Consider the following 57,671-nt stretch of genomic DNA (forward strand, 5'->3'; position numbering starts at 1 on the left):
ATGTGCGGACGGGATAAGTGCTGAAAGCATCTAAGCATGAAGCCCCCCTCAAGATGAGATTTCCTTTTAGCATTAGCTAAGTAAGATCCCTGAAAGATGATCAGGTTGATAGGTCAGAGGTGGAAGCGCGGTGACGTGTGGAGCTGACTGATACTAATCGATCGAGGACTTAACCAAATTAGTTATTTTCGCTAACGCGAAAAAACTTAGATACTCAGTATTTACTTTTCTTCTTACAAACATTATCTAGTTTTGAGGGAACAAAGATTTTTGCGCAAGCAAAATATCCTCCTTAATATTAAATAGTCTGGTGACGATGGCGAGAAGGTCACACCCGTTCCCATGCCGAACACGGAAGTTAAGCTTCTCAGCGCCGATGGTAGTTGGGGGTTTCCCCCTGTGAGAGTAGGACGTCGCTGGGCAAAATAAGAGCACAGACAACATGTCTGTGCTCTTATTTTGGCATTTAATTGGACTTAAAAGCGAAGTAGCCCTCTCAACAGGTTTCCTTCGCTTTTTTCTTTCCTCCAGGTATTGATAAATGAGATTTCTCTTTTTGATGATTAATCATTCACTTGCAAGCGTCATTGATTCGCTTCAATGAGGGGACTCCTAGTTACCAATAGTCTTTTTTACAGTGCTAAACAGATGTAAAGAGTGTAAAGGATGTCACGTTCTGTGCGAAGAATGGATAATTCCAGAAATGTTGCAGAATCGAATCCCCTAGGACAAGGTACTTTATACCCATCTCTTCTGTAAGTAAATGTGAAGGGGATGATGATAATGGTTACTTTATTAATCGTTGAAAACGGGACTATAATTATTATAAATTTTTAGAATTTTTAGAAAGGTAGGTTGTATTCAAATAAAATACCGATTTTATGCCTAATAGCTAAACTTGTTACAGAATATGAAGATGGGAGGACGTTATGAATCACTCTTTTCAACTCAATTTAAAAACGTTTTTAGAGCGAAGCACTTTGTATTTCCCTAATAAAGAGATTGTTTCACGGGAGCCAGATGACAGTCTTTTCCGCTATACATACGCTGAGTTTTATTCTCGCACCAAAAGACTAGCAAATGTCTTAAAAAAGTTTGGAATCCAAAAAGGAGACCGGATTGCCTCGCTAGCTTGGAATACGCATCGTCATCTGGAATTATATTTAGGTGGTCCATGTTATGGCGCTGTCCTACATACAGTCAATCTCCGGTATGGGGAACCTGAAATTATTTATACCATTAACCATGCCGAAGACAAGATTTTATTTTTTGATGAAGATCAGTTGTCAATTGTGGAAGCCATTGCAGACCAATTGCATCATATTCAAGCATATGTCGTACTAGGGAAGGATATTCCTCAGACCACGCTTTCTCCGATCTATAGTTATGAACAACTTCTAGGGCTGGTGGATGATCAATTTTCATTTGAAATGCTTGACGAGTATTCTCCAGCGACGATTTGCTATACATCCGCAACGACGGGACTTCCAAAAGGTGTAACGTATACTCATAGAAGTCTTTACTTATATACATCTGCACTAATGTATAAAGATGTGACAGCTATTTCCGAAACAGACAGCATTATGCCTATGGTGCCAATGTTTCATGTAAATGCATGGGGGTTGCCATATGCGGCGATTGCTACGGGTGCTAAATTGGTGTTGCCAGGCTATCGGCCAAATGTTCATCATCTATTAACCTTAATCGAATCAGAAGAAGTAACCTTAACCGCTGCCGCTGTAACGATCGGCGTCGAAATGGTCAATCTATTAGAAAAACATGAATATAAGGTATCTAGTTTAAGAGGACTATGGCTAGGTGGTCAGGCCATTCCTAAGGCCATTATCGACAAACTCTATTATAAATATGATGTTCCCGTTGTCCAAGGATATGGTGCAACCGAGACCTCTCCACTGATTACGTTTCTACATGTTCGAAAAGATCAACAGCAAATCGATGAAAATGAAAACATCAATCTCCGGACAAGGCAAGGAACTTTAATTCCTGGGATCGAAATGAAAATCATCGATGAAACAGGAAAGGAAATTGCTTGGGATGATCAACAAATGGGAGAGATTCACGCTCGGGGTCCATGGGCAGCAGATGAGTATCTAAATGATGAACGATCGGCTACCTCATTCGTTGATGGTTGGTGGAAAAGCGGGGATATTGCCACCATTGACAAACAGGGATCGATTCGAATCGTTGATCGGAATAAAGACATGATCAAAAGTGGTGGAGAATGGATTTCTTCAGTTCAACTTGAAAATGAACTGATTGCTCACCCAGATGTACAAGAAGCGTGTGTGGTCGCAATCCCTGATGAAAAATGGCTTGAACGTCCATTAGCATGTATCGTCCTGAAACATCCTATGAATGAAACAGAAATGGAAGCTGAATTAATCCAGTGGTTAACACCAAAGTTTCCAAAGTGGTGGTTACCAAGTCAGTTTGAATTTTTAAACGAGATCCCGAAAAATGCCACAGGAAAATTCAATAAAAAGTTATTGCGGGAAATGCTAGCCAAAGAGAAAAGGGAAGTATGAATTTCAACCTAAAAATAAAAGCGTTTACCCGCTTAAATCAACGCTACAGATTGTGTAGATAAATAGAACAGAATCTACCAATATTCATAGGATGGGGGAATACAAATGAAAATCGATGAAAAAGTTCGCAAAAAACAAATGAGAAAGGTAGCAATGGCTAGTATCATTGGCACATCAATCGAATGGTATGATTTCTTTCTTTATGGAACGATGGCGGCGTTGGTTTTCCCTCAGCTCTTCTTCCCAGAGTCTAGCTCTTTCATGGGAGTTCTACAGGCCTTTATCACGCTATTTATCGGCTTTTTAGCTCGTCCAATTGGAGCCATCATCTTTAGTTCGTACGGAGATAAAATTGGCAGAAAAGCTGCTTTGGTCACATCATTGTTATTAATGGGGATAAGCAGTACACTCATGGGATTGCTGCCTACTTTTGACACCATTGGCATATTGGCACCGATTCTGTTGGTTGTGCTCCGTTTTGTCCAGGGAATTGGCGTGGGCGGAGAATGGGGCGGTTCCGTGACACTTTCTGTTGAATGGAGTTCGGAAAAGTCTCGTGGGTTAATGGGAAGTATGACGCAATTGGGTGTCCCGATTGGAATGTTATTCTCAACGGCTGTCGTTTCCTTGTGTATCTTCTTAACTGGCGATAGTTTTGCGGTATGGGGATGGAGAGTTCCGTTTTTAATCAGCATTGTCCTTGTCTTTGTTGGATTGGCCATTCGTTTAGGAATTGAAGAATCTCCTGAGTTTGAGAAGATGAAAGAAGAGAACCGAACAGCAAAATCTCCAGTCATTGAATCGATAAAAGAACATCCGAAAGAGATTGTCTTTGCAGCTCTTACTCGTCTTGCAGACAACGTCCCTTTCTATATTTATACGACCTTTCTAATCTATTACGCAACACAACATCTACAAATCGATCGGCAATTTATCACGAATGCTGTGTTACTTGTTTCCGTTACCTTCTTATTCGTTGTTCCGTTATCCGCTTCTCTATCAGACAAGTATGGAAGAAGGAACATTACTTTGGCAGGGATGCTTCTTACTCTAGTTTTTTCCTATCCGTATTTCGCACTGGTCAATACGGGAGAAACGGGCTTTATCATTACAGCGATTATTATTTCAAGTATCGGTCCAGCAGTGGTTTATGGTCCACAAGCCGCGTTAATCGCCGAAATTTTCCCGGTTCATTTGCGATTTAGTGGTGCTTCGATTGCTTATCAGTTTGCATCGATCATTGCCGGAGGTCTTGCACCTACCATCTCGTTAGCTTTACTGGAAAAGTTCGGTAGCACGTCATCGATTAGTCTTTATGTGGTCATTTGCTGTACCATCTCGATTATCGCCTTATTTCTTCTTAAACCAGCAGAACCGCATAAGATCGCAGAAAACCAACCTAAAGTCATTTAGCATAATCGACGTTTAAAAACACTCTAGTAATGGATTTGGCCAAATGGCTTATCTTTTACTGTGAGTGTTTTTCTTTGGATTTTAGGTGTTTTTCACTAGATAGTTTTCTAAGGTGTCCGATGTACATTTGATAAATTCCTTTTCTAAGATGGAAGTATATTTATTTTTCGCTTGGATGCAGATGAGATAATAGGTAGGCATTTGTATCGGATCATGGTATGGGATTAAACAAATATCGCCACGGGTCACTAAGGGGTCGTGTTTCATTAAATCGGTAAAAAAGCCAATGGCTAAATTATTGGCAATCACATTTTTGGTGACATCATCAATGTTTGTATAAAATAAAATCTGGCCAGGGCCATAGTTTGCAAAAATGTCATTCCACGTTTTTCGAGAAGCCCGTTCATTGCGGATCACTAAAGGGTATTTCAACATGTCCTTAGGTGTCACAACATCCATTTTCGCTAACGGGGAATGTTTGCTTACGGTGACCATCAAATTTATTTTATATAAGATCTGAGTATGGACGAAACCAGTTATTTCTTTTAAAGTTTCCTCAGATCCAAGAATAAAGCCAATATCCTTTTCGGAATTTTTGACTTTCTCAATGATGGAATCCGTGATATTGGCATCAATTTCAATTTGAATATCTGGATTCTTTTTTCTAAAAGTATGTAACGCTTCAGGTAAAAACGTAGAAAAGAATAAAGGCGAACCTGTTATGGATAGACTCCTTTGTACCTCTGCGGCACGTTTCCCAAGTTCTCTTAACTCCGTTACTTTATTCATAATTTCATAGGATAATTGTAAAACCTTTTCTCCTTGTTCTGTACACTTTGTTCCAGAACGAGACCGAATGAAGATCGGAATCCCCAGTTCCGCTTCTAGATTCGAGATTGCCTGACTAACCCCGGAATGCGAAACATGTAAACTCTCTGCCGCTTTCGTGATATTTCCTCTTTTCGCTACTTCAATCACATACTCCAGTTGTTCAATATTCATCGCTAAAACCACCTATACGTTCACTTTCCTATTAAAGTTATTATAAAGGTACATAATTTTTTGACTATTTACAAGGTATAAATGATTTAAAAAGTAGGATAATCATTAGGTGAAAATTAAGAATAGTGCTTATGACGAATGAATAGTGAGGGTGAGTAAGGGGAGTGAAATGGTCGTACAGGGGGATATAGAAAGAGAGGAAATAACCAATAAACAGCATGGTTTGTTGAATGTCGTTCGCTCCTATTGACAAAATGCTATTATCATTATTGTAAAAGGGGTTCATTTAAAAAGAATACAGATAGGTATACTAAAAGAAAAAAGTTAGGTGAGATTTATATGGGTTTCTTCGGTAATCGAAGAGAAAAACGACGAGAGAAAAAGATTCAAAGGGGAATATGTCCCGACTGCTCAGGAAGGGGATTTTTTTCTTCAGGATTGGAATCTGTTCATGTCCATGATTGTGATTCTTGTAACGGAACAGGAAAAGCGAAGTAGTGCAAAGAAGATAGAGCGAGTATTAGAATCATGAGTTGATAAGCTAAAGGGTGTAAGAGTTGAAGATAGGAGCTGTCATTTATGGCGGCTTTTTATTATTATGCTAATGGTGCAGAATACTTTAAGAAGGATGGTAGGATGCTTGAAGTACGGCGGCGATGAGATGAAGTAGATAGGAGTGAGGAGGAGTTGTGGGGTGATTAAAGTGGAGATACGCAGACCAAGAATGGAGGATATAAAAGAGTTATATTCCCTTTTCAGAATTGTGATTAAGGATACTTTCATTGAAGAGGGGATAGGCGAGAAGTTATTAGACTTGAATAATGAAATTGAGGGTAAGGAAAGGTACTTAGAAAGTGATCTTGAAAGTGATGGAGAGAAACGCTATTTCTTGATTGCTTTATATGGCAATAAAATGATTGGTTCAATTGAATATGGTCCAGCTAGTAATCTCATATGTAAGATGACAAATAACAATATTAAAGAGCTAGTCGAGGTAGGTACAGTATTTGTTCATCCGGACTATCAGAGAATGGGAGTAGGGAATTTGCTGCTAAATAAGATGTATTCTACTTTAAAGAGTAAAGGTATAGAAGAGTTTTGTTTAGCTAGTGGCTATAAAATGGCACAAAAAATCTGGAAAAAGAAATTTGGAGAGCCAGATTATTTGTTAGAGGACTAATGGGACAAAGGAAACGATCATTTGATTTGGAGGGTCAGGGTCATCGATTTGGTAGTAGGCTGAGAAGAAAATTTAGAGTATTTCCTGAAAAAAGCTCATTACTTAAGCAATGCGGTAATGCTGTTTTGGGAGAGAATGGAATGATATAACGGGTATCTTGAATTGAAGAAAGGTTGCTGAGGTAGCCTTTTTCTTATTGAGCTAACGAAGCAGGATAGTGAGAGAAGAAAATGTATAGTGTATAGTTTTTTTCAATATGATATAAAATCAGAGAAAGAAGCAGTGAGTTAGTTCATCAATAATATTACGAATTTGAGGCTTAAAAAAACGCACTTAATAAATAAGCCCTTTCCATAGATACTTTTTCTATTTTAGGGGATACTATCCTCAATTGATTATATAGGGGGGGGGTTGGATATGGAAAATAATCATGTACCTATTAAATTAACTACTGCTGAAATCGCAACTCTGTGGAGATCATATATTCAAAACACAGCTGTAAGATGTTTTTACAAATATTTTGTTCAATACCTTCAAGATGAGGAGATAAAGCCAATTATTAAAGAAGCTGAGGTTTTGGTTGAAACAATTATTGGGAAAATCGAAACAATTTTTGAAAAAGAAAACTTCCCAATACCAAAGGGATTTTCGGATAAAGATATTGACTTATCAGCCCCTGCCCTTTATACAGACTTATTTGCATTAAGTTTTCTATATCGTGGAGGACAAGTAATTATTCCTCAGTATGCTAATACTCTTTCTAGAGTGACTCGAATCGATATTTATAATTTTTTTACGGAGTGTCTAAACAGTGAGACGGAATTACATAAGAAAGCATTAAACCTTATGCTTTCAAAAGGATTAAATGATCGACCTCCAAAGATGGAGTATCCAAAAAATGTTGAGTTTATTAAAGATCAACCCTCATTAATAAATACCTTGTTAGGTGAGAAAAGACCTCTAAATACTTTAGAAATAACAGAACTTTTTATGGAAATCGAAAGAAATGCAATTGGTCTAATCCTTTTGATGGGATTAATACAGGTAACAAAAGACAAGGAAATAAAGAACTATTTATTAAAGGGAAAAAAACTGGCTGAAAAGCAAGTGGATATATTTGATAAGTTATTAAAAGAAAATGATCATTTTATCGGATTCCCAATGACTATGAGGTAACAAATTCAACAATTTCTCCATTTTCTGAAAGATTAATACTGTTTATTATAGCTACTTCAAACCAAATAGCTATTTCTGCACTTGCAGATGCATTGTCTGTCTCAATGAGAAGAGATTTAGCGTCCCATTATTTCCTTGTTATAGGAGAGGTAATGAAGTACGGTGACGAAGGGCTTAAACTTTTGATTGAACGAGGCTGGATGGAGCAACCGCCACAACCCATTGATAGAAACAAATTTTATAAAAAATAACATTTCTATGAAAAGATCCAAATCATAAGGGGGTTGGGATCATGTGAAAAATGCAATTGAAAAATTATTGTGGAGCATGCCCTTCCTGGGTTTGGTCAGTTTCTAAACGGAAAAGTAATTAAAGGGATTGTTTTGATAATATTAGAGTTTCTTATAAATGTTCAAGCGAATTTCAACGTTGTGATTATTGCAAGTTTTCAAGGAGATATTCAAAATGCGATTGGACAGGCAGATTATCAGTGGTTAATGTTTTATCCATGTTTATATTTTTATGCAATGTGGGATGCCTATAAGGATGCTGGAGGAGCGAAAGAAAGGTACTCTTTTCTTCCCTTTGTGTTTTCTGCCTACTTTGTTACAGTGGGATGTATTTATTCCTCAAATTTTTTATTATTTGGGGTTTTACTCGGACCTGTTTGGCTCCCAATGTTGTGTGTAATTCCTGGATTAGTTGTAGGAATCATAATAAAGAAAAGTCTAAACAAGAAATGTATATTTTAAAATTCACAATAATTAGAACCTTTTTAAATAAACTTGTTAAGCTAATGGGTGGCAAGAGTAAAAAGGCAGCGGAATTGTCCGATGCCTTTTGCCATTTATCACTAAAAATATTTTCTATAAAATTCTCTTCTAAGGCTGCCACTTAACTGAGCATAAATCCTAGTGGTTTCGCTTTTTTCGTGCCCTAGTAAACTTTGAATAACATCGATAGGAGCTCCGTTGTTCAATAGGTGGGTGGCATATCTGTGGCGTAGTTGGTGTGGATGTATTTCTTTGTTGATCCCTGGACGGCTTGATATTCGCTTTATGATGTACCTCATCTGACCAATGCTCATTCGGTGCGGATTTCGTTCCGTAACAAAAATAGCTGGGTCATTATCTTGGCGAAGATCTAAATATCGCTTAAGCCAGATTTCACACCGTATATTAAAGTAAACCTCCCTTTCCTTATCACCCTTTCCAAGTACAATTGCAGAGCGATTTGACCAATTAATACTATTTTTATTAAGAGAAACAATTTCTCCTATTCTACAACCTGTTGAAAACATAAATTCAAATAATGCTTTTTCCATTGGAGAAAAACACGCTTCCCTCAAATGTTCAATTTCTCTCTCCGTTAAAAATTTCGGAATCCGTTTTCCTTGTTTAGGTTCTTTAATTTTTGCAGCTGGATTTTTTTGAATATGCCCTTCCTCGTGTGACCAACGAAATAGTGATTTAATAAATCGAATCCGATGAGCTAAACTTGATGGTTTTAAGTGTACACTGGATTTTGCTAGGTATCCTTTCAACTGATCGGTTGTTACTGATCCAATACTTACATCATTAAAGTGATGGATGAGTAACTTAGATTGGAGTCTATACGCTTTTAATGTCTGTGGAGAGAATCCTTCAATCCTCTTATCCGATTCATAAAGTTCCCAGGCATTTGTTAATTGCAAAATCAATTCCTCCTTAAGGATTGTGTTAGAGGAATTATTGCCTTGAATATAGAAATAAACACGTTGATATTGAAGTAACGGGCAGGTTAGTTCAAATTCTGTTTTATATAAATAAAAGACGGTGAAAAAAGCACCGTCTATAATTAGCTATTTATTTTGTGTTAATTCTTTGTAATAAAGGTAATCGACTTTATGCTTGGTAGCCATTAACTGCGAAGCCAAAACCGCCGTATAAACAGTGGTTAGTACAATTGCTCCAACACCAAGACCTGAAAGGTTTATCTTATTAGATGTACTCATTCCATTATTACTTGTGCTCATTTCATTATTACTTGTGGGTGTTTCTTCCATTATATTAACCCCCTAATTTGTTATAGGGGTATTATTAGTAACAGCATTTAAACTTATACTCCAAAAAATAATTGAGAGAAAGAAAACAGGCAGATCCTAAAAACTTTAAGTTTGTGAACAAATGTATTTAAACTAAAGGGTGCTTAACTTTAACAAGAATACAAAATAAAGGAGCAGGATTTTTAATATCCAGCTCATTCTTTATTGTTAAATGATGCAATTTTGTTTGCTAATTCGTATGTGAAACGCGTTGTTATTTGCTTTGCCTTTTTCTATTTTGCACTTCAAAAGAGAACCCGTTAGTATCGTACAGGGGTCGTCTTTTTTTACTTCATTGATACCAGAAGTAAGGTTATGGTTGATGGCACCTTTCACTTCTTGGTTAGAATCTTTTAATACTTCACACCATTTTATATCAGTTAAGTCGTAGAATGACAACACAACCCCTTTCTAGGGGGTGTTGTCCCAGCGGTATCCCCTTCAGGACATGCTTACATATACGTCTGCAATTGTTTTTCCCTATTTTGACTATCCGGGAATGATAGGATGACAACAGCAGCAACGATAAAAAATCCGCCTAATAGTTGAGTAGCACCAAACCCCACATTTAACCAAACGATAGACACAATTGCAGCAACTAGAGGTTCGATACTGGATAATAAACTTGTTTCAGTGGCGCTTAAATAATTCAGACTGCCAATATAGAGTATAAAAGAAACCGTGCCGCAGATAATTACCAGAAGCATCATCGAAAATGTATGAAGTGTTAAGGTTTGGGCCAATTGTACAACGCTAAAATCATGCTTGAAAATTAACAGCACAATGCCGCCAATTAACATACCCCAGCCAATGATGACCGAGGTTCCCCACTCCTTGATCAATGAGACAGGATGGAGTGTATAGAAAGTAAAACCAAGTGTAGTTAGCAGACCAAGAATAATGGCCCTTTTCGAAAGCATGACATTTTCCATTGAGCCATTTGTAATCAGGAGAACGGTTCCGGCTAAGGCTGCAATCACAGCTAGAAATTGCATCATTGTTGGTAGTTTTTTTGTCTGCCATGCTAAATAAATGGTAATGAAAACGGGACCGAGAAATTGGAATAGTACTGCTGTCACTGCATTACTTACACGGATGGTTTCTATAAAAACGTACTGGGCTCCAAGCATACCCAACACACCAAAAATCATGAGTTGAATCCAAGAACGACGATCCTTCCAGATTCCAAAAATGTTTTTTTGAGTGAAATGCAACAGTCCCAGAGTGAAGATTCCAGCCATAATTAATCGTACAACAAGGAAATTATTCAAAGATAATTCGCTATTTTGAAAAAGCCACTGGATCATCGGTCCGGAGAGACCCCATAATGCTGCTCCACTAATTATCATCAAAAGTCCGCCATATCGGGTTGTTTTCATAATGATTGCCTCCCTGCTGATAGTTTTTTAATAGTAATTATTAGGAATGTTTCCATAGATGCATTATAATAAGAGGCTGGCATGGTTTGTAGGGCCAGTTTTTATTATCGGAAGGGTGTCAGATGGATGTATGAATTAACACCAAAACTTGATTCGTATAGTAAAGAACCTCAATATGTACAGTTATATAACTATATCAAGCAAGAGATTGATAAAGGGATGCTTAGGCCAAATACTAAGCTTCCTTCCAAACGAAAACTTTCTCGGTATTTAAACGTGAGCCAAAACACTGTAGAGGCATCGTACGACCAGCTTGTTGCCGAAGGATATATTGAGGGAATCCCACGAAAAGGGTATTTTGTCTGCGAAATTCAGCCAACATTTTCCGATGCTGAAAAAAATTCCGATTATATCAAGGAAAAAATCTTTAAAAGCGACGTCACTTTCGATTTCACTCAAACAGGAGTTGATCATCATTCATTTCCTTTTGCTGTTTTTCGAAAAATAGCAAATGATGTTTTGAAGAGTGAGAGTAAACATTTGTTGACGATTGGGCATCCTCAGGGAGAATATGAGCTGCGTGAAGAAATTGCCTCCTATCTGTACGAATCCCGTGGCGTCCGGACAGCGCCGAGCCAGATAATCATTGGGTCAGGAACACCAACACTAATACAACTTTTGTTTAAGTTATTAAAGGGAAGCTTGTATGCCGTTGAAGACCCCGGGTACCATAAAAGACTTGTAACCTTCGAAAAAGGACCTGAAAATGTGAAGGGAATTCCGCTTGATAATGAAGGGATCAGCATAACCAGCTTAAAGGAAAGTGGCGCTAATATTGCTTTTGTTACTCCGTCACACCAATTTCCTTGTGGAATGATAATGTCGATATCAAGGCGTAAGCAGTTGCTGAGCTGGGCTAAGGAAAAAAAGGGAAGATACATCGTCGAGGATGATTATGACAGTGAATTTCGTTATTCAGGCAAACCCATCCCTGCATTACAAAGTCTGGATTCCGATGAAAAAGTAATCTATATGGGTACATTTTCAAAAGCGTTGCTACCGTCCCTGCGCATGGCTTATATCGTTCTTCCCAAACTGTTAATGGAAAAGTACCATGAACATTACTTTCACTTCGTTCAGTCTGTGTCTCGGCTTGACCAGGAGATCATCAAAAGATTCATGCAGGAAGGCAGCTGGAAAAAACATATTAACAAAATGCGGATTGTTTACAAAAAAAAGAGAGATGCACTCATCACAGCGCTTTCGACTCATTTCCCAAATTCAATTGAAATCATTGGCCAGGATTCTGGATTGCATCTTTTAGTCCGCATGAATAACGGTATGGTGGAAAAAGAGCTTATTGAACAGGCTGCTAAATATGATATCAAAGTTTATCCTGTATCAGATTACGGTTTAAGTGACAATCGAACCATTCTATTGGGTTTTGCAGTATTATCTGAGGAAGAGATATTTTCAGGAGTTCACTCGTTGGCAAAAGCATGGGGAGGGTAGCACCCCTAAAAAGAAGTTTGTGAAGAAATGGACTTAAATTAATGGGTAGCGTTGATCTAGGAAGGATTAAGGCACCTTTTTGCTGAAATTCTCATTAAACAAACGGGGTAGCATTCCTGTAATAAAACTAATTTTGTGAAGAATTGTACTTAAACTATCGGGGGCGTTGATCCAAGATGGATTAATGCCTTTTTTTGTTGAAGTTATTGAACAAACGGGCAGGATAGTTTAATATCAGACAGGTTGAAACCCCACCAACATTGGTGGGGTTTTTTGCTTGTGAACATCCATGAATAAAAGTGAATTTTATTTCTTATATATGCGATTTCATGAATTTAATTTAATTATAATATTGTTTCTCAAATAAAAATTCACTATAATATCAATTAGGCGAAATTAAATTTTAAATGGAGGTCTTAAAAATGACTCTTGATGATAATGATAAGGCAATATTAAGAGAATTGCAGGAAGATGCATCGATATCAAATCTAAATTTATCAAAGAAAATTGGGCTTTCACCATCGGCTTGCCTTACAAGAACAAAAAACCTTGTAGAAACAGGCATTATTAAAAAGTTTACTACCATTGTCGATGAGAAAAAATTAGGAATTGAAGTCACAGCAATAGCTCTCATAAACTTATCACCTCTTAATAGGGAAACAATTCATTCATTTTTAGAGGATATAAACAAATATCCGCAAGTTCAAGAGTGTTACACACTTACAGGAAGCCATGACTATATGCTTAAGATTGTAGCAAAGGACATGGAGAGTTATCGGAATTTTATCATTGATTCGTTAATGCAGAATCCAGCAGTCAGCGGAGTTGACACTAGCATGGTTATGAGTACAGAAAAAAGAACTGTCAGTGTACCAATTGACGAAGTTTAGGAGGTTAAGGAGATGAATGACACCAAAGAATCTTTCCATACAAATCCTCTTAGGATTTACAATCATATGAATAAAAGAAATCAAATATGGGTAGCATTTCGTGCTGCTTTTCCATACACGGTCCCGATTCTTGCAGGATTTGTCTTTTTGGGAATTGCATATGGAATTTTTATGAATTCATTGGGATTTAGTGCAATTTACCCGATTTTGATGAGTTTATTCATATTTGCAGGGTCAATGGAGTTTGTGGCAGCAACTTTATTGCTTATTACTTTCGGTCCAATTAACGCCCTTGTCCTAACATTGATGGTAAATGCACGACATTTGTTTTACGGCATTTCTATGCTGGATAAATACAGGGGTATTGGAAAGAAAAAACTCTACATGATCTATGGGCTTTGTGATGAATCTTTTGCGATTAATAGTACCGTTAATATTCCAAATTTCGTTGACAAGGGCTGGTTTATGTTCTTTGTAACTTTGTTAAATCACTTCTATTGGGTTATAGGTTCAGCAATTGGAGGTATTTTTGGGTCTTACGTTAAATTTAATACTGAAGGACTTGAGTTTGTTATGACATCACTTTTTGTCGTCATTTTTATTGAACAATGGATGAAAGAGAAAAAGCACCACAGTGCTGTTTTAGGTCTTGGACTTTCAACTATAAGTCTTCTAATTTTTGGTGGAACCCATTTTATTATTCCAGCTATGATTGCAATCTTAGGGGTACTCATCTTACTTAGAAAACAATTGGAAAAGGTTGAGGTGAGCGCAACATGACAATGAGTTTAACGCAGCAGATTATTACAATTGCTATGGTGGTTTTAGGTACAATGCTTACAAGATTTCTTCCATTTATCGTTTTCCCATCGGGTAAACCCACACCGAAATATGTTCAGTATCTCGGAAAAGTCTTACCATCGGCGGTAATAGGTCTTTTAGTTATTTATTGTTTTAAGGATGTGAGCTTATTATCCGCAAGTCGTGGTATCCCTGAATTTTTAGGAGTGGTGGTAGTTGCATTTCTTCATTATTGGAGGAAAAATATGCTTATCTCAATAGCAGGAGGAACGATTGTCTACATGATATTGGTGCAAGTTGTTTTCTTATAAATTTGTTATATATAGATACTAAATCATATAAGTTAAGGGAGAGGTAAAATGAAGAAGAAAATTGATGAACAACAAATTCACATAAAACATTACGATGAAATTTATGAAAAAGTAAAAAATGACCCATATGCTCAATCACTCGGCATTCAATTAACGAAATTTAAGGCTGGTTTTGCAGAAGCATATTTAGAAGTACAGGACCATATGGTTAATGCATATGGGACGGTTCATGGGGCAATTATTTATGCATTAGCAGATCATGCATTTTCGGTAGCCTGTAATGCATTTGGAAAAACATCAATGGGACTTTCGACAACTATTCAATTTATGGAATCAGCTAAACCAGGGGACAAGATAGTAGCATGTGCAACCGAAGTAAGACGAAACTTTCGTACTGGATTTTATCGAATTGAGGTTTTTCACGAGCAAAATTTAATCGCAACAATGGAGGCAATTTCTTATCGTAAGGACCATTATTTTATTGAACTAGATGAACAAAAATAAGTTTTATTTATTTTTTATGAACAGAGTTGTTAAAGACAGTTCTTTTCCTATTCAACTAAAGGGTGCGATTGTTCAATACGAGCAGTCGCTTTTTACTAATGGATCAGGTTAGTGAATAAGTAATATTAAATGACTGGTAATAGATAAGTAACCATATAGAAAAGGGAGGGAGGATTGCCAACTACATTTGGAGTTGAAAGGAGTTACTTTTAAAATATCGACATATGCTTAAATATATAATAATTGAAGGGAGTTGTACCCTCATGCAACGGATAAAACTTATGATTAAAGTGTTTCTAAATGAACCTTTGTGGTTCAAAATACTAATTTCTATAACTTTCCTTACTTCAATCACGGGACAAAGGGACAGGCACACCCTTTCCCATGGGGACAAGTTATCATGAATGAAACGAGCTCCTTACTCGTAAACCCGTAGGTTAATTTGGTTAGACTGTTAACATCATTAAAAAGAAAACCAAATCAGAGCTATATTACGAAAGAGCTAAATATAAAATACATAGGTCTAGACGTTGCAAAGGAAAAACTTGCTGTTTCAATCGTGAGGCAGGAAATGCAGCAGCAAGATATTATGGAATGATTCCAAACATTAGAGGCTATTAGAAAAAATAGTTGAGAATGCATACGTAAAAGAAAGGATCGCTATGGCTATGGCGGTCTTTTTTCTCGTTGTGACTGGAAAGGAGAGATTTAGTAAGCCTCAAGACCTAGCTCAAACTATTTCTCGGGTCCATTACTCGGAATTCGTTCGCACGATAAGATGGAGTTGGAAAAGAAAGAAGGCCATAGGAAGAAGGGGATCATATTGAAATCGAAAAAGAAATTTAGATTTTGGATTGTTACAAGAAATAGTTTATTAGCAATAGTAGGAGCACTTGTGATTTTGTTCATTTTCAGTCACTTTCTGACTGCCTATGAACAAAAAAAATACCCGGCAATAGGGGAAATGGTTGAGGTTGATGGTAAGAATATGCACATTTATACAAAAGGTGAGGGCGATCATACCATCGTTTTATTAAGTGGTCTTGGAACTTCAGCACCAGCACTCGATTTTGAACCTTTGATAAATGAAATGGCAAAGAATAATAAGGTAGTAGTGGTAGAGCCGTTTGGGTACGGATGGAGCGATCGAACCAACAAGGAACGAACAGTAGAAAACATAGTAGAGGAAATAAGGATGGCTCTTAAAAAATCTAATATAGGAGGCCCATACATATTGATGCCTCATTCTATTTCTGGAATCTATAGTATGTATTTTGCCCATACCTATCCTGAAGAAGTTAAAGCCATCATCGGGATCGACCCTACGCTCCCACAGGCATTGGAGTATTTTGGTGAAACTTCACCTACTATGCCTAAATATTTGCGGTATGTGGCACCAACTGGAATGGCAAGATTGGCATTATATATAGGTCCTGAAGGTTTTTTACCTATTGCTGATGAGGGGACCTATTCTGAAGAAAATTTAACCATGACTAAGGCGATTTCAGCTTGGAACGGGTATAACAAAAACGTTGTTAAAGAAGCCAATGAAATAAAAAGGAATATTGACAAAACAGTTGATATGAATTTCCCTACTCATTTGCCTGTTTTATTCTTCACTACGAAAGAACAGAAGCTTAACGAGGGAGGTAAAAACAATGTGACTTTTTATGAAACCCAGTTAACTACCTCCCCTGCTAGTAAAATTGTTCCTTTACAGGGGCATCATTATCTTCATTGGACTCGTTATAAGGAAATGAGCAATGAAGTTACTAAATTCATAGAATCATATACTCGCACAGGGGATATCGGTTATTTAGCTCCTATTGATTTGTCACAACAAAACGGGCTTTAATTTGACAATAGGAGGGGAGTGTTAAGGCGCAGCTATTTTGTTGTATCTGATGAGGATGTCTTCTCGGTGAACAGATATAATCATCGCAGCTCAGAAAAGTGAGCTGCGACTGTTCAGGTTATTTAGTTTTAGTTTCTGTAAAAGAATTTATTAGTAAAGGAGGGAATCATGAGGATTCCCCCTGATTTTTTATGAGACAAAAGGGGACAAGTCTCTGTCCCTTAAAATTTCCATGTCATAAAACGTGACAACTCCAAAGACAGTAGAGCGGCTTTGTTATAGATTGAGCTTATTAACGGTGAAGCAAAACTAGTCACAAAATCTTTGGAGGAGGTTTGAATGTGAATAAGAAGGATCAAAAATCGATATTAATCCTTTCCACGCTTTCGATGATCATTGCTTTTTCTGTATGGTCGATTCTCTCACCGGTGGCTGGAAAGATTCAAGAAATGTATGGGTTAACTGGATTGCAAAAAAGCATCTTAATCGCTGTCCCCGTTCTGTTAGGTTCCGTCATGCGGATTCCGATTGGAATTCTTGCTGATCGTTTGGGAGGAAGAAGGGTTTATGTTTTAACCATGCTTTTTTTAACTCTCCCTTTAATCGGGGCCAGTTTCACTACTTCTTATGTAGGTCTCCTATTGTGTGCGTTTTTCATTGGCATGGCAGGGACGACGTTTGCCGTCTCGATTGCTTACGTTTCAGGGTGTTATCCTTCTGAAAAACAAGGACTGATCCTCGGGATTGCTGGGATGGGGAATTTGGGGACGGCCGTAGCCAGTTTCCTTGCCCCACAGATCGTGAACTTATGGGGGCTACCTTGGATGTTCCGGATTTTCGCTTTAGCCATCCTCATCATGTCGATCATTTTTTGGTTTGGAACGACGGAGCTTCAGAGAACCAAGGATCGAAAGAAGCTCAGACACTCGTTGGCTATCATGAAGAACAAAGAAACTTGGGTCTTATCCGGATATTATTTTTTAACTTTTGGAGGATTTGTCACCTTTAGCCTTTATTTACCGACCCTTTTCCAAGATCTTCATCATTTAAATGCAGTCCAAGCGGGGATTTTGACAGGGATTTTTGTCATTGGGGCCACGTTTATTCGACCTGTAGGGGGATACCTTTCTGATAAGTTTGGGGCGGTCAAAGTATTAAATATTGTGTTTTTTTCTATTTTGCTTACTTCCGTTTTGATTGTTTTCTGGCAAGGAAATCTTCTCCTGTTCATGGTGGAATGCCTGTTGATGGCAATCATGCTGGGAACGGGAAACGGGGCTGTATTTAAACGAGTGGCGGAAGTTTCCCAAGGGAATATGGGAGCCGTTACAGGGGTCGTTGGTGCTGCCGGTGGCTTAGGCGGTTTTTTTCCTCCAATCCTATTAGGGATTTTTAAAGATTATCTCGGTGAATACACACTCGGCTTTATCTTATTATCTCTGTTCGCTCTTGTCTGCTTAGCTTATAACAGTTCTAGGATTCGAACCATTTTTACTACTAGTAGGAAACAGAATGCATCTAGTCTATCTTAAAGAATGGTCTTTTATGGCTGGACTCATGAATGAAGATAGATGTTATGGAAGTCAATTGATGGCATCCCCTACATTGAGGAACTGTCTGTGAATAAAAGGAAAGCATCATCCTGTGTATCTAGTGATGGATAAGAGAACATATGATTACGAATTTAAAGGAGAGGGAACAATGTCTGACTTTTTACAAGGGTTTCGAGAACGGGAATATCAGCAAAATCGGGAATCTCTCTATGAGACACAATGCCCATTTTGTAGCATGCAATGTAAAATGAATCTCCATGAAGATCGGTCTACACAGAAATCTCGTTTAAAAGTCACGCCGCTCAAGAGCGATCCGGTATCAGAAGGCAGGCTTTGTCCCAAAGGAATCTTTTCTTATAAACATGCGATAGGTTCAGGTCGTTTACGAACCCCATTGTTAAAAGTTGAGCATTCATTTGTACCAGTCTCTTGGGAACAGGCATATCACTGGCTATATCAAAAAATCGCTTCAGTCCAAAAGAAATATGGTAAGAATGCTTTGAGCGTATATGGGAGTGGGGCTTTGACGAATGAAAAGGCCTATTTGCTAGGAAAGTTTTCAAGAGTCGCATTAGAAACGAAGTATATTGATTACAATGGACGCTTCTGTATGTCTTCGGCTGCGAGTGCATCCAACCAAGCCTTTGGCGTAGACCGGGGATTGACCAATCCTTTAAGTGAAATCGAGGACGCAGAATGCATCATCTTGGCTGGGACGAATGTGGCGGAATGCCAACCAACCATGATGCCCTATTTCCGCAGGGCGAAAGCAAATGGTAGCAAAATCATTGTGATTGATCCTCGAGAAACGCTCACTTCGAAATTTGCGGACCTTCACTTAAAGATTAAGCCAGGGTTGGATTCGGCGCTCGTAAATGGCATGCTCAAAGTGATGGTTGATGAGGATTATGTCAATCATTCGTTTGTACAGGAATCGGTCGAAGGAGGGGCGGAACTCCTTGCTTTTGCCCGTTCCATTGATATGAACGAGGTGGAAAGGGTCACTGGAGTGGCAAAAAATCAAATCATAGAGGCAGCGCGTTTATATGGGAGGGCCTCCACAGGGATGGTGTTTACGGCAAGAGGGGTTGAACAGCATGCAGGGGGTGTGAACACCGTCCGTAATTTCATCAATTTGGTGTTGATGACAGGGAAAATTGGGAAACAAGGATGTGGGTATGGAACGATTACCGGGCAAGGCAATGGGCAAGGGGGACGCGAGCACGGACAAAAAGCGGATCAATTAGCGGGATACCGGTTGATTGAGAATGTGGAGCATCGAAATCATATGGCGAAGGTCTGGGGGATTCAAGAGGATAAGATTCCTGGAAAAGGCGTGTCCGCTTATGAACTGTTTGAGAAGATGCTCGAACAAGAAATCCATGGGATGATTGTGCTTGGTTCCAATCCAGTGGTTTCCAACCCTAATACGAATCTCGTAAAATCTGCCCTGGGAAAGCTCGATTTTCTCGTAGTGATTGATACATTAATGTCCGAAACAGTGGAGCTCGCTGACCTAATCCTCCCGGGTTCCACTTACTTAGAAGAAGAAGGAACGATGACGAACCTAGAAGGAAGAGTGATCTTGCGCAAGGCAGCGAAAAAGCTTCCAGGAGAAGCTCGGTTAGATTGGAAGATTTTATGCGAGATTTCTGAGTTGCTTGGAAAGGGAAAGTATTTCCCTTATCAAACTAGTGAAGACATTTTTGAAGAACTACGAAAAGCAACAAAAGGGGGTATTGCTGATTATGCTGGGATTACCTATAACCGGATTGAGGAGGAGAAAGGGGTATTCTGGCCATGTCCGAGTGAGTCCCATCCTGGAACACCGCGAATGTTTGTGGGTGGCCAATTCCATCATGAAAATGGCAAAGCCCGTGTGACCCCGATTGCGAACCAATTCCCGAAAGAGAGAACAGATGAAGAATTCCCGCTTACGTTGACCACTGGACGGATTCTCCATCATTATCAAACGGGAGTACAGACTAGAATTACCTCGGAATTAAACAAAACATCCGAACCATTTTTAGAGATTCACCCTACGACCGCAAAGAAACTCGGTTTAGTAGATAAAGAGAAAGCACGCATTTGCTCCCGGAGAGGAGAGATGATTCTTAAAGCCAAATTTTCACCAGGCATTCGTGAAGATTGTGTCTTTGTTCCCTTCCATTGGGGAGGAAAACAGAGCATAAACCAATTAACGTTGCCAGAACTCGACCCACAGTCAAAAATGCCAGAGTTTAAAGCTTGTGCAGTTAGAGTGACCGCATTAGAGGCGGAAAGGGATGTTTCGATGGATGGGGTATTAGAGAAAAATATCGAAAGGTCTTTGCTTACGTAAATATCTGATCTTTTTAGTGCCAAAAACATTAAATACAGTTCTTTAACGTTGCAACAGAATAAAAATGGCAGGTGTGAATTTATCAGAACTTTTTACTCCATCATTTTTTATTATTTTCTAGTATACTATTTATTGTTTGGTTAGTGGTTTATATCTATCAACGAAGACAATTGAAAGTCATTTGCGAAGTAAAATAGGATTAAATGGTGATTCACTGAGCAAACATCTAATGCCGAGAAGTATTAGAAGTGGTGATATGTATTTACTTTTATCAATAATTTTAGGTGCTATTTTAGGATGCATTTTATTGATGATGGGACCACTTGTTGGTGGTATAATTGCTTTTGGAATTGTAGTGGGTTGTATTTTTAGAGGATTGTTCTTACTAAACGACATTCATAAAAAGATATCAAATAAATTACTCAAGGAGGATAAAGTTCAAAAAGCATATAAAGAGTATTTACAAGAAACAAGGTAAGTAGCTTTTTGAATTAATGGGTGCGACTTATGTAGAAAGTCGCTCTTTTTTATTGAAGTATGGGAGGATTGTAATATAGAAATAAATCTATTTGGAGGTGTAATCTTATGCCATTAGAACAGGAAGTAATGGTTTTATTAATTGGCGGTTTTTCAATTGTTATGGGAATTGTAATGTTAGTTGTTGTGTTCCTTTGGATGATAAATAAAAATAATAATTTGGGATACATCTGGATATTACTTCATTTGCTTTTAGTTTCTGTTGCAATGTATTTTGCATTAAAGTCTATTACATTTGACTATAAACATCCGATGGCTTCAGAAGAGATTTCACTACAATTAGGTGTTTCTGGAGTTGTTTGGGCATTGAGTATGATTTGTTTAACAATAGCATTATTTAGCTTTTCGAAAATGAGAAAGCATAGTGCTTCTTAAACAAACGGGTAGCTTTAATTGAATAAAAATAATTAGGCTGTCATTTTATGGCAGCCTAATTTTATTGTAATAAATCAACATTAAAGACTAGCACAGAGCTAAAAAAAGGCCAAACAGAGATTTTTTATCTGTTTGGCCTTTTCATCCTAATGTAACTTAATCGAAATTTAATAATAGACTAGAAAGATCATTCATTCTGCTATGTCTAAATTGATAAAGGAAGTAATCTTCTCGAGAAGGAATTATTTTCAATAATCCTGCTGACCGAAGATTCAATAAATGGTGATGAATGTTCCCTTTGGACATACCCATCAATTTTACAAGATCAGTAAAGGTTTTAGGTTCAGTTTTCATGGAACTTAGTATTTTTAATCTCTTCTCTTCAGCAAGGGCTTTTGTAATCAAAAGGGCCTCGTCATTATTACTGAGCAAACATGGATAGGTCAGTATTATTTTATGATTGAAAATATCGATTAATGATAATGGTCGAAAATGCCATGTTGGAGCTAAAACAACTTCAGTGGGTTCTAGATTTTCAATTGAAAATCCTTTAGTAATCTTTTCAATTTGATTAAAACCATTAACATTTAGTTCCTCTTGATTAATGTTCATAATATTTTCTTTTAATGCAGAGCTAACTTCTTCTTCGATCTCTTTGAAATATTCTTCGTACCATTTCTTTAATAACAGTATGTGTGTGTCCCTCCGGTTTTCTAAATCAGCAGGCATCAACCTTTTATCGTTTAAAAATGGAGATAACATCTCATATATTTCCCCCAGTGAAAGCCTAGATAGCCAAGAGGTATAGCCTTCGAAGGACTTATATGGACAGAACTCAATCAGATGTACGGATAGATCTTCAAAGTGTAAATCTACAAGTTCCTCGATTTGCGTATGTAATTCATTCGAAATTTTTTTCCGAGTGCTTTCATACCAGTCCTTTGAAATAGACAAGTATTTAAGATGTGTTTGTCTTTTGTAAAGAGAAAGACTAAGTAAAACCTCATAACTAATAGAATCTAGAATTTTTATTTTCATTGTTTCCTCCATAAAAATATGCTTGAAAATAGTTTAACATATATTGATTAGTATTTATAGTTCAATTATCATTGAACTATAAATGAGGAGGGATATTATGGAAAGATACCAAACTGAGGAACTGATTGATCTTGTTTATGGAGAAACAGCAGAGAGAGAATTGAAACTGGATATAATTAAGCCTATCTCTGATACAGAAAAATTTCCTGCAATTATCTATGTACATGGTGGGGGATGGATGTCTGGTGATAAACGTAAAGTAGGTGGAGAGTGGAATGCATCTTTAGCTGAACATGGTTTTGTTTGCATTAATATAAATTTTAGATTGAGTGGTGAGGCTATTTTCCCGGCACCGTTACTTGATGTGAAACAAGCGATTCGTTGGGTAAAAATGAACGCCTCAAACTATAATATTGATGAAAATAAAATAGGGATATGGGGACATTCTTCTGGAGGCCATCTAGCAACTTTAGCAGCTTTAAGTGCAAATCATCCAGATTTTATAACTGAGGATCATCGGGTTTCAGATACAGTCGATGCTGTTGTAACACTAGCTGGACCAGTAGATCTTTTGTTAATGGGTGATTGGCATAATAACCCGAAGTCACCAGAATCGAAGTTTCTTGGAGGAAGTGTACAAACTAAAACAATACAGGCAAATAAAGCAAACCCAATAAATTATATTAATGATAACACTCCACCTTTTTTAATTATTCAAGGAGATCATGATGAAATTTGCCCTGTTCAACAAAGTCAACTCTTACATAGCAAACTTTCAAACTCGGCATATTTAGAAATTAAGGGTGCAGATCATGATTTTATCGGTGGAGTGTTAACAATGGATGAAATACTAGGTTTAGTAAGATCTTTTTTTACTAGAAATTTAAAAACGGGATTAATTAGTAAAGGAGAACTAGAGAAACATCGTGAAGAAGTAGAGAAGGTTATGAATTGGTTTAAAGAGAACAGTAAATAAATTGCAATTATAGAGGTGCCAGGCACTCTCCAATCGATTCAAAATGCGGCAAAATAATAATCAACTGTAATTAAAAGGGGCTCATTTTCCAGAGTCTCTTTTTTTTCTGAGATAGTTCATTTTAATCAAAAAGAAGCCTATCAAAAAAAGCTACCCAGTGTTTCAATCTTATGCTGTAATAAAGGTATTATTTTTTGTTTAAATGTTAAAACATTGTATTTTTCGGTGTAATCGATTACAATATTGTAAAAGAAACACTGAAAGGGAAAGAAATTCATGGTTAGAATTGCGGATGTTGCAAAACTGGCAAATGTTTCAACAGCCACAGTATCCCGAGTGATAAGTAATTCTGGAACTGTAAAAAAAGAAACAGCTGAAAAGGTCATGGAGGCTGTAAAGAAACTAAATTACCAGCCAAATGTGCTGGCAAGACAATTGAGAAGGTCAGAAACAAAAACGATTCTAGTTGTTGTTCCTGACATAACCAATACTTTTTTTTCCGAGGTGCTGCGGGGGATCGAATCGGTTGCCATCCAAATCGGATATCAGGTGCTTCTTGGAGATGCGAGAAACAATGCGGAAAGCGAAGCCAGTTATTTGACTATTTTAGGCCAGAAAAAAGCAGATGGTTTGATTTTATTAACAGCAAGGTCCAATCAAAAGATGTTAGAAGAAATCTCACAGGATTACCCTGTAGTATTGGCGTGTGAATACTATGAAGGCTCCCGGCTGCCTACGGTTTCCATTGATAATGTCAGCAGTGCAAGAAAGGCTACCGAATATTTAATTAGCTTAAACCATAAGAGGATTGGACATATATCTGGTCCCCTAAACGTTGTTGTCGGCCGGGACCGATGCAAGGGATTTCATCAAGCGATGGCACAGCATGGACTTTCCGTTGATCCAAGTTTGGTACAGGAAGGAGAATTCTCCTTTGAAAGCGGATTTAATCTAATGATGAAATTTTTGGCATTGGAGGACTTTCCTACAGCCATTTTTGCCGGAAATGATGAAATGGCAATGGGAGCAGTTAAAGCCATTAAATCAAAAGGTTTTAAAGTTCCCGAAGATTTTTCTGTTATTGGCTTCGATGATATTAAATTTGCATCTATTTTCGAACCTGCCCTTACAACCGTTGCTCAGCCAACGTTCGATATGGGCCAAAAAGCAATGCAGTTATTGCTTAAAATCATTAACGGGGAAGAACTAGAAAAAAGTCAATTTATTCTGCCGGATAAGCTGATTGTCCGTGACTCTTGCAAAGAACTTACCATAAATGGGTAGTTCTTTATTTTTTTGATAAAATTTTGTAAGAACAAGGCAGGAGGAATTCTTAGATAGGGATTACGCATGCTTGTTCATGGTGGGAACCGTTTTAAACCTTTTCGGAACTAGGTTTTATGGGTTTGCTTAAAAAATAATAGGAAAGTGAAAAAAATAATTGAAATCTCTTCTGTAATCGATTACAATGAAGTTGTCGAAAAAAGAGTAAACGTTTTCGAACAGAATGAATAATAATTCTATAAAAATGATTAGAATAACGAAAAAAATAGGAATTTTTTTCAACAAAAATGTAATCCATTACATTTTTAAATTTTTAAAGATTGGTGAGACTACATGATTTAATAGCTTTTTATTCTAACAGATTTCCCTATTTTTATCGTCATGTATGTAATCGATTACAGTTTGGAGGATGAACTGACATGGAAAAAATAAAAGTTGGTATTATCGGGACAGGATTTATTGGTCCCACACATATTGAAGCAATCAGAAGACTAGGATTTGTCGAAATAGCTGGAGTAGCAGAAACAAGTCAAGAAACTGCTGAAAAGAAAGCAGCTGAGCTTGGCATTCCGAAAGCATTCGGCAACTACCGGGATATGCTGAGTGATCCGGAAATTCAGGTGATTCACAATTGCACGCCAAACCATCTGCATTTTGCGATCAATAAAGAGATCATTTTAGCAGGCAAGCATGTGGTATCTGAAAAACCATTGGCAATGAACAGCAAAGAATCGGCTGAATTGTTGGCGTTAGCAAAAAAACAAGGTGTCGTTCATGGTGTGAACTTCAACTACAGACAGCATGCTAGTGTGCAAAACCTAAAGGTGAAAATCACCAATGGCGACTTTGGGAAAGTGAATCTGGTACACGGCAGCTACTTGCAGGATTGGTTACTATATGAAACAGATTATAACTGGCGTTTAGCACCGGAAGTCGGCGGTAAATCACGAGCTGTAGCAGATATCGGTTCTCACTGGTGCGATACCGTTCAATTTGTAACAGGTAAAAAGATTGTGGAAGTATTTGCTGATTTAGCCACTGTAATCCCGATGAGAAAGAAACCAACGTCAAACGTTGCTACTTTTGGGGGACAAAGCGGACAAGAAACAGAATATGAAGATGTTCCAATCAATACAGAGGACTATGCATCCGTACTTGTTCGATTTGAAGATGGCTCACGAGGCGTATTTACCGTTTCTCAAGTAAGTGCTGGACGTAAAAACCGCTTAAGTTTTGAAATTAACGGCAGCAAGAGCTCTGCTTACTGGAATCAAGAAGAACCCGAAAAATTATGGATGGGGCATAGGGATAAGCCAAATGAAATCCTTCTTGCAGATCCAGCTCTGTTTTCGCCAGAATCCAGAACGGCCATTCATCATCCAGGCGGACACAATGAAGGCTGGCCGGATGCATTAAAAAATATGATGCTAAATTTTTACACGTTTATTCGTGAAGGCAAAAATCCTTTGGAGGATAAAGCCAATTTTGCCACATTTGAGGACGGACATATTTCCATGGCGATTACTGATGCAATTTTGGAAAGTCATGAACAGCAAAAATGGGTAAAAGTTCAGGCGAACCAGGAGGTATTGGTATGAAATTAGGGGTATTTACGGTTCTTTATCAAAATCTTCCTTTTGAGGCCATGCTTGATAAATTATCAGAAATGGGAGTAGAGGCAGTCGAGTTAGGGACAGGCAATTTCCCTGGGAACAGTCATTGTAACCCAGATGATTTATTAGAAAACCCTGAAAAAATGAAGTCGTTCAAGCGGGCCGTGGAAAGCAGGGGTTTAACCATCAGTGGACTAAGCTGCCATGGCAACCCTCTTCATCCTAATGTAAAGATCGCGAAAGAGGCCCATGATGTTTGGAGAAAAACGGTCAGGTTGGCGGAACAGTTGGAGGTACCGGTCATTAATGGGTTTTCTGGCTGTCCGGGGGACCATCTAAGTGCTAAGCATCCGAACTGGGTGACCTGCTCCTGGCCGCCTGAATATGCAGAAGTCCTTGACTGGCAGTGGAACGAAGTGGTGATTCCGTATTGGAAAGAAGAAGCGAAATTCGCAGAAATGCATGGGATTCAACAAATTGCTTTTGAAATGCACCCGGGGTTTGTTGTTTATAACCCGGAAACATTGCTAAAACTACGAGACCATGCAGGGCCAAACATCGGGGCTAATTTCGATCCAAGTCATCTTGTATGGCAAGGGATTGATCCCATTGAAGCGATCAAGAAGTTAGGCCGGGAAAAAGCAATTTACCACTTCCATGCTAAAGATACGTATTTAGATCAAGCGAATATTAAGGTGAACGGTGTTCTCGATACAAAGCATTACAGCAAAGTATTGGATCGTTCCTGGACATTCCGCTCTGTCGGCTATGGTCATGATGAAAAAATGTGGAAGGACATTGTAAGCGCTCTTCGTGCTGTTGGGTATGATTACGTTCTTTCTATTGAACATGAGGATATGCTTGCGTCCATCGATGAAGGCTTAATGAAAGCGATCACGTTGCTGAAGGGGACGTTGTTTAAAGAGGAAGTAACGGAAATGTGGTGGGCTTAATTTTCTTCGAAAAGGGTTGGGAGGGAATCCTCCTGACTGCCCTATGAAATCATACAGTGAGAGGTGTTAAATATGAAACCGGTTTTAGGTCAGGAACGTACCATTGGCGGTCTTCCTAACAGGGTGCTATGGGGATTTGTTGCCACTTTAATTTTTATGGCAGGGGACGGTCTTGAACACGCATGGTTGTCACCATATCTTATTGAAAAGGGATTAACCGTTCAACAGTCTGCCACTATTTTTGCCGTGTATGGAGCCGTGTTAGCCATTGCAGCCTACTTTTCTGGTGTACTTACCGAAATGTGGGGACCAAGGAAGGTCATGCTGATCGGATTGGTTACTTGGTTAATCGGTCAGGTTTTATTTATAGAATGTTTAAAGCATAACAATTATGCATTGATGATTCCAACTTATGGAATTAGAGGCTTGGGTTATCCTTTATTTTGTTACTCTTTCTTAGTGTGGGTTACTTATCGCAGTCCGGAGCGCATTTTGGCGACAGCTGTAGGTCTGTTTTGGGCAGCTTGGAGCGGCGGGCTTTACGTTGTAGGAAGTTATTTTCCAGCTTACATGCTGCCAAAGATCGGTTATATCGGGTTGTTATGGAGTGCAGTCGTCTGGGTATTGATCGGCGGAATCATGGGTCTACTAGTGGTGAAAGACGATATGGTTAAAAAACAAACAGGAAATCCAAAGGAAAAGCTAAAAAGCTTGATGAGTGGATTTACGATTTGTATCGAACAGCCAAAGGTTGCAATCGGTGGCGTGGTCCGGATTATCAATTCAACAGGAATCGGTGCACTGCCAATCTTTTTCCCACTGTATTTAACGGCTGAATATGGATTCACCACACAACAGTTTCTGCAAATGTGGGGAACCATGTGGTTAGCAAATATCGTATTCAACCTAATCATTCCTTACATTAGTGATAAATGGTTAGGCTGGCGCAACACGATTCAATGGCTTGGCAGCTTTGGAATGGGTGTCATGATGCTGGTTATGCTTTACACACCGGAAGTTTTCGGCAGCAGTTTCTTGGCGTTGAATATTGTCGGTATTATTATGGGGATCGTTCTTTGTGGTTTCGTCCCGCTTTCAGCCCTTGTAACAGCCATGACGCCGGATAAAAAAGGCTCTGCGATGGCGATTGTAAGCTTCGGTGCTGGAATGTCCTACTTTATAGCACCGGCAATCGTGGGATTATTTATCGGAATTATTGGTGCTGAAGGGGTTATTTGGATTTTCGCAGGAACGTATTTCCTTGGAGCTTATTTAATGAAGTTTATGAAACTTCCGCATGAAGAGAATCAAAACGAAAAAGATCTTTTATTGGAGAAACACTTAGTTTAATTCATGTGAAGGAGGAGGAACAATGATTATCCTTCATGCCGACATTAAGGTGAAATCGGAATATCGCGAGACATTTCTAGAAGAGGCAAGACTTGTAACAAAACTTTCTCAAGCTGAGTCTGGTAATATTAGTTATCATTTCTATGAAGATCCGGAAAACGCGAATAGCTTTGTTTTTGTTGAGAAATGGAAGGATGAACACGCGATTCAACAGCATGAGGAAACCTCTCACTTTAAGAAATTTGTCCAGACAATTGAAACGTTGCTATCTGAACCAATCCACGCAGAGTTATTTGAGGCATCACCAAAAAATAAATAATGGAAGGGATTAACTCAGCTATGATTGGTTGTGTTGATCCTTCTAAAACATACCTAGTGAACAATCTGTGACAATTATATTTCATAGTTGCAACGTTGAGTGTAATCGATTACAATTAGCTTTGTAAGGAACACAAAATCTTTATTCTTTTCAGAGAAAATAATCGAACTCATGTAAAGAGAGTAACTTTATCTACAAGGAAAAAATGTAATGGATTACATTGTAAATGTTTGCTAGATGTGCTTCAAAAACTACAAATTAGTAAGACTTACAAGTGTGTGGAAAAAATCTATTGAATAAAATGTAATCGATTACTATTAATGGAGTTTAGTATCATTCATTCGCATTTTCTTTTGATGAATGATGAAATACTAAATTCCAACAAATATGGAGGTAATATCATGAAGTTAGGTTATCAAACAAATACTTGGGGCGGCGTTGTCGGCCACCCTGCAGGAGTCACATCTGTTAAAGATCTTTACTACCTAGCGAATGGTTCAACGGAAGAAGCCTTAAAGGATATTGCTGAAGCTGGATATGCGGGATTTGAAATCTTTGATGGAAACTTGATGCAATACAAGGATAAAAAAGAAGAATTACTAAAATTAATGAATCATCATTCTTTAAAATTGATTGGCGTATACACAGGCGGGAATTTTATTTTTCCGGATATTTTAGAAGAAGAATTATTGAAAATTGAAAGCGTAGCGGCCTTCGCATCAGAAGCAGGTGCCGAGCACCTGGTTGTAGGCGGCGGAGCTGTCCGTACAAATGGCATTCTTGAAAGCGATTATGAAGCTCTTGGCCAGGCACTTGATAAAGTAGTGGAAATTGCGGAAAAATATAATCTTATTGCAAGTTATCATCCGCATTTGGGAACCAATGTCCAAGCTCCTGAACAGCTAGATAAATTAATGCCGTTAACAAAAATTAATCTTTGCCCAGACACAGCTCATATTGAAGCTGGCGGAGGTGATCCGGTCGCGGTAATCAGAAAATATATTGATCGCATTAAATATGTTCACTTCAAAGATTATGCGAATGGAGAGTTTTTACCTTTAGGGGAAGGGCATCAAAAGTTTGATGAAATGGTCAAAGCCTTAGAAGCGGTAAACTATGATGGCTGGATTACAGTAGAGCTAGACAACTATCCAGATCCTAAACAAGGGGCTAAAATCAGCCGCAGCTATCTAACTCAATTCGAAAAGTAATTAAGCGTAATGCCCATGATAAGAATGATGGTATAAATACAAAATAATAAATTGGCTGAAAAATAATCAACGAAAGAAAATAAGGGAGGAACTTTAAAATGAAAAAATTAAACATAGGTATGATTGGCGGAGGCTTCATGGGGAAAGCGCATTCACTTGCATATGCAGGAATGCCAATGTTTTTCTGGCCGGCACCGGCGATCCCTCATCGCCATACAGTAGTGGATGTTAATGAACAATTGGCTAAGGATGCTGCAGCAAGATTGGGATTTGACAATTACTCTACCGATTGGAGAGAAGTTGTTAACAATCCGGAAATCGATATCATCGATATTGTAACTCCAAACAACACACATGCTGAAATTGCGATTGCTGCTGCAAAGGCTGGTAAACATATTATCTGTGAAAAGCCGTTAGCATTAGGCGCGGAACAAGCGAAGGAAATGCTTGAAGCAGTAAAGGCTTCTGGTGTTAAACACGCGGTTGCTTTCAACTACAGAAGAACACCAGCGGTCGCTCTTGCGAAAAAATATATTGAAGAAGGTAGAATTGGAAAAATCTTAAGTTTCCGTGGGACCTATCTACAAGACTGGTCTGCTGATCCTAATTCACCATTATCATGGCGTTTCCAAAAGAAAATCGCTGGTTCAGGTGCACTAGGAGATATCGGTACACACGTAGTAGATTTCGCTCGCTATCTGGTTGGGGAAATCACAGATGTCAATGCGATGACAAAAACATGGATTCCAGAAAGACCAGTTCAAACTGGCGGTATTGACAAGCTGGGAACTGTGAAAAGCGGCGGGGAGGATGTACCAAAAGCTGACGTTGATGTAGACGATGAAGTGATTACGATGGTTAAGTTTGAAAATGGAGCGATCGGTACGATTGAAGCAACTCGTAATGCATGGGGCCGCAACAACTTCCTGACCTTTGAAATTCATGGTGAAAAAGGGTCTTTAGCCTTTAACTATGAGCGCCGCGATGAGCTGCAAGTTTGCTTTGCGGATGATCCTAGTGATGCAAAAGGTTTCAGAACGGTTTATACAGGACCTGCTACTCCTTACGGTGAAGGATTATGGCCAATTCCAGCTCTGGGTATCGGCTATGGTGAAACAAAAATCATTGAAACTTATGATCTATTTAAAGCGATTGTGGAAGATACTGAGTTTTCGCCAAACTTCGAGGATGGTTACGTAATCGAAAAAATTGCAGATGCCATCCTCGAATCATCCGAGAAAGGTCAGTGGGTCAACCTAGAAAAAGCTACTGTAGATGTAAAGTAAAACAGGGAGCTCCCGCTTCCCTTATGGCTGACGAGAAATAATTGGCCTTACTTTTTACATCCCCAATCAGCCTGAAATTGAATGTGAAGATTGAACTGTTATAGACTAAAAATCATATATAAGTTTGATAATAGGAATAGGGAAGGCAGCCGCAGCAGTGGCTATCTTCCCTTTTATGTTTTGAAGGGACAGAGGTTGCTTTTGCCCTAGGAAAATGACCATGCACCAGAAATGAGTCTTCACCATATATAGGTGATATCCCGTTTGAACTTGGTAAGGAGGATATCATGAACTCTATGTTGCCTATGGAAAAATATTTCGGAAAGTTAGAACTCGTTCATGCATTTTATGGTGCAATGCCTACCGGTGTTACTGTTTCAGAAACAGGTCGTATTTTCATTTGCTTTCCGAAATGGGGGGACGATGTTAAATTTACGGTGGCAGAAATTGTGAATGGGAAATTGACACCTTATCCTAGCCTAGAAACCAATTTAGTAAGCTCCAATGATCTTACAAGGTCGTTTATAAGTGTCCAAAGTGTGGTTGCTGATGGCAGGGGGACACTTTGGGTATTAGATACGGCGGCACCGAATTTTTCAGAACCTATTATAGGGGGGGCTAAATTAGTCGCAGTTGATTTAGATACCAATAAAATTAGAAAAGTATATACCTTTTCAGAGGAGGTTGTCCTGCCAACCACTTATTTGAATGATGTCCGGTTTGATTTTCGTGTTGGAAAAGCAGGGTATGCCTATATTACGGACTCTTCATCCAGGGGACCAGGAGCGATTATTGTCGTCGATTTAGAGAATGGAAACGCGTTTAGACGGTTAAATGGGGCAAATTCAACCTCACCCGACCCCTATTTTATCCCAAAGGTAGAAGGCAGAATTTTGATGAATAGAAACAAAGATGGATCAACTTCCCCATTTCGATTGGCGTCTGATGGAATAGCGATTTCTCCCGATGGCAAGGTTTTATTTTTTTGTCCACTAACCAGCCGTCATCTTTTCTCGATTTCAACAGAATTCCTAAGAGACCGAACGATACCGGATAAAGATTTAACTTACCGTGTGGAGTATTGGGGAGAAAAAGGTGCATCTGATGGAATGATCACCGACGCAAAAGGAAATGTTTATGCTGGGGATTATGAAAATAACAGTATTCGAAAAATATTGCCGAATGGAACAATGGAAACAATAGCGCATGATCCAAGAATATTATGGCCGGATACTTTTTCAATTGGCCCGGATCAATACTTATATGTGATTGTAAACCAATTGCATCGGCAGGCCAGATTTCATTATGGAAAAGATTTACGAGAAAAACCTTATAGTTTACTTCGTATGAAAATTGGTGAATTACCTGCTCCTTCATTTTAAAAGTAAAATAATCGTTGATTAGCAGGTTATCGGGAGAACTTGTTATCATTCCCACTGTTGATTCTACCCGCACATTTTATCGGCTTTCGGTCAGTGAATTACTTATTTGGGTTTCAATAAAATCAAACACCATATTCAGTCGCCTCATTATCAGGAATACAGGAACAATATTGCAGACCTTTTAACAACTAGAGAAGTGTATAAGCTGAAAATAATGGAATAAGTTCAAAGATGCAGTGGCGGAACCGTCAAAAAACCTGTTATATGATATGCAGGTTTTTTAGTGGTCTTTTTTAAGATGGGAGCTTTTCGCCGTATCTCCTTCGAAACAAATCATTTGATTTGGACGGACCAGATGGTTAATATATAAATATCGCGAATTACCGATTTGGCGTGATGCTTTCAGATCATCTATCCAGCTTCCATTGGGATAGTGATAATCGATATAGAAAGAGGCAAATGACATTGAAGCAGGAATTGGAACGCTTAAATGATGAACAAGCCGTTGAAATTTTCAAGGCATTGTCGAACCAGACGAGGGTGAGCATTCTTCAAATGTTAAAAGATCCCGACAGACATTTTTCACCGCAAGCCCATATTATTGCTGATGAAGGATTTGTAGGCGGGGTTTGCGTAGGGGATATCCGAAGCAAGGCCGGGATTTCGCAATCCACTACTTCACAGTATTTATCGATTCTGCTGCAAAGCGGACTGGTTGAAATGAAGCGAATCGGACAATGGACGTATTATCGCCGTAATGAGGAGACGATTAAAAAGTTCGAGAAATACATTGGTACAAAAATTTAAGGAGAATTGAAGTGAGTTTATTACAGCATCGAGCATTTAACAGGTTGTACCAAAAGGATAAAATGACGCTTGGTTTCGCGATTCCGACGGCAAGGATGTCCAAATATCCGATTATGGAAAATCAGCTGTCGCTTGCCCGCAAAATTGAAGACCATGGTTTCGCGGCATTGTGGCTTCGGGACGTTACAATTCAGAATTTGAATATTGATGATAATGGTCAAATGTATGATGTATGGATATATTTGACCTATCTTGCGGCCCATACCAAGGATATTGCACTTGGGACGGCGAGTGTTGTCCTCCCGCTGCGCCATCCTGTCCGAATGGCAAAGGAAGCATCATCTATTGACCGGTTGTTTCCCGAACGCCTGATCATGGGAGTGGCTTCAGGAGACCGGGATAAAGATTTCACAGCCTTGGGAATATCCAAGCTCGAAAGTGGAGGGCTGTTTAAAAAGAATTATGCATTCCTTGAACGGCTGTTAAAGGAGGACAGTCCGACAATCAACAGCGATTTAGGCGTCATTGATGGAACGGATATGAGAATGATTCCCAAACCTTTTTCTTCGATTCCGACCATGGTGACAGGATTCAGCAATCAATCGATTGAATGGATTGCTCAGCATGGGGACGGCTGGGTCCAGTATCCGAGGATTATCCCACAACAAACTCAATTGATTAACGCGTACCGCGAGTTGTCGGAAATTCACGACCCAGGAGTGTTTAAACCTTTCACTCAAACTTTATTTATCGATTTATCGGAAAATCCCGATGCATATCCGGTTCCGATTCCGTTAGGATTTCGTGTAGGGCGCAAACAGTTATTAGAAATTCTATATCAATTTCAATCCATTGGTGTCAATCACCTGGCATTTGTGTTGTATTTTTCAAAGCGCCCTCCCGAGGAAGTCATACAGGAGCTTGGAGAGTTTGTGCTGCCTTACTTTCCGACTCATGAAATTCCAGTAAGAGATTAGTTTTTAAAAAAATTAGATAAGGGAAGAAGATGAGCTTATGTCTAAACATGCAAATAAATTGAACCAAATTCCATTCTCGGTGCTTGATCTTTCACCGATAACAGCCGGAAGTACTCCAGCCGACTCTTTCCGCAATACATTGGAACTCGCACAGCTTGCTGAAAAACATGGTTACAACCGTTATTGGCTCGCAGAACATCATAATATGCCGTTTATCGCCAGTTCCGCCACTTCTGTGGTAATGTCCCATGTGGCAGCCGGTACATCAAAAATCAGGATTGGTTCTGGAGGAATCATGCTGCCGAATCACGCACCGCTCGTCATCGCTGAGCAGTTTGGCACTCTTGAATCCTTATATCCTGGGCGAATTGACCTTGGTCTAGGGAGGGCACCCGGTACAGATCAGAGGACCGCTCGTGCATTGAGACGCGACCTGGGAAGTACCGGAGATGACTTTCCTGAGCAATTAGCGGAACTCCGAGGTTACTTTGATCCATCCCTTGCACAAGGGAACCCTATAAAAGCGATTCCAGGTGAAGGTTTGAATATTCCAATCTGGCTGCTAGGTTCAAGCGGCTTCAGTGCGCAGCTGGCCGGAGAACTGGGTTTGCCATTCGCGTTTGCCGCCCATTTCTCGCCACTTAACACTCTGGGTGCTCTGCAGATCTATCGCAAGGCGTTTAAGCCTTCGAATGTTCTCGATAAGCCGTATGCGATGGTGGCATTGAATATCATTGCAGCAGAAACCGATAAAGAGGCAAAGCGCCTTTTTACAACAATACAGCAGCAATTTTTGAATTTAATGAGCGGCAACCTTACACCGCTTCAACCACCGGTAGATGACATATCCGAAGTGGCCAGCAGCTACCAAATAAATGCTCTTGAGCAGCAATTAGGCTCATCGATTTTTGGTAGCCAGCAGACGGTGAAGGAAAAGCTGAAGACATTTGTGGAGGAGAGCCAGGCTGATGAAATCATGGCCATTGCCCAAGTTTTCGACCATAAAGCTCGCCTCCGTTCGTATGAAATTCTGGCAGAGATTACAAAAAGCGAAAGTTAAAAAGGAAGCAAGGGAAGTCCTTTTGTGAATTCCTTAAAACGTTGACAACATGACCTGAAGCCGCTAGATTTTACAGGATTATTTTTAATAAAGGGGCTTTATTAGATTATAGTGTATTTTAAAAATATAAAAATGATTAGAATAGGAGACATAAATTATATGCAATGCAAAATTAACCGAAATGCTGCTAAAGTGCTGAAACAGATGTTGGAAAGTGAAGAGGCTGAAGGGAAAATGGTTCGTGTCTACGTTACATTGGACCATGGGGACCATGCCCATTATGATATAAAGCTTGATACTCCTACAGAACACGATGAAATTGTGAAAACAGACAAAGACATTGATGTTTTACTTGATAAAAGAGAACCGTTTTTAGATGATGTCTGGATTAAGTATTTCTATGTGCCGCAAGCAGGATTTGACATCACGAATTCTTCCAAAGGGCATCACCATCATTAAACACGTCACAGATTTTTGCTGGCTAGTAGACTAGAGGCTCTCTATTTAAGATATATATAGCAGTAACATATACTAAACAGTAGATTACTTGTATTTATTGTGTTGAATGGGAATAATACCAACGTTGCTTTTACAATTTTAAGGGGGCTTATCATAATGAGTAAAAAAATTGCTACTCTAATAACAGACTTATTTGAAGATGTAGAATTCACAGAACCAGCACAAGCATTTAAAGATGCTGGTCATCAAGTGATCACAATCGACATACAGGGTGGAAAAGATATTACTGGTAAAAAAGGTGAAACAGTAAAAATAGATAAAGGAATTGGGGAAGTTAATTCTCAAAACTTTGATGCTTTATTCATCCCTGGCGGCTTCTCTCCTGATTTATTACGTGAAGACGACCGTTTTGGTGAATTCGCAAAAGCATTTATACAAGAAGGTAAACCTGTTTTTGCCATTTGCCATGGCCCACAAGTATTAATTGATACAGATCTATTAAAAGGCGTCGACATAACAGGTTTCAAATCAATAAGGAACGATCTCAAAAATGCAGGTGCTAACTACAAAGATGAAGAAGTTGTGGTAAGCAATAATATTGTAACAAGCCGTTTTCCGGATGACATTCCTGCTTTTAATCGTGAATCCTTAAAATTATTAGCTGAATAATAGCGCAAGTACAGAATAGTATCGTTTTAGAAATGAATATTTCACAATGAATTTCAATACAAAAAAGGTTTTAAGAAGGAAGGGTTTTTAATATGTCATTAAATGGTAAACGAGTAGTTGTATTAGGGGGTACTTCTGGTATTGGTTTAGCAACTGCCAAAGCGTTTCTCGATCAATCTGCTAAAGTGATCATTGCCAGCCGTTCTGTTTCCAAATTAAATGAAGCAAAACAAGTTCTTGGGGGCAATGTAGAAGCAATTGAAATCGATTTTCGAAGCGAAGAAAAAGTAGCAGAATTTTTCAGCAAGGTTGGAAAATTTGACCACCTTGTGGTTACAGCAGGAGAAGGCACAATGGGGCACTTTAGCGAATTGCCTGTGGCAAGTGCTAAAGAGGCGTTTGATAGTAAGTTCTGGGGGCAATATATTACCGTCCGTTCAGCACTTCCATATTTAAGCAATGAGAGCTCAATCACTTTAACCTCTGGTGTATATGGCGTTCGTCCTCCTCAAGGCGCTACTACGTTAGCGGCAATCAATTCAGCCATTGAAGGATTGGTTCGAGGACTTTCCGTGGACCTAGCCCCTATTAGGGTAAACGTGGTTTCACCTGGAATTGTAGACACTCCAATCTATGCTGGAATGCCAGATGATCAGAGGCAAGCACTGTTCAACGGCATTGCACAACAGCTCCCTGTTGGACGGATTGCAAAGCCGGAAGACATAGCTGAAACCTATGTATACCTTGCTAAAAATGGTTTTACTACTGGGACCTCTGTTCTTATTGATGGTGGAGCTCACTTAGTATAATGGCCTAAATGGATGTTGAACTGCCAAGCAGCAGTTCTAACAAAAATAGAAATAAGGTAAGAGTTAAGTAATTTACTGGTGGCAATACTGCAAAAGAGTATTGCCGCCTTTTTTGTAATTAGGTACATAAAAAGATACAAAAGGAAGTGTTGATTTTTAATGAGTGTACAGGACGAAAATAAATTAACAAAAATAAAAAATTCCCTTGAAAGTCGTGTAGTTACATTGCCTGATGGAACTTCTCTGCCAAGAATAGGACAAGGAACTTGGTACATGGGAGAAAATCCTCAAATGAGAGAAAGGGAAGTCAAAGCTTTACAACTCGGAATAGACCTAGGCATGAAACTAATAGATACGGCGGAAATGTATGGTGATGGCGAATCTGAACGCTTAGTAGGTGAAGCAATTAAAGGACGTAGAGAGGACGTCTTTTTAGTATCAAAGGTGTATCCTCATCATGCAGGATTAGATATGATTGCCAAAGCGTGTGAAAACAGTTTAAAAAGGCTGGGAACCGATCATCTTGATTTGTACCTTTTACACTGGCGAGGACGTGTACCATTAGGAGAAACTATTGAAGGAATGGAAAAGCTACGCAAGGAAGGAAAAATAGTAAGGTGGGGAGTCTCCAATTTTGATACCGATGATATGAAAGAGTTATGGAACACCACTAACGGAAAAAATTGTATGACGAATCAAGTGTTATATCATCTTGGTTCAAGGGGTATAGATTATGATCTCTTACCATGGCAGCAAGAACATAACATGCCTATTATGGCATATAGCCCGCTAGCTCAAGGAGGCACTTTAAGAAGACAACTGTTAACGGATCCAACCATTAAAGAGATTGCAGAAAAATACGCTGTCCAACCCTTACAAATCACTCTCGCTTGGACAATCCGTTCTAACAATTGTCTAGCTATTCCAAAAGCTGTCCAAGAAGAACATGTACTAGCAAATGCGGAAGCTGCTAGTATTGAATTATCAAAAGAGGATTTAAATAGACTTGATGAGGTATTTCCGCAACCGACTAGAAAAATGCCTTTGGACATTATATAGAAATTACACTATAAGAGAGTTTATTTTATTATCTTTCGATCTTTTTGTCCTTGTATCATTGATACATATTTGTACCTACAAAAAAAAGCAGATCCAAACGGATCTGCTTCGTTTTATGATGGATTTGTTGACCATAATCCAGCTGTTTTAACAAAAACTCTTGGATTAAATTTTAAACTAGCCACGACTAATTCTGCAAGGTCTTCTGGGTGCATCACGTTTTTTTCATTGCCTTTAACAAGATTTGTATCAATGGCTAAATCTGTAACGACCGTACTTGGTGTTAAAGCAGTAACACGGACATTATGTTTTCTTACTTCTAGCATAAGTGATTCTGTTAGCCCTAATACAGCAAATTTAGAAGCGCTGTAAGCACTTGTAACAGGAGCACCTTTTTGGCCGGCAGATGAAGAGATATTGATGATATCTCCTGATTTTCTTTCGATCATTCCTGGTAATACTGCTCTTGTTACATTATACACACCCATTAAATTGACTTGGATGATTTTTTCCCATTCTTCTGGTGTTAAATCAAGGAATCCACCAAATTTAGCAACACCTGCATTGTTGATTAGGATATCAATTGGACCTAAGTCTGATTTGATATGTTCAACAGCCTGAGTAACCGATTCAAGATCCGTAACATCTGCTGTTGCTGCAGATACCGTTACTTCAAATTGTGCTAGTTCAGCGGCTACCTTTTCTAGATTAGACATATTTAAGCCAATTAGACCTAAATGAACGCCTTCTTTTGCTAAGGCGATAGCAGTAGCACGTCCAATGCCTCTTCCTGCGCCAGTAACTATTGCAGTTTTTCCATTTAAAGAAATCATTTTATCACTCCTGAAATTTTTACAATTGAAGTAGTTAATTCAAACAAAGACCGCAATCTTGCATGGAAACAGCTTGCGGTCTTTCTTATTTAGAACTCGAGGAATAATATATTTATTCTAAGTTGGCGTGTCTACCGTACATCTTATTGGTATCCAAACCTTTTTTCTCCATGAACCGAAGAATCACGGCGTCGTAAAATAGTAAAAGTGTTTGCTCAAACAATGAGCCCATTGGTTGAATGGTCTTAAAATCACTCTCCGACTGATCTTTAGGTGAGCCCGGCAACTTAATTGAGATATCCGCTAATTGTCCAATAGTGGACTCAGGGAAAATGGTTACAGCTGCAATAGTCCCACCGATGCTCTTTGCTTTCTCAGCCATGGAAACTAAACCTTTCGTTTCTCCTGAACCTGATCCAATGATTAAGATGTCATCTTTTTCAAAGTTAGGGGTTACTGTTTCGCCAATCACATAGGCATCTATCCCCATGTGCATCATCCGCATGGCGAATGATTTGGCCATAAATCCAGATCTACCTGCGCCTGCAACAAAGATTTTTTTTGATTCAAGAATCCCATTAACTAATTTTTCAGCTTCATCATTCGAAATTAAATCTACAGAGCGATTTAACTCTTTTATGATTTCAGCCAGGTATTGAGTTGTATTCATGATTTGAATTACCCTTGATTAATCATTTGTTGCATTTTGGCAGCAGCAGCTTTTTTATCAGCTTGACCAGTAATCCCGCCACCTACAATGACAAGGTCTGGTTGTACTTTGATGACTTCTGGAAGTGTGTCTAATTTAATCCCGCCTGCGATTGCAGTTTTAGCATTTTTTACAACACCTTTGATGGTTTGTAAATCTTCAAAAGAGTTCTTTCCAACTGCTTGAAGATCGTAGCCAGTATGAACACAAATATAATCAACGCCCATAGCGTCCACTTCTCTTGCACGTCCAGCAAGGTCTTTTACAGCAATCATATCAACAAGGATTTTTTTGCCTTGTTTTTTTGCTTCTTCTACAGCACCTTTGATTGACATATCTTCAGCAGTTCCAAGAATAGTGATAATATCAGCGCCTGCTTCAGAAGCTTTCATCACTTCATAACCAGCAGCATCCATGATTTTAAGGTCAGCTAGTACCTGTAAATTAGGGAATGCTTCTTTTACTGCTTTTACAGCATGAAGACCTTCATTGATTACAACCGGTGTTCCGATTTCAACGATATCAATGTGCTCCTCCACTTCTTTAACTAACTCAATTGCTTCTGGGATATTTACTAAATCTAATGCTAATTGTAATTCCATCTATATTCACTCCTATTTTTTTATTGGTGTACAGTGATAATGTCTCCAAAGTGTAATAATACTTTTACAGTAAAATTATCCTTACAGTGCTTATCTGTACCTGCCAGCAATAAGGAATATCATGTCCTCTCGCTGAACAATTGCAAGTATACTACGTATGATTCAACATTAAAAGTACGCACTTTTATTTTACATAGTGTTAAAAAGTATACTATAAGACTAACCACTTATATAGTCTCACTATTAACTTTAATAGAAACAATGCACCATTATGCATGGCCTATTTCTGAATAAATTGCTTGATTATTTGCCATATTGTCGTTATATCACATATATTTTTGTGGCCAGGGTGAGCATGCTCACCCTGGCTTTTTAAATTATTTAACGTAAAAACAAATGAGTTTATTACCCTTAGTATATATTTTGATACTATGTTACTTTTTTATCATTATTTAAATAAAAAGTGCGTACTTCCGTTTTAAAAATGTAGGTATTATACTTACATCTTGTTGCAACATTGGATTCACGAAATACCCTGGTTATTGATCAGTTATCTTATCTTCCGCATGCAGTTTATTACATTGAAAGGGTGAATAATATGTTCGGGTTACATGCAAAGCATCACAAAGTTTGTTCAAGATGCCTAACCTTCACATCGAATAATGATTATTGTCCAAAATGTGGTCATTCACATTTTAGGGACATCATTATTACGATCCAAGCAGGTTCAAATAAAAATATGGCTAAGCCAGGGGTTAACTAGCATGGGTTAAAGTAGTTTTTATGAAAGGCATAAGTGAAATTTTTGATTATGGAGGTATGTAAAATGGAGGCAATGACATTTGTCTTATTTGGGGCGACAGGGGACTTAGCAAAAAGAAAAATCTTCCCGGCTCTATATAATTTATTTTTGGATCAAAAATTACCTCTGCCCATCTCAATTATTGGGGTGGGAAGAGGCGATTTGTCAGATACTGAATTTCAATACCATGTGGAAGATTCCTTAAAAACATTTTCTAGACGATCACTAAATAACGATTCAAACCTTAAAGTATTTATCCGTGCCTTTCGGTATAGCCGTGTAAATGCAACCAAGGCTGAAGGATATAAGGGATTACTTGAACTCGTTAAACAACGTGAAGAAGAATTGAATATTCCAGAAAATCGTATGTTCTACCTATCTGTTGCTCCAGAGTTTTTTGATGTGATTGCTTTCAACATTAAAGAGAGTGGTCTAGGTTCTCCTAAAGGCTGGAAACGTCTAATTATCGAAAAACCGTTTGGACATGACTTAAAATCAGCTCATGAATTAAACGATAAATTAAGTAAAGCTTTTGATGAAGAAGAAATTTTTCGCATCGACCACTATCTTGGAAAGCCGATGGTACAAAACCTGGAAACGTTGGGATTTGCAAATCCAGTGCTTCAAGCATTATGGAACAACCAATACATTGCAAATGTGCAAATTACTGCAAGCGAAACAATTGGGGTTGAAGAGAGAGCTGGTTATTATGATCAAGCGGGAGCAATTCGCGATATGTTTCAAAATCATATGCTGCAAATGTTGATGATGACAGCAATGCAGCTGCCAAAACAAATTAGTGCAGAAGAGATCCGCAATGAAAAGAGAAAAGTAATAGAATCACTTCGTCCATTAAAGAAAGAGGATGTGGTGAATCATGTGATTCGCGGTCAATATGGTCCTGGTGAGATCCAAGGTAAACCAGTTGTTGGGTATGCAGGGGAACCTGAAGTTGCTCCTTCTTCTTTAAATGACACATTTGTGGCTGCCCGTCTTTGGGTGGATGATGATTTTTGGAGAGGGGTTCCTTTCTATATCCGTACAGGAAAAAGAATGACAGAGAAATCCACCCGAATTGTGATTGAATTCAAAAATACTTTAAAGGATTTGTATAGGACTCAAGGAGGAGAAACTGCGCCAAATCTTTTAGTGATTGAAATCAATCCAAACGAAAGTGTTTCATTACAATTAAATAGTAAAAACCCATTAAACAATGGAAAAATCGAACCAGTCAATGTTGATTTTTCTGCTAAGCAAGCAGATGTTCCTGAAGCGTATGAGCTTTTAATTTACGATGCAATGCGTGGCGACTCAACATTCTTTGCACACTGGAAAGAAGTGGAGTTGTCTTGGAAATGGGTACAGCCTATTTTAGAGGCTTTTGAGGAAAATACAATTCCCCTTCAATTATATCCTTCCGGGTCTATGGGACCAGATGCTTCCCATCAATTATTGGCAGAGGAAGGATATAAATGGTGGTAGTAATAAAAGATAAAGAATATTTTTAGATTATTAAGGAGGAAATGAACATGAAGGTTGGATTAATTGGTTTAGGAAAAATGGGATTAAACTTAGGTCGAAATTTAATTGATAACAAGCACGAAGTAGTAGCATTCGATGTAAATGGAAGTGCCGTTGAAGAAATGAAGAAATACGGTGCTCAAGGTATATCTGATTTAAAAGAACTTGTTCAATCATTAGAAAAACCAAGAGTTGTATGGATTATGGTTCCGCATGCTGTGGTAGATTCAGTAATTGATGAAATGACACCATTATTAGGCACTGGAGATATTATAATTGAAGCTGGAAATTCTCACTATAAGGAATCCATTCGCCGATATAACCAGTTAAAGGAAGTAGGAATTCACTTTATGGATGCCGGTACTTCTGGCGGAATGGAAGGTGCTCGTAATGGAGCATGTTATATGATTGGTGGAGACCCTGAAGCCTGGGGAATCGTGGAACCTATTTTCAAGGATACAGCTGTCGAAAACGGATTTATCTATGCTGGTAAAGCAGGGAGCGGTCATTTCTTAAAAATGGTTCACAATGGAATTGAATACGGTATGATGGCAGCGATTGGTGAAGGATTCGAGGTATTAGAAAAAAGCGAGTTCGATTTTGACTACGAAAAAGTGGCTAGAGTGTGGAATAACGGCTCAGTTATTCGTTCATGGCTCATGGAGTTGACTGAACGTGCATTTTCAAAAGATGCAAAGCTAGATGAAATTAAAGGGATTATGCACTCTTCTGGTGAAGGGAAATGGACAGTTGAAACAGCTTTAGATTTACAAGCAGCCACTCCTGTTATCGCAATGTCTCTTTTGATGCGTTACCGTTCATTAGACAGCGATACTTTTACAGGTAAAGTGGTAGCAGCCCTTCGTAATGAATTTGGCGGACATGCTGTGGAAAAATCATAAAGTCATCTCCTGATATATGTCTTTCAAATTATCGGAAAGATAATCTGCAAGTGTCTCCGCTTGGTGCCATATTTTTTCTATAAATAAAACAAAAAAGCGGTCCCCTAATTATGAGGATCGCTTTTTTGTAGGTTATTTAATAAGGGTTGGTGCAGCTCTATGCTTTGTAGCCTGCTCGTAGGCATAAGCCATCGCAATAAGTTCCGCCGCAACCTGAACGGTGCGAGCGTGCGGGCCTAGAACATCCCTGGTGCTGCCGGCAAGAGGGGTTACCCCAGTCGACGGAATCAAGCCAAACGAGGGCTTAATACCAACCAGTGCCTGAGCGGCAGCAGGAACCTGAATAGAACCGGCCGTTTCTTCTGCCAACCCAAGCACATCGAAGTTGCCGGATACAGCCATTGCGGTACCGATAAGCTGCTATTTTCCAATTTTATTGCTCCTCTCTGTTATGGTTTTATCAAGCTATTTCCAGCTTATCTTGGATAACCTCTGTGATAAAGGAAGTTGGCAGGTAACCTGACAGGGAAAATAGGAAGAGGGGAGTCAAATCCTGGGCAGGGCGGTAGCTCTAGGCAGCAAACATTGTGCCTTTTTCTTTGTTCGTGTACTAACTTTCTGAATCGATGGCAACTCTAAAGTCATCTAATTGCTAAGGAGGTGGATTTCCATTCATGAAGGTTCTATCAATGATTCAGCCTTGGGCAAGTTTATTTGTACTTCGCGAGTCCCAGTATGAAACAAGGACCTGGAAAACAAACTACCGGGGAGACCTAGCCATTCATACGAGTAAAAAAATAGATAAACAAGTCTGCAGTTACAGAATCATCCAGGATCTGCTTGGAAAGCATGGTTATTCAGCAGACAACTTGCCGACTGGAGTAATCATCGGCGTCTGTAAGCTGCGAAACTGTCTGAAGGTAGTGGAAAACCACGGAACATGGGCGGTGCTGGAAGATGGGCGAAAAGTTTCGGGGAATGACTTTTTGCTGGGGGATTTTGATGTAGGAGGCTATGTATGGGAAGTTGAGGACATGCGGCTCCTTGAAAAATATATTCCTGCAAAAGGGCAGCTTGGCCTGTGGGAGTATGGTGGAGAAATATAGATGTAAACGGGACTGGTTTGTATATGCCCGGATACAAAATACAGAGGAGGTCGCTTATTACAGGGGCCTTCTCTTTGTTTTTGTGCAGACATATGTTTTATATCCCCATTTAAAAATACAAACTAACATCTTGTTTAATTCCGGATGCTGCCAGTATAATGAATGTATATACCGAAATTCGGAACTATGCTAAAGGAGGAGGGTAGCTTGTGCAGGTCAAAAATAAGACGGTCGTAAGGTCAATGGATATACTCAATCTGTTTATTGACCATTCATCGCTGAGTTTCAATGAAATCGTCGAGCTCTCGGGAATTCCAAAAACGTCTGTGTATCGAATGGTGTTATCACTTGAAGAGATGGGGTTTCTTGATAAAGAAACGGATGGGAAATACTCCCTTGGTCTGTTGTTTCTTCAGTTTGGCCATTTAGTGGCAGAACGTCTAGATATCCGGAAAGTGGCTTTGCCAATTATGCAAAGGCTTCATCATGAGGTCGGGGAAGCTGTAAACCTTATCGTGCAAGATGGTAAAGAGGCCCTCTATGTCGAAAAACTGGACACAAAGCAACCGGTAAGGCTCTTTACTGCGATAGGCCGCAGATCTCCACTTTATGCGGGAGCATGCTCTCGTATAATTCTTTCTTTTTTGCCTGAAGATGAGCGAGAGCAGTATTTAGGTGAGATAGAATTGAAACCGATTGCTTCCGGAACGATTACCGATAAAGAAGAACTTCTCCTTGTTCTCGAGGAGTCCCAAAAAATGAGGTATACCGTCAGTTACTCGGAGCTGCAGGATTATTCTGCTGCGGTAGCTGCGCCTATTTTTAATCATAATGGACGAATTATAGCCGGCATCAGTATTGCAGGCCTGGACGTGAATTACCAGCAGGAGAGGCTGCCGTATCTGGTTGAAAAGGTCAAAGGTGCAGCACAGGAGATTTCTCGGAAGTTTGGATATATCAGCTAATAATATTATTACAGTAAAAAGGGACATGGATGCGGTTCATCTATGTCCTTCTTTGCGGGAATCGGGGAAAAAGCTGCTGAAAAATCAGCAGCCTGTCATTTTACTTATAAGACCCCTAACGTTTCATCACGCAGGTCGGTAATAAACATATGTCCGGGTGCATGCGTGATCATCAATGCGGGCTTTGTTTCCATTGCAACAGCTTGAGGAGTGACACCGCATGCCCAGAATACAGGAACTTCACCTTCTTTAATTGTGACGGCGTCGCCGAAGTCAGGTCGGCTGATATCTGTAACGCCAATTGCTGCCGGGTTCCCGATATGGATTGGCGCTCCGTGGACAGCAGGGAAACGGGATGTCACCTGCACTGCCCGCACAACATCTTCCTGAGGGATTGGCCGCATGCTTGCCACGGTCATTCCGTGGAACTTGCCCGCTTTGGTGCATTCCAGGTTAGTAATATACATCGGCACATTGCAGCCCTCTTCAATATGTCGGATTGGAATGCCATTATTAAGGAGGGCGTGTTCAAAGGTGAAGCTGCAGCCGATGAGAAAACCGACCATGTCACCTTCCCAATATCTGGTAATGTCCGTCACTTCGTCCCTCAGTTCGCCATGCCGATAAATACGATACTTCGGAATATCGGTGCGGATATCAGCCGTCGGGGCCGCCCTTTGCGGAACAGGAGATCCAGGCTCCAGCACATCAATAATTGGGCAGGATTTTGGGTTCCGCTGGGCAAACAGGAGGAAGTCAAAAGCATCCTTTCTTTAAAATCGCCAAATTTGCTTGTGTATAGCCGCTTGCCATCCCGGCTGTCGGTCTTACAAGCTCGTTTCGGCGAATCATTTTTCTGACCTGCGAAGGTGTCATTTCTGCAAGGCTATTCATGAATCATTCCTCCTATGATTATTTAATAAGCATTGGCATTTGATTAATTAATGTATAGATTCCCATCACTGCCATGACTATGACCACAAACGCACCTGATATGGTAAGCCATAATGGATGTTTATAGTCGCCGACGATGTCCTTTCGATAGGCGGCAACCAGCAAGGCGCCAAGGGCAATCGGCAAAATGAGGCCGTTCAGTGCACCAACAAAAATCAATACATTTACAGGCCTTCCGATCAGAACAAATGCCAGTGTAGAAATCACAATAAAGCCAATAATGATCGTTTTGTAGTTCTTATCCAGACGCGGACTAAATGTCCTGATAAAAGATACAGAGGTATATGCTGCTCCAACAACTGACGTAATAGCAGCAGTAAACATGACAATGCCGAATATTTTATAGCCGATATTGCCAGCGGCAAGCTGGAAAACAGAGGATGGGGGATTATTAGGATCAATCTGCATTCCTTTTGAAACGACCCCAAGCACGGCTAAAAAGAGAGCAATCCTCATGACTGATGTGATCAAAATCCCGACAATCGAGCTCCGGGTCACTTCTGGCAAGGCATCGATTCCTTTTACGCCGGCATCCAGGAGGCGGTGCCCGCCGGCAAACGTAATATATCCGCCTACTGTACCGCCCACGAGTGTGACGATTGCCAGGATATCAATGGTGTCCGGCGCCACACTCTTTACAATCGCCTCTCCAACAGGCGGCGCTGTCGAGAAGGCAACGTACAGCATTAAACCAATCATGACAAACCCTGCAATTTGCGTAAACCGATCCATTGCTTTCCCGGCTTCTTTAACAAGGAAAATAAAGATGGCAATCACGGCAGCAATGACCGCACCTGTTTCGGGATTTATACCAGCCAGGGCATTCAATCCCAGTCCGGCACCGGCGATATTTCCGATATTAAAAGCAAGTCCGCCCATTACGATCAGGAAGGATAGGAGATACCCCAATCCAGGAAAGACCATATTGGCGATATCCTGTCCCCTTTTTTCGGATACCGCAATGATACGCCATACATTCGTTTGGGCAAAGATATCTATATAATCGAAACTAAAATGACAAAGCCAAAACTGGCGGCCAAGGTTTGCGTGAATACGGTTGTTTGTGTCAGTAAACCAGGCCCAACGGCAGAAGTAGCCTCAGGAAAGCTGCCCCCATTAGCAATGTCCAAATTAACTTGGGCGCAGGTGGTGATTTATCACCCTTTTGTGGTGAAACTTTGAGTGGTTCCATGTTGGTCCCCCTTGTTCTTCCTTTTTCTTATCCTCCAATTGCTTTCACAGTAATTTCCGAAGCTTCAAGAACTCCCCTTATTTTGCGGGCGAATGCAAGTGCCTTTAGGCCGTCTCCATGAATGCAGACCGTATTGACCTTCACAGTTACATCCGTGCCTTGGCTGGAAAGAACCTTGTTTTCTTTCACCATGCGGACAACCTGCGAGACGGCCTGCTCATCATCATGTATAAGTGCGTCCGGCTGGCTGCGCGGTGTAAGTGAGCCGTCGTGTTGATAGGTTCGGTCGGCAAATACTTCTTGTGCGGTTTGCAAGCCGGCTTTTTCCCCGGCATGTACCAGTTCACTGCCGGCAAGACCAAACAGGATCAGCTGCGGGTCCACCTTATAGACGGCTTCTGCGATTGCTTCAGCCAATGCTTCGTCGTTTGCGGCCATATTGTACAGGGCGCCATGTGGTTTCACATGCTGCATTCTTTCGCCCTCAGCCTTCAAAAACCCATAAAGAGCACCAATTTGATAAATTACCATATCATAGGCTTCCTGCGGTGAAATGCTTAGGTTGCGCCGACCAAAGCCGATCAAGTCAGGAAGTCCCGGATGGGCGCCGACCCTGACGCCGTTTTTAAGAGCAATCCTTACGGTTTTCCGCATGACGGACGGGTCTCCCGCATGAAAGCCGCAGGCGATGTTGGCCGATGTAATAGACTGAAGAATTTCTTCATCAATTCCCAATTGGTAAACTCCAAAACTCTCTCCCAAGTCACAGTTCAAATCAATCTGATACAAAAAATGCCCCCCTAACGATGAATGTGATAATTCCGAATTTAGGAACTATTGTTTCGAATATCGTACCATAAAACCCTCTTAATGCATACTATATAAGTTTGAATAAATCTGTCAGGAAACAAAAAGGAAATTTTAATAAAAAATGTTTTCCCCCAGGTTCCAATGGTTTTGAGTTTTTTTCATCCTGGTAAGTGTTTATACAAAAGAAATGAGGAGGTAACGGTTGTAATTTTTATTTCTGAAAATTATAATAGTGATATAATCCGAAAATAAGAATTTAAATTCCTAAAAACGGAATAAGGGGGATGGGAAATGCTTCAACCAATCTCTGGAGGAAGAGCGAAGAGTCAGATGAAGCCGCTCGGGGACTCAGCCATCCTTGTCCAGTTTGGCGCAGAAATTAATGAGGATGTTCACTTAAGGGTAAAAGCATTCACCGATTACCTTGAAACACATCCCTTTGCAGGATTTTTGGATTGTATCCCGGCATTTACGAGTGTAACGGTTTTTTATAATCCTTTAGTTGTTCGTCGGCAGGGGGATTCTGGTTCCTTCTCCGGGAAAGAACGCTCGCCATATAAAATAGTTCATTCCATCCTGGAAGAAATGGTAACAGGACTTGAAGAAACGAACACAGACAAGTGGAGAGTAGTGGAAATTCCTGTCTGCTACGGAGGGGAATTTGGCCCGGATTTAGAAGCTGTTGCCAGACATAACCATTTGTTGCCGAGTGAAGTGATTACAATTCATTCAGAAGCGGACTACCTCGTCTACATGATTGGGTTCGCTCCAGGTTTTCCTTATTTGGGTGGAATGTCCGAGAAGATCGCGACACCTCGCCATACTTCACCGCGTTTATCAATACCGGCAGGATCGGTGGGAATCGCTTGCTCGCAGACAGGAGTTTACCCGATTTCAACACCCGGCGGCTGGCAAATCATCGGCCGTACACCGGCAGATTTATTTCTTCCGGATGAAAATCCGCCTAGCCTGCTCCAATCAGGAGATGTGATACGTTTCAAGCCGATTCCTCCTGAAGAATATAAGATATATAAGGTGAGAATTTATGAGCATAAAAGTTGAACGTCCCGGGCTCCTTACTAGTCTGCAAGATTTGGGAAGATACGGGTTTCAGAAATACGGTGTGATCGTCAGCGGAGCGATGGACGCTGTCTCTCTTCGAATTGCCAATTTATTGGTGGGCAATCAGGAGGGGGAGGCTGCATTGGAAATCACATTGGTGGGACCTTCCTTAACGGTGAAGGAAGACTTATTCATCGCGATTACGGGCGGAGACCTGTCTCCGCAAATTGATGGAGAGCCTGTTCCGTTATGGCGGCCTGTCTATGTGAGAAAAGGAAGCATCCTTAGCTTCGGTGCATGCCGTACAGGCAGCCGCGCCTATGTAGCTGTGTCCGGCGGCTTTGCCGTGGAAGAAGTAATGAACAGCAAAAGCACCTATTTGCGCGGGGGGATCGGCGGGTTTAAAGGGCGTGCACTAAAGGCAGGAGATATAATCCAGTGCAACAAAATGCCGAAAAAATCTGAAGACCTTTTCATAAAGCTAAAGAACAAAGGCGGTTTCCATCCGTTTGCTGCGGCGGACTGGTATGTCAATCCAGCATCTGTAGTGAACATCAAAAATAAAACGGAGATCCGTGTCATAAGAGGGGGAGAATTCGACCATTTTACCCCAGCCAGTCAAAAGCAGTTTTTTGAGCAGGAATTTAAAATCACTCCAAACTCTGATCGGATGGGGTACCGCATAGAGGGTCGGGCTTTAAAGGCTGAAGAGTCGTTTGAGCTTATATCGGAGGCCGTGTCCCACGGGACAATCCAGGTGCCGAAAGATGGAAATCCGATTATCCTGCTTGCCGACCGGCAGACGACAGGCGGATACCCGAAAATTGCCCAAGTTATAACCGCGGATCTGCCACTCATTGCCCAGTTGAAGCCGGGCGAAAAAACCCGTTTCAAGGAAATCACGCTCGAAGAGGCCGAGCAGCTTTACCTGGAACAAGAACAAAAAATGCAACAGCTGAAAATGGGCCTTCAGTTAAAAAAGCATAAAGAATGAAAAGGGAGATGTAAAATGCTGACTCTCAATCAGATGAAAGATTTAATCAAAACAGTTGATCAATCTTCCGTTGACCGGTTTAAGTTTGAAGCCGAAGGAATGAAGGTGCTCGTGGAAAAGATAGCGGCAAGCGGGCAGTCCTCCGAACGGATTCAAGTGGGAGAAACGCCTGAAAATCAGGAATCTATATCAGCAGCAGCTGCTGTGCAAAAAGAGAAAGTAGATAAAGAAGCTTCCAGCAGCACCGACAAGGAGCAACATCGGGTTCTCGCTCCAATGGTTGGCACCTACTATTCCCGTTCCAATCCGGATGCCGAGCCATTTGTGCAAGTCGGTACAAAGGTTGAGGAGAATCAGGTCCTTTGTGTCCTGGAGGCAATGAAGCTGTTCAATGAAATTCACTCAGAAGTGAGCGGCGAAATTGTCGAAATTCTGGCAGAGGACGGGCAGCTGATTGAATACGGTCAGCCTATATTCGTTATAAAAAATGTTGATTAAGAGGAAAGGAGGGAGAGCTGCATGTTCAAGAAAGTGCTGATTGCGAATTGCGGTGAAATTGCCGTCCGCGTTATCAGGGCGTGCAAAGAACTGAGGATACATACCGTTGCAGTGTATTCAGAAGCTGATCGTGAAGCCATGCATGTTAAGCTGGCGGACGAAGTATTGCATCGGCAATACGGCTTCCAGGGACAGCTATTTAAATATATCCAATATTATAACTGTAGCCACAGCAGCAAAAGCGGAGGCCATCCATCCCGGCTACGGTTTTTTGGCCGAAAATACCGAGTTTGCGGAAATATGTGCAAAATGGGATATCGTGTTTATCGGGCCTGACCCGGAAGCGATCAGGAAGATGGGTGAAAAGGCGGTCGCAAGAGACACGATGAAACAAGCAGGCGTTCCAACCGTTCCCGGTACAGATGGATTGATTGAGGATCCGGACGAGGCGCTGATCGTGGCTAGAGAAATCGGGTTTCCGGTGATTGTCAAAGCAACGGCAGGCGGGGGCGGCAAGGGCATGAGAGTAGCGTCTGATGAGGAAGAACTGAAAAAAGCCATCCGACAGGCCCAAAAGGAAGCCGAAACCGCTTTTGGCAATCCGGGTGTGTATCTTGAGAAATATTTGGAAGAGCCGCGCCATGTTGAAATTCAGATTATCGGCGACCGATACGGGAATATCGTCCATCTCGGTGAACGGGACTGTTCCATCCAGCGTCGCCATCAAAAATTGCTGGAAGAAGCGCCGTCCCCGGCTCTTGATAGTGAGCTTCGAAATAAAATGGGAGAAGCGGCCGTTATGGCAGCCAAATCCGTTTGCTATCATGGGGCTGGTACTGTCGAGTTTCTGTTGGACAAGCATGGCCAATTTTATTTCATGGAAATGAATACGCGTATTCAGGTAGAGCACCCGGTTACAGAGCTCGTCACCGGCGTAGACTTGATTAAGGAGCAGCTGGCAGTGGCGGCGGGGCATCAGCTTTCCTTCGCCCAAAGCGACGTCCAAATCAGCGGCTGGGCAACCGAGTGCCGGATTAATGCCGAAAACCCAAGGGAAAATTTCATGCCTTCCCCTGGCCAAGTGGGGATGTATCTTCCTCCGGGCGGTTTTGGTGTAAGAATCGACATCGCCGTTTATCCCGGTTACACCGTATCACCATTTTATGATTCAATGGTGGCAAAGCTGATTGTCTGGGGCAAGGACCGGGATGAAGCGATTCAGAAAATGAAGCGCGCCCTGGAGGAGTTTGTTGTCACGGGTATTGAAACAACGATTCCCTTCCATCTTAAATTGCTTGAACATGAGGCCTTTGTGAATGGGGATTTTAATACAAAGTTTTTAGAAACATATCAGTTAACGATTGAGGAATAGTTTAGGAGGATATTTTATGTGGGTAATCACTGTTTATTCCAATGACAACAACACAACCATGTTTGAATTTGAGACTGAAAAAGAAGCAAAAGATGCCTTCATGAACATCAAAGGGCGCAAATTCCTTGCCGAAGTGATTTACTTCAATGATGCCTGTTTTGTTCAGGATATTGCTTAAAGCACTTTTAAGTTATGATGCCAATGTTAGTTTTTGTTCTAATAAGAGGTTGTACCGCGCAGCTACTGGTACAACCTCTTATTTGTTTCGTGGAACTATGGGGAATACCTGACCAGTCAAGGCGGCTTATATAATAGTTGGTGATAATAGGGGCCGTTCTTTAACTATAGAAATATTTATTAAAGTGTTTGCAATCTTATTAGATAAAAGGTACACTTTTTCATAATAACTAACAACATTACATAATCGGGAGCCTGTGGAATCAGGCTGAGAGTACGGCTGATCTGCCGTAGACCGTTTGAACCTGTTGGGTAATGCCAGCGTAGGGAGAGTGATAAAAGGCTTTTTTATGCACTTTGCTTAGGCGAAGTGCATTTTATTTTGTCCAGAAAAGGGTTCAGCCCCGGCATAAAGAACTTCATATGAACGAAAATTTCACTTTATTCAGAAAGGATTTGAAGCAGATGAATCAGCAGCTGAGGATCATCGATGAACTTTCACATTTTATAAAACAGGATTCCCCGTCCGAAGAAGCTTTTAATGACCTGGCTTTGAGAATCTTTATCTATCAATATCACAACAATCTGCCATACCAGGCATTTTGCAGGCAAAAAGGAAAAACGCCGAGACTGGTGAAATCTTGGAGGGATATCCCTTTTGTCCCGATTAATGCTTTTAAAGAGGTTCCTTTGAGCAGTGCAGACCCGGAATCGGCGGAAGCGGTGTTTATGACCAGCGGCACGACAAGAGGGATAAAAGGAAAGCATTATCATCCGACCCTCCAAATCTATGACCTTTCGATGATCGCAAACTATAAACAAAGATTTATGAAAGACAGGGAGAAAATCCGGATGGGAGTGCTTTTTCCGACAGAAAAGGAACTGCAAAATTCATCCTTGGCCCACTACCTCGCTCTTGCCGTCGGGGAGTTTGGAACCGAAGAAAGCCAATACCTGTTAAATGGGAACGGCCTGGACATGGACGGAGTGTTGAGGGAACTTAGCCGGGCGGAAGAAACGGGCGAGCCTTATGCTTTGGTCGGTGCAAGCTATAGCTTTGTGCATCTTTTTGAGGGATTGGAACGCGCTGGGAAGACGTTCTCACTGCCAAAGGGAAGCCGGATCCTGGATACAGGCGGCTACAAAAACCAGTCAAAGGAGCTGGAATTGGATGAATTCTATTATTTGCTGTCCACTTATTTGGGCGTGGACAGAAGCCGCTGCATCAATATGTACGGAGTGACGGAGCTAAGCACGCAATTTTATGACAATGGAAATGAAGTCGTCCCGTCGGTCAAGTCAGGGCCTCACTGGATTAAAACGAGAGTCGTCAATCCGTTGACAGGAGAAGAGGTGCCAAAGGGCGAGCGCGGGGTTCTAGTTCATTGTGATCTGGCGAATTTCAATTCGGTTACGACAATCCTGACCGAAGACCTTGGAGTGGAAGTCGACGGCGGATTTCTTCTATTAGGAAGAGTCCAGGGAGCCGAAGCAAGAGGGTGCTCGATGGCAGTCGAGGAGTTTATACAATTAGCAAAGGGACCGGCGAAATGAGGGAACGGGCAGGTTATATCCCTAATATCGGAGAAGAGGACTTCGAGCTGAATATCCTGAAGTTCAAGGATCTGGAAGTGGAGGTGCCGCTGCTGACAGACGAGCAGATGAACAAGGTCATTGAAACGGTCAAAAAGGGCAGTGCCGAAGTGTTAAAATCACTCAGCGTTTCAGAAATGGTGAACATCATCGATAAGGTAACCGAACAGATGCTTGACCGCCGTTCACCCTTCCGCCAAAAAGCGGAAGAGCTGCTGCCGCATGTGACAGGCTTTGATGAAGAGATCATCCGGCTTGGGCTTACTTCTTATTTAAAATCATTTCGCAAGCATGAGCTGCAGCGTTTTCTTGCCGAAGATTTGGGAAACCCATTATTGCTCGATGACTTTCAGCCGCGGGTAAAAGGAGGGTTTTCAAAAGCGGTGGGGCCTGAGCTGACTACCCATGTCTGGTCAGGGAATGTCCCAGCGCTGCCGCTGTGGAGTTTTGTGTGCGGTCTGTTGGTAAAGGGGGGGAACCTCGGGAAAGTTTCAAGTGCCGAGCCGCTGTTTGCCGGCTGGTTTGCGCGCCTGTTAGTCGAGGTGGAACCAATGCTTGCGAATTGCTTTGCGGTTGTGTGGTGGAAAGGCGGAGATGAACAGCGCGAAAAATTGGTATTTCAACAATCGGACCTCGTTATCGGGTATGGAGGCAATCAGGCGCTGGAGTCACTTAAAAGCCGGATTCCAATTACCACCCGCTTTCTCCCATTTGGCCATAAAGTGAGCTTTGGAATTGTCTCCAATGCGGCCCTTGACTCACAAAAGGCATGGAAAACCGCCCATCAGGCTGCCATGGATGTGGTTCGCTATGACCAGCAGGGCTGTTATTCACCCCATCTTTTTTATGTTCAAACCGGCGGCAAAGTGTCCCCAGGCGAGTTTGCCCGTTATATCGCAGCCGAGCTGGACAACCTTGGCAAACGGTACCCGCGGCGAAGGCTGACCATGGAAGAATCCTCTTCCCTCGGCTCCTGGCGGCAGAAAGAAGAAATGAGCCTTTTTTCCACTAGAGGCAAGGCGGTGCTTGGACATTCGGCCAATGAGTGGGCTGTTGTCTGCGAGGAGCAGGATGCCGACTTTACGCCAAGCCCTTTGAACCGGATGATTCGAGTCATTTCGTTTGATAAGGTGGAAGACCTGCTTCCTTTGATCCAGCCTTACCGTTCTTATCTTCAGACGGTTGGAATGGCAGCAAGCCCAAAGGAACTTTTCAAGTGGGCAGAGTTATTGGGAGGAATTGGAGTGACGCGGATTTCCGCTTTAGGAAGGATGACCTCGCCTGAAGCGGGCTGGCATCATGACGGCCGCTTCAATCTGCTGGATTTAATCAGCATGGTTGATATTGAAGGTTCGGCCGAAGAGGATAGTGAACGTTTTGCTCCTTATGTAGATTAGGAGGTTTTGGAATGAGTTTTTTGACAATCGAAGATGTGACCTATAGTTATCGCGGGAAAAATCCTGTGCTTCATAATGTTAACTGGGGAATGAACAAAGGGGAGTTTCATTGTTTAATTGGTAAAAGCGGCTGCGGAAAAACCACCTTGTTAAAGCTTGCCGCCGGTTTGCTGCAAACCGATAAAGGCAGGATTCATCTTGAAGGGAGCGAAGTGGTAAAGCCTTCCCCGGATTGCGGATTCGTGTTTCAATCTCCCACATTATTGGAATGGAAAACAGTAATGGATAATGTGCTGCTCCCGATTTCGCTGAAACGAAAACTCACGGAAGAAGACCGGACGCAGGCTTTGGAGCTATTGGAGCTAGTTGGGCTGGCCTCGTTTTCGGATCGATACCCGCTGCAGTTATCAGGCGGGCAGCAGAGCCGAGCCGCCATTGTGAGAGCGCTTGTTCAAAGGCCTTCTTTATTGTTTATGGATGAACCCTTCGCCGCCCTTGATGCTATTACAAGAGATGAGCTGCAGGACGATCTTTTGCGGATGTGCAGGAGATACAATATGACGGTTCTCTTTATTACCCATGATATTTCAGAAGCTGTCTATTTAGCCGATGCGGTCGGTGTCATGGCAGAAGGAGAAATGGTCTATCAGTCAAAGGTTGAGCTTGAACGGCCACGCAGGATGGAAATGAGGTATGATTCTTATTTCAATGAACTATGTTACAGATTACGGCAAGTAATGGGCGGAAACCAGTCATGAATAAAATGCCGCTGTTTTCGTTTTTATTGCTGGTTTTATTGCTAGGGATCTGGGAAATGGCGGCTGGAACAATGTCAGAGCTTGTGCTGCCGGCACCTTCTGTTATCGGGTCTGCCCTTTGGGAAGGAATGGTGAGCGGCTATTTTACGCCGCATATCATCCGGACAGCTTCAGAGGTGCTGCTTGGGCTGCTTTTTGGGGGAGGTTTGGGATTTGTCATTGGCATCCTCATGGGAGAGGTCACATTTTTACGGAAGCTTCTGTCCCCTTATATCATTGCAAGCCAGGCTGTTCCAAAGCTGGCCCTCGCTCCGCTGTTCATCCTTTGGTTTGGGTTTGGCATGACGTCAAAAGTTGTCATCACTGCTTTGGTATGTTTTTTCCCGCTGCTCGAAAATACCATTACCGCCATCCGGTCCAGCGACAAGCAAAAGCAGGAATTGTTCCGGATGCTGGGGGCTTCACGGCTGCAGACACTTGTTCATTTGAAAATTCCTGCCGGCTTGCCGGGAATTTTAGCCGGGCTGAGAGTGTCCGTCGTGTTGGCTGTAGTGGGAGCGGTCGTCGGAGAGTTCATTGGAGGCAGCCAGGGATTGGGAACGCTGATCATTGCTTCCCAGGGGATGATGGATACACCGCTCATGTTTGCCGCCATCATTCTGTTAACGGGAATGGGAATCATTCTATATTTAGTCATTTCTTTGTTTGAGAAAA

At 40.6% G+C, this 57,671-nt stretch carries 54 protein-coding genes, 2 rRNA genes, 4 pseudogenes and 1 riboswitch (1 of these 61 running past the window's edge); of the genes and pseudogenes, 48 read left to right on the forward strand and 12 right to left on the reverse strand.

Translation table 11 applies throughout. From position 1 onward, the window contains the following. From M3182_RS18540 to M3182_RS18555, 4 genes are all read left to right on the forward strand, one after another. Positions 1-177 (forward strand): 23S ribosomal RNA (locus M3182_RS18540); the annotation flags it as partial. A 129-nt stretch (positions 178-306) separates the two neighbouring features. Next, positions 307-422, forward strand: a 5S ribosomal RNA gene (gene rrf, locus M3182_RS18545). 507 nt (positions 423-929) lie between these two features. After that, entirely contained in the window at positions 930-2,546 is a 1,617-nt protein-coding gene (locus M3182_RS18550) for a long-chain fatty acid--CoA ligase (RefSeq protein ID WP_251559464.1), read from the forward strand. A 105-nt stretch (positions 2,547-2,651) separates the two neighbouring features. Then, positions 2,652-3,959 carry an MFS transporter gene (locus M3182_RS18555; protein WP_251559466.1) on the forward strand — a complete coding sequence of 436 codons (1,308 nt, stop codon included), beginning with the start codon at positions 2,652-2,654 and terminating at the stop codon, positions 3,957-3,959. Between the two features lie 81 nt (positions 3,960-4,040). Here M3182_RS18555 and M3182_RS18560 read toward each other — a convergent pair whose 3' ends face one another. Next, a complete protein-coding gene (locus tag M3182_RS18560) occupies positions 4,041-4,961 on the reverse strand; it encodes a LysR family transcriptional regulator (protein WP_251559468.1) in 921 nt (306 codons plus the stop codon). A gap of 328 nt (positions 4,962-5,289) precedes the next feature. Between M3182_RS18560 and M3182_RS18565 the strand changes: the two genes are divergently transcribed. From M3182_RS18565 to M3182_RS18585, 5 genes and pseudogenes are all read left to right on the forward strand, one after another. Next, positions 5,290-5,493 (forward strand): hypothetical protein, encoded by a 204-nt coding sequence (locus tag M3182_RS18565; protein ID WP_251559470.1) that lies wholly within the window; start codon positions 5,290-5,292, stop codon positions 5,491-5,493. Positions 5,494-5,655: 162 nt separating this feature from the next. After that, entirely contained in the window at positions 5,656-6,141 is a 486-nt protein-coding gene (locus M3182_RS18570) for a GNAT family N-acetyltransferase (RefSeq protein ID WP_251559472.1), read from the forward strand. Positions 6,142-6,558: 417 nt separating this feature from the next. Then, positions 6,559-7,317 carry a DUF3231 family protein gene (locus M3182_RS18575; RefSeq protein ID WP_251559474.1) on the forward strand — a complete coding sequence of 253 codons (759 nt, stop codon included), beginning with the start codon at positions 6,559-6,561 and terminating at the stop codon, positions 7,315-7,317. A gap of 44 nt (positions 7,318-7,361) precedes the next feature. After that, positions 7,362-7,568 carry a DUF3231 family protein gene (locus tag M3182_RS18580; protein WP_251559677.1) on the forward strand — a complete coding sequence of 69 codons (207 nt, stop codon included), beginning with the start codon at positions 7,362-7,364 and terminating at the stop codon, positions 7,566-7,568. Between the two features lie 43 nt (positions 7,569-7,611). Then, positions 7,612-8,069 (forward strand): annotated as a pseudogene (locus tag M3182_RS18585) (hypothetical protein). Between the two features lie 101 nt (positions 8,070-8,170). On the opposite strand, the gene M3182_RS18590 reads toward M3182_RS18585, so the two are convergent. The 3 genes from M3182_RS18590 to M3182_RS18600 form a co-directional block, all read right to left on the reverse strand. Beyond that, complete coding sequence (locus M3182_RS18590) at positions 8,171-9,010, reverse strand: tyrosine-type recombinase/integrase (protein ID WP_251437688.1); 840 nt, start codon at positions 9,008-9,010, stop codon at positions 8,171-8,173. A gap of 147 nt (positions 9,011-9,157) precedes the next feature. Next, complete coding sequence (locus tag M3182_RS18595; protein ID WP_251559476.1) at positions 9,158-9,361, reverse strand: hypothetical protein; 204 nt, start codon at positions 9,359-9,361, stop codon at positions 9,158-9,160. Between the two features lie 491 nt (positions 9,362-9,852). Continuing rightward, the gene (locus tag M3182_RS18600) at positions 9,853-10,779 is read right to left on the reverse strand and encodes a DMT family transporter (protein ID WP_221828595.1); all 927 of its coding nucleotides are present in this window, start codon (positions 10,777-10,779) and stop codon (positions 9,853-9,855) included. A 126-nt stretch (positions 10,780-10,905) separates the two neighbouring features. Between M3182_RS18600 and pdxR the strand changes: the two genes are divergently transcribed. The 10 genes from pdxR to M3182_RS18650 all read left to right on the forward strand — a co-directional run bounded on the left by pdxR (position 10,906) and on the right by M3182_RS18650 (position 21,458). Further along, positions 10,906-12,291: a MocR-like pyridoxine biosynthesis transcription factor PdxR gene (pdxR, locus tag M3182_RS18605; RefSeq protein ID WP_221828596.1), complete on the forward strand. Its 1,386-nt coding sequence runs from the start codon at positions 10,906-10,908 to the stop codon at positions 12,289-12,291. Positions 12,292-12,713: 422 nt separating this feature from the next. Then, positions 12,714-13,181 (forward strand): Lrp/AsnC family transcriptional regulator, encoded by a 468-nt coding sequence (locus tag M3182_RS18610; RefSeq protein ID WP_432806723.1) that lies wholly within the window; start codon positions 12,714-12,716, stop codon positions 13,179-13,181. Positions 13,182-13,193: 12 nt separating this feature from the next. Further along, positions 13,194-13,961, forward strand: a complete 768-nt coding sequence (azlC, locus tag M3182_RS18615; RefSeq protein ID WP_251559480.1) for an azaleucine resistance protein AzlC — start codon at positions 13,194-13,196, stop codon at positions 13,959-13,961. Further along, a complete protein-coding gene (locus tag M3182_RS18620; RefSeq protein WP_251559482.1) occupies positions 13,958-14,293 on the forward strand; it encodes a branched-chain amino acid transporter permease in 336 nt (111 codons plus the stop codon). The genes azlC and M3182_RS18620 overlap by 4 nt, the downstream gene beginning before the upstream one ends. A gap of 48 nt (positions 14,294-14,341) precedes the next feature. Then, positions 14,342-14,797, forward strand: coding sequence for a PaaI family thioesterase (locus M3182_RS18625; protein WP_251559483.1), 456 nt, complete (start codon positions 14,342-14,344; stop codon positions 14,795-14,797). An 823-nt stretch (positions 14,798-15,620) separates the two neighbouring features. Further along, positions 15,621-16,652, forward strand: coding sequence for an alpha/beta fold hydrolase (locus tag M3182_RS18630; protein WP_251559486.1), 1,032 nt, complete (start codon positions 15,621-15,623; stop codon positions 16,650-16,652). 341 nt (positions 16,653-16,993) lie between these two features. Next, positions 16,994-18,184 carry an MFS transporter gene (locus M3182_RS18635; RefSeq protein ID WP_251559487.1) on the forward strand — a complete coding sequence of 397 codons (1,191 nt, stop codon included), beginning with the start codon at positions 16,994-16,996 and terminating at the stop codon, positions 18,182-18,184. 169 nt (positions 18,185-18,353) lie between these two features. Next, positions 18,354-20,546, forward strand: a complete 2,193-nt coding sequence (gene nasC, locus M3182_RS18640; protein WP_251559489.1) for an assimilatory nitrate reductase catalytic subunit NasC — start codon at positions 18,354-18,356, stop codon at positions 20,544-20,546. 256 nt (positions 20,547-20,802) lie between these two features. Next, a complete protein-coding gene (locus M3182_RS18645) occupies positions 20,803-21,024 on the forward strand; it encodes a hypothetical protein (RefSeq protein WP_251559491.1) in 222 nt (73 codons plus the stop codon). 107 nt (positions 21,025-21,131) lie between these two features. Then, entirely contained in the window at positions 21,132-21,458 is a 327-nt protein-coding gene (locus M3182_RS18650) for a hypothetical protein (protein ID WP_251559492.1), read from the forward strand. A gap of 156 nt (positions 21,459-21,614) precedes the next feature. On the opposite strand, the gene M3182_RS18655 is transcribed toward M3182_RS18650, so the two are convergent. Further along, positions 21,615-22,496 carry a winged helix-turn-helix domain-containing protein gene (locus M3182_RS18655; RefSeq protein ID WP_251559494.1) on the reverse strand — a complete coding sequence of 294 codons (882 nt, stop codon included), beginning with the start codon at positions 22,494-22,496 and terminating at the stop codon, positions 21,615-21,617. Between the two features lie 97 nt (positions 22,497-22,593). On the opposite strand from M3182_RS18655, the gene M3182_RS18660 reads away from it, so the two are divergent. From M3182_RS18660 to M3182_RS18735, 16 genes are all read left to right on the forward strand, one after another. Next, positions 22,594-23,472 carry an alpha/beta hydrolase gene (locus tag M3182_RS18660; protein ID WP_251559496.1) on the forward strand — a complete coding sequence of 293 codons (879 nt, stop codon included), beginning with the start codon at positions 22,594-22,596 and terminating at the stop codon, positions 23,470-23,472. 276 nt (positions 23,473-23,748) lie between these two features. Then, positions 23,749-24,756, forward strand: a complete 1,008-nt coding sequence (locus M3182_RS18665) for a LacI family DNA-binding transcriptional regulator (protein ID WP_251559497.1) — start codon at positions 23,749-23,751, stop codon at positions 24,754-24,756. A gap of 419 nt (positions 24,757-25,175) precedes the next feature. Then, entirely contained in the window at positions 25,176-26,354 is a 1,179-nt protein-coding gene (locus tag M3182_RS18670) for a Gfo/Idh/MocA family protein (RefSeq protein WP_251559499.1), read from the forward strand. Continuing rightward, on the forward strand, positions 26,351-27,322 hold the full coding sequence (locus tag M3182_RS18675; RefSeq protein WP_251559501.1) for a sugar phosphate isomerase/epimerase family protein: 972 nt from the start codon (positions 26,351-26,353) through the stop codon (positions 27,320-27,322). The genes M3182_RS18670 and M3182_RS18675 overlap by 4 nt, the downstream gene beginning before the upstream one ends. 72 nt (positions 27,323-27,394) lie before the next feature. Further along, positions 27,395-28,672, forward strand: a complete 1,278-nt coding sequence (locus tag M3182_RS18680; protein ID WP_251559503.1) for an MFS transporter — start codon at positions 27,395-27,397, stop codon at positions 28,670-28,672. A 22-nt stretch (positions 28,673-28,694) separates the two neighbouring features. Beyond that, positions 28,695-28,991 carry a putative quinol monooxygenase gene (locus tag M3182_RS18685; RefSeq protein ID WP_251559504.1) on the forward strand — a complete coding sequence of 99 codons (297 nt, stop codon included), beginning with the start codon at positions 28,695-28,697 and terminating at the stop codon, positions 28,989-28,991. A 401-nt stretch (positions 28,992-29,392) separates the two neighbouring features. Continuing rightward, positions 29,393-30,202, forward strand: coding sequence for a sugar phosphate isomerase/epimerase family protein (locus tag M3182_RS18690; protein ID WP_251559506.1), 810 nt, complete (start codon positions 29,393-29,395; stop codon positions 30,200-30,202). Between the two features lie 98 nt (positions 30,203-30,300). Further along, positions 30,301-31,488 (forward strand): levoglucosan dehydrogenase, encoded by a 1,188-nt coding sequence (locus M3182_RS18695; RefSeq protein WP_251559508.1) that lies wholly within the window; start codon positions 30,301-30,303, stop codon positions 31,486-31,488. A gap of 287 nt (positions 31,489-31,775) precedes the next feature. Next, a complete protein-coding gene (locus M3182_RS18700) occupies positions 31,776-32,870 on the forward strand; it encodes an L-dopachrome tautomerase-related protein (protein ID WP_251559510.1) in 1,095 nt (364 codons plus the stop codon). A gap of 459 nt (positions 32,871-33,329) precedes the next feature. Continuing rightward, complete coding sequence (locus tag M3182_RS18705; RefSeq protein WP_251559512.1) at positions 33,330-33,677, forward strand: ArsR/SmtB family transcription factor; 348 nt, start codon at positions 33,330-33,332, stop codon at positions 33,675-33,677. 11 nt (positions 33,678-33,688) lie between these two features. Then, positions 33,689-34,654 carry a TIGR03571 family LLM class oxidoreductase gene (locus tag M3182_RS18710; protein WP_251559513.1) on the forward strand — a complete coding sequence of 322 codons (966 nt, stop codon included), beginning with the start codon at positions 33,689-33,691 and terminating at the stop codon, positions 34,652-34,654. Positions 34,655-34,691: 37 nt separating this feature from the next. Next, positions 34,692-35,714, forward strand: a complete 1,023-nt coding sequence (locus tag M3182_RS18715) for an LLM class flavin-dependent oxidoreductase (protein WP_251559515.1) — start codon at positions 34,692-34,694, stop codon at positions 35,712-35,714. 159 nt (positions 35,715-35,873) lie between these two features. Then, entirely contained in the window at positions 35,874-36,173 is a 300-nt protein-coding gene (locus tag M3182_RS18720) for an iron-sulfur cluster assembly accessory protein (protein WP_251559517.1), read from the forward strand. 156 nt (positions 36,174-36,329) lie between these two features. Further along, positions 36,330-36,842 (forward strand): cysteine protease YraA, encoded by a 513-nt coding sequence (yraA, locus tag M3182_RS18725; protein WP_251559519.1) that lies wholly within the window; start codon positions 36,330-36,332, stop codon positions 36,840-36,842. A gap of 92 nt (positions 36,843-36,934) precedes the next feature. Further along, complete coding sequence (locus M3182_RS18730; RefSeq protein WP_251559521.1) at positions 36,935-37,651, forward strand: SDR family oxidoreductase; 717 nt, start codon at positions 36,935-36,937, stop codon at positions 37,649-37,651. A gap of 159 nt (positions 37,652-37,810) precedes the next feature. Next, positions 37,811-38,710 carry an aldo/keto reductase gene (locus M3182_RS18735; RefSeq protein ID WP_251559523.1) on the forward strand — a complete coding sequence of 300 codons (900 nt, stop codon included), beginning with the start codon at positions 37,811-37,813 and terminating at the stop codon, positions 38,708-38,710. 113 nt (positions 38,711-38,823) lie between these two features. Here the strand turns inward: M3182_RS18735 and M3182_RS18740 are convergent, their stop codons facing one another. The 3 genes from M3182_RS18740 to hxlA form a co-directional block, all read right to left on the reverse strand. Next, on the reverse strand, positions 38,824-39,543 hold the full coding sequence (locus M3182_RS18740) for a 3-ketoacyl-ACP reductase (protein WP_251559525.1): 720 nt from the start codon (positions 39,541-39,543) through the stop codon (positions 38,824-38,826). A 112-nt stretch (positions 39,544-39,655) separates the two neighbouring features. Further along, positions 39,656-40,213 carry a 6-phospho-3-hexuloisomerase gene (gene hxlB, locus M3182_RS18745; protein ID WP_251559527.1) on the reverse strand — a complete coding sequence of 186 codons (558 nt, stop codon included), beginning with the start codon at positions 40,211-40,213 and terminating at the stop codon, positions 39,656-39,658. Positions 40,214-40,221: 8 nt separating this feature from the next. Further along, positions 40,222-40,854, reverse strand: a complete 633-nt coding sequence (gene hxlA / locus M3182_RS18750; protein WP_251559529.1) for a 3-hexulose-6-phosphate synthase — start codon at positions 40,852-40,854, stop codon at positions 40,222-40,224. A gap of 826 nt (positions 40,855-41,680) precedes the next feature. On the opposite strand from hxlA, the gene zwf reads away from it, so the two are divergent. After that, complete coding sequence (zwf, locus tag M3182_RS18755) at positions 41,681-43,138, forward strand: glucose-6-phosphate dehydrogenase (protein ID WP_251559531.1); 1,458 nt, start codon at positions 41,681-41,683, stop codon at positions 43,136-43,138. Between the two features lie 47 nt (positions 43,139-43,185). Next, entirely contained in the window at positions 43,186-44,079 is an 894-nt protein-coding gene (gnd, locus tag M3182_RS18760; protein WP_251559533.1) for a phosphogluconate dehydrogenase (NAD(+)-dependent, decarboxylating), read from the forward strand. Positions 44,080-44,211: 132 nt separating this feature from the next. Here gnd and M3182_RS18765 read toward each other — a convergent pair whose 3' ends face one another. Further along, positions 44,212-44,481 carry an amidase family protein gene (locus M3182_RS18765; RefSeq protein ID WP_251559535.1) on the reverse strand — a complete coding sequence of 90 codons (270 nt, stop codon included), beginning with the start codon at positions 44,479-44,481 and terminating at the stop codon, positions 44,212-44,214. Positions 44,482-44,753: 272 nt separating this feature from the next. Between M3182_RS18765 and M3182_RS18770 the strand changes: the two genes are divergently transcribed. After that, a complete protein-coding gene (locus tag M3182_RS18770; protein ID WP_251559536.1) occupies positions 44,754-45,185 on the forward strand; it encodes an ASCH domain-containing protein in 432 nt (143 codons plus the stop codon). 209 nt (positions 45,186-45,394) lie between these two features. Further along, positions 45,395-46,150, forward strand: a complete 756-nt coding sequence (locus tag M3182_RS18775) for an IclR family transcriptional regulator (protein WP_251559538.1) — start codon at positions 45,395-45,397, stop codon at positions 46,148-46,150. 104 nt (positions 46,151-46,254) lie between these two features. Here the strand turns inward: M3182_RS18775 and M3182_RS18780 are convergent. From M3182_RS18780 to M3182_RS18790, 3 genes and pseudogenes are all read right to left on the reverse strand, one after another. After that, positions 46,255-47,044: pseudogene (locus M3182_RS18780) on the reverse strand (putative hydro-lyase). Positions 47,045-47,062: 18 nt separating this feature from the next. Then, positions 47,063-48,221: pseudogene (locus tag M3182_RS18785) on the reverse strand (NRAMP family divalent metal transporter). Positions 48,222-48,323: 102 nt separating this feature from the next. Then, positions 48,324-49,085 carry a LamB/YcsF family protein gene (locus M3182_RS18790; RefSeq protein ID WP_251559540.1) on the reverse strand — a complete coding sequence of 254 codons (762 nt, stop codon included), beginning with the start codon at positions 49,083-49,085 and terminating at the stop codon, positions 48,324-48,326. Between the two features lie 312 nt (positions 49,086-49,397). Between M3182_RS18790 and pxpB the strand changes: the two genes are divergently transcribed. From pxpB to M3182_RS18835, 9 genes and pseudogenes are all read left to right on the forward strand, one after another. Further along, positions 49,398-50,168: a 5-oxoprolinase subunit PxpB gene (gene pxpB / locus M3182_RS18795; protein WP_251559542.1), complete on the forward strand. Its 771-nt coding sequence runs from the start codon at positions 49,398-49,400 to the stop codon at positions 50,166-50,168. Beyond that, a complete protein-coding gene (locus tag M3182_RS18800; RefSeq protein ID WP_251559544.1) occupies positions 50,152-51,162 on the forward strand; it encodes a 5-oxoprolinase subunit C family protein in 1,011 nt (336 codons plus the stop codon). The genes pxpB and M3182_RS18800 overlap by 17 nt, the downstream gene beginning before the upstream one ends. A gap of 15 nt (positions 51,163-51,177) precedes the next feature. Then, on the forward strand, positions 51,178-51,660 hold the full coding sequence (accB, locus tag M3182_RS18805; protein ID WP_251559546.1) for an acetyl-CoA carboxylase biotin carboxyl carrier protein: 483 nt from the start codon (positions 51,178-51,180) through the stop codon (positions 51,658-51,660). A gap of 21 nt (positions 51,661-51,681) precedes the next feature. Next, positions 51,682-53,032: pseudogene (gene accC / locus M3182_RS18810) on the forward strand (acetyl-CoA carboxylase biotin carboxylase subunit). 16 nt (positions 53,033-53,048) lie between these two features. Next, a complete protein-coding gene (locus M3182_RS18815; protein WP_251559548.1) occupies positions 53,049-53,210 on the forward strand; it encodes a hypothetical protein in 162 nt (53 codons plus the stop codon). Positions 53,211-53,446: 236 nt separating this feature from the next. Further along, a riboswitch (TPP riboswitch) is annotated at positions 53,447-53,556 on the forward strand. Between the two features lie 118 nt (positions 53,557-53,674). Beyond that, on the forward strand, positions 53,675-54,763 hold the full coding sequence (locus M3182_RS18820) for a LuxE/PaaK family acyltransferase (protein WP_251559550.1): 1,089 nt from the start codon (positions 53,675-53,677) through the stop codon (positions 54,761-54,763). Continuing rightward, positions 54,760-56,199, forward strand: coding sequence for an acyl-CoA reductase (locus M3182_RS18825; RefSeq protein WP_251559552.1), 1,440 nt, complete (start codon positions 54,760-54,762; stop codon positions 56,197-56,199). Before M3182_RS18820 ends, M3182_RS18825 begins: the two co-directional genes overlap by 4 nt. 11 nt (positions 56,200-56,210) lie before the next feature. Then, positions 56,211-56,957 (forward strand): ABC transporter ATP-binding protein, encoded by a 747-nt coding sequence (locus tag M3182_RS18830; RefSeq protein ID WP_251559554.1) that lies wholly within the window; start codon positions 56,211-56,213, stop codon positions 56,955-56,957. Beyond that, positions 56,954-57,671 carry the 5' portion of an ABC transporter permease gene (locus M3182_RS18835; protein WP_251559556.1) on the forward strand. The gene runs 32 nt beyond the window's last position, so the window shows 718 of its 750 coding nt (coding positions 1-718); its start codon is at positions 56,954-56,956; the stop codon falls past the right edge of the window. Before M3182_RS18830 ends, M3182_RS18835 begins: the two co-directional genes overlap by 4 nt.

Origin of the sequence: Mesobacillus maritimus, assembly GCF_023715205.1 — a bacterium.
GTDB classification, from domain to species: domain Bacteria; phylum Bacillota; class Bacilli; order Bacillales; family Cytobacillaceae; genus Mesobacillus_B; species Mesobacillus_B maritimus_C.

Bases quoted from the DNA above. Each gene is read 5' to 3' on its own strand.
- M3182_RS18560 (WP_251559468.1), bottom strand. From the start codon at position 4,961: ATGAATATTGAACAACTGGAGTATGTGATTGAAGTAGCGAAAAGAGGA.
- M3182_RS18715 (WP_251559515.1), top strand. From the start codon at position 34,692: ATGTCTAAACATGCAAATAAATTGAACCAAATTCCATTCTCGGTGCTT.
- M3182_RS18655 (WP_251559494.1), bottom strand. From the start codon at position 22,496: ATGAAAATAAAAATTCTAGATTCTATTAGTTATGAGGTTTTACTTAGT.
- nasC (WP_251559489.1), top strand. From the start codon at position 18,354: ATGTCTGACTTTTTACAAGGGTTTCGAGAACGGGAATATCAGCAAAAT.
- M3182_RS18665 (WP_251559497.1), top strand. From the start codon at position 23,749: ATGGTTAGAATTGCGGATGTTGCAAAACTGGCAAATGTTTCAACAGCC.
- M3182_RS18765 (WP_251559535.1), bottom strand. From the start codon at position 44,481: ATGGCTGTATCCGGCAACTTCGATGTGCTTGGGTTGGCAGAAGAAACG.
- M3182_RS18825 (WP_251559552.1), top strand. From the start codon at position 54,760: ATGAGGGAACGGGCAGGTTATATCCCTAATATCGGAGAAGAGGACTTC.
- M3182_RS18820 (WP_251559550.1), top strand. From the start codon at position 53,675: ATGAATCAGCAGCTGAGGATCATCGATGAACTTTCACATTTTATAAAA.
- yraA (WP_251559519.1), top strand. From the start codon at position 36,330: ATGAGTAAAAAAATTGCTACTCTAATAACAGACTTATTTGAAGATGTA.
- M3182_RS18815 (WP_251559548.1), top strand. From the start codon at position 53,049: ATGTGGGTAATCACTGTTTATTCCAATGACAACAACACAACCATGTTT.
- M3182_RS18575 (WP_251559474.1), top strand. From the start codon at position 6,559: ATGGAAAATAATCATGTACCTATTAAATTAACTACTGCTGAAATCGCA.
- M3182_RS18720 (WP_251559517.1), top strand. From the start codon at position 35,874: ATGCAATGCAAAATTAACCGAAATGCTGCTAAAGTGCTGAAACAGATG.
- M3182_RS18625 (WP_251559483.1), top strand. From the start codon at position 14,342: ATGAAGAAGAAAATTGATGAACAACAAATTCACATAAAACATTACGAT.
- M3182_RS18740 (WP_251559525.1), bottom strand. From the start codon at position 39,543: ATGATTTCTTTAAATGGAAAAACTGCAATAGTTACTGGCGCAGGAAGA.
- M3182_RS18670 (WP_251559499.1), top strand. From the start codon at position 25,176: ATGGAAAAAATAAAAGTTGGTATTATCGGGACAGGATTTATTGGTCCC.
- M3182_RS18705 (WP_251559512.1), top strand. From the start codon at position 33,330: ATGACATTGAAGCAGGAATTGGAACGCTTAAATGATGAACAAGCCGTT.
- M3182_RS18645 (WP_251559491.1), top strand. From the start codon at position 20,803: ATGTATTTACTTTTATCAATAATTTTAGGTGCTATTTTAGGATGCATT.
- M3182_RS18675 (WP_251559501.1), top strand. From the start codon at position 26,351: ATGAAATTAGGGGTATTTACGGTTCTTTATCAAAATCTTCCTTTTGAG.
- M3182_RS18550 (WP_251559464.1), top strand. From the start codon at position 930: ATGAATCACTCTTTTCAACTCAATTTAAAAACGTTTTTAGAGCGAAGC.
- accB (WP_251559546.1), top strand. From the start codon at position 51,178: ATGCTGACTCTCAATCAGATGAAAGATTTAATCAAAACAGTTGATCAA.
- M3182_RS18830 (WP_251559554.1), top strand. From the start codon at position 56,211: ATGAGTTTTTTGACAATCGAAGATGTGACCTATAGTTATCGCGGGAAA.
- M3182_RS18610 (WP_432806723.1), top strand. From the start codon at position 12,714: ATGACTCTTGATGATAATGATAAGGCAATATTAAGAGAATTGCAGGAA.
- hxlB (WP_251559527.1), bottom strand. From the start codon at position 40,213: ATGAATACAACTCAATACCTGGCTGAAATCATAAAAGAGTTAAATCGC.
- M3182_RS18770 (WP_251559536.1), top strand. From the start codon at position 44,754: ATGAAGGTTCTATCAATGATTCAGCCTTGGGCAAGTTTATTTGTACTT.
- M3182_RS18695 (WP_251559508.1), top strand. From the start codon at position 30,301: ATGAAAAAATTAAACATAGGTATGATTGGCGGAGGCTTCATGGGGAAA.
- zwf (WP_251559531.1), top strand. From the start codon at position 41,681: ATGGAGGCAATGACATTTGTCTTATTTGGGGCGACAGGGGACTTAGCA.
- gnd (WP_251559533.1), top strand. From the start codon at position 43,186: ATGAAGGTTGGATTAATTGGTTTAGGAAAAATGGGATTAAACTTAGGT.
- M3182_RS18620 (WP_251559482.1), top strand. From the start codon at position 13,958: ATGACAATGAGTTTAACGCAGCAGATTATTACAATTGCTATGGTGGTT.
- M3182_RS18600 (WP_221828595.1), bottom strand. From the start codon at position 10,779: ATGAAAACAACCCGATATGGCGGACTTTTGATGATAATTAGTGGAGCA.
- M3182_RS18650 (WP_251559492.1), top strand. From the start codon at position 21,132: ATGCCATTAGAACAGGAAGTAATGGTTTTATTAATTGGCGGTTTTTCA.
- M3182_RS18555 (WP_251559466.1), top strand. From the start codon at position 2,652: ATGAAAATCGATGAAAAAGTTCGCAAAAAACAAATGAGAAAGGTAGCA.
- M3182_RS18730 (WP_251559521.1), top strand. From the start codon at position 36,935: ATGTCATTAAATGGTAAACGAGTAGTTGTATTAGGGGGTACTTCTGGT.
- M3182_RS18595 (WP_251559476.1), bottom strand. From the start codon at position 9,361: ATGGAAGAAACACCCACAAGTAATAATGAAATGAGCACAAGTAATAAT.
- M3182_RS18700 (WP_251559510.1), top strand. From the start codon at position 31,776: ATGAACTCTATGTTGCCTATGGAAAAATATTTCGGAAAGTTAGAACTC.
- M3182_RS18660 (WP_251559496.1), top strand. From the start codon at position 22,594: ATGGAAAGATACCAAACTGAGGAACTGATTGATCTTGTTTATGGAGAA.
- azlC (WP_251559480.1), top strand. From the start codon at position 13,194: ATGAATGACACCAAAGAATCTTTCCATACAAATCCTCTTAGGATTTAC.
- pdxR (WP_221828596.1), top strand. From the start codon at position 10,906: ATGTATGAATTAACACCAAAACTTGATTCGTATAGTAAAGAACCTCAA.
- M3182_RS18735 (WP_251559523.1), top strand. From the start codon at position 37,811: ATGAGTGTACAGGACGAAAATAAATTAACAAAAATAAAAAATTCCCTT.
- pxpB (WP_251559542.1), top strand. From the start codon at position 49,398: ATGCTTCAACCAATCTCTGGAGGAAGAGCGAAGAGTCAGATGAAGCCG.
- M3182_RS18690 (WP_251559506.1), top strand. From the start codon at position 29,393: ATGAAGTTAGGTTATCAAACAAATACTTGGGGCGGCGTTGTCGGCCAC.
- M3182_RS18680 (WP_251559503.1), top strand. From the start codon at position 27,395: ATGAAACCGGTTTTAGGTCAGGAACGTACCATTGGCGGTCTTCCTAAC.
- M3182_RS18800 (WP_251559544.1), top strand. From the start codon at position 50,152: ATGAGCATAAAAGTTGAACGTCCCGGGCTCCTTACTAGTCTGCAAGAT.
- hxlA (WP_251559529.1), bottom strand. From the start codon at position 40,854: ATGGAATTACAATTAGCATTAGATTTAGTAAATATCCCAGAAGCAATT.
- M3182_RS18685 (WP_251559504.1), top strand. From the start codon at position 28,695: ATGATTATCCTTCATGCCGACATTAAGGTGAAATCGGAATATCGCGAG.